Source organism: Pseudodonghicola flavimaris, assembly GCF_030164425.1.
Lineage (GTDB): Bacteria > Pseudomonadota > Alphaproteobacteria > Rhodobacterales > Rhodobacteraceae > Pseudodonghicola > Pseudodonghicola flavimaris.
This window is the reverse complement of sequence record NZ_JASNJD010000026.1, coordinates 1-56564: the sequence shown is the minus strand read 5'-3', so window position 1 is coordinate 56564 and position 56564 is coordinate 1. Positions and strand designations below refer to the sequence as shown.

49 protein-coding genes, 1 tRNA gene, 2 pseudogenes and 1 other annotated feature (1 of these 53 running past the window's edge) are annotated in these 56564 nt (G+C 66.1%); of the genes and pseudogenes, 29 read left to right on the top strand and 23 right to left on the bottom strand.

The window, feature by feature from the left end; genetic code table 11:
- Both QO033_RS22820 and xrtE read left to right on the top strand, forming a co-directional pair.
- Positions 1-1424, top strand: the 3' portion of a protein-coding gene (locus tag QO033_RS22820) for an ABCB family ABC transporter ATP-binding protein/permease (RefSeq protein WP_284483172.1). Its footprint begins 385 nt before the window's first position; the window shows 1424 of its 1809 coding nt (coding positions 386-1809); its start codon lies beyond the left edge, outside the window; its stop codon occupies positions 1422-1424.
- Between the two features lie 147 nt (positions 1425-1571).
- Positions 1572-3176, top strand: coding sequence for an exosortase E/protease, VPEID-CTERM system (gene xrtE / locus QO033_RS22815; RefSeq protein ID WP_284483171.1), 1605 nt, complete (start codon positions 1572-1574; stop codon positions 3174-3176).
- Positions 3177-3241: 65 nt separating this feature from the next.
- Here xrtE and QO033_RS22810 read toward each other — a convergent pair whose 3' ends face one another.
- From QO033_RS22810 to QO033_RS22800, 3 genes are all read right to left on the bottom strand, one after another.
- Complete coding sequence (locus QO033_RS22810; RefSeq protein WP_284483170.1) at positions 3242-3481, bottom strand: VPEID-CTERM sorting domain-containing protein; 240 nt, start codon at positions 3479-3481, stop codon at positions 3242-3244.
- Positions 3482-3767: 286 nt separating this feature from the next.
- Positions 3768-7580, bottom strand: coding sequence for an efflux RND transporter permease subunit (locus QO033_RS22805; RefSeq protein ID WP_284483169.1), 3813 nt, complete (start codon positions 7578-7580; stop codon positions 3768-3770).
- The gene (locus tag QO033_RS22800) at positions 7577-8833 is read right to left on the bottom strand and encodes an efflux RND transporter periplasmic adaptor subunit (protein WP_284483168.1); all 1257 of its coding nucleotides are present in this window, start codon (positions 8831-8833) and stop codon (positions 7577-7579) included. Before QO033_RS22800 ends, QO033_RS22805 begins: the two co-directional genes overlap by 4 nt.
- 308 nt (positions 8834-9141) lie before the next feature.
- Here QO033_RS22800 and QO033_RS22795 point away from each other — a divergent pair, with 308 nt between their 5' ends.
- The 5 genes from QO033_RS22795 (at position 9142) to QO033_RS22775 (ending at position 15442) form a co-directional block, all read left to right on the top strand.
- On the top strand, positions 9142-9816 hold the full coding sequence (locus QO033_RS22795; RefSeq protein WP_284483167.1) for a tetratricopeptide repeat protein: 675 nt from the start codon (positions 9142-9144) through the stop codon (positions 9814-9816).
- Between the two features lie 89 nt (positions 9817-9905).
- Entirely contained in the window at positions 9906-11234 is a 1329-nt protein-coding gene (locus tag QO033_RS22790) for a PQQ-binding-like beta-propeller repeat protein (protein WP_284483166.1), read from the top strand.
- Between the two features lie 49 nt (positions 11235-11283).
- On the top strand, positions 11284-12747 hold the full coding sequence (gene der / locus QO033_RS22785; protein WP_284483165.1) for a ribosome biogenesis GTPase Der: 1464 nt from the start codon (positions 11284-11286) through the stop codon (positions 12745-12747).
- 310 nt (positions 12748-13057) lie between these two features.
- Positions 13058-14149, top strand: a complete 1092-nt coding sequence (locus QO033_RS22780; RefSeq protein WP_284483164.1) for a carboxynorspermidine decarboxylase — start codon at positions 13058-13060, stop codon at positions 14147-14149.
- A 57-nt stretch (positions 14150-14206) separates the two neighbouring features.
- On the top strand, positions 14207-15442 hold the full coding sequence (locus QO033_RS22775; RefSeq protein ID WP_284483163.1) for a saccharopine dehydrogenase family protein: 1236 nt from the start codon (positions 14207-14209) through the stop codon (positions 15440-15442).
- Between the two features lie 103 nt (positions 15443-15545).
- On the opposite strand, the gene QO033_RS22770 is transcribed toward QO033_RS22775, so the two are convergent.
- Complete coding sequence (locus tag QO033_RS22770) at positions 15546-16631, bottom strand: calcium-binding protein (protein WP_284483162.1); 1086 nt, start codon at positions 16629-16631, stop codon at positions 15546-15548.
- A gap of 298 nt (positions 16632-16929) precedes the next feature.
- Here QO033_RS22770 and QO033_RS22765 point away from each other — a divergent pair, with 298 nt between their 5' ends.
- Both QO033_RS22765 and QO033_RS22760 read left to right on the top strand, forming a co-directional pair.
- Positions 16930-17922: a fatty acid desaturase gene (locus QO033_RS22765; protein WP_284483161.1), complete on the top strand. Its 993-nt coding sequence runs from the start codon at positions 16930-16932 to the stop codon at positions 17920-17922.
- 183 nt (positions 17923-18105) lie between these two features.
- The gene (locus tag QO033_RS22760; protein WP_284483160.1) at positions 18106-18669 is read left to right on the top strand and encodes a helix-hairpin-helix domain-containing protein; all 564 of its coding nucleotides are present in this window, start codon (positions 18106-18108) and stop codon (positions 18667-18669) included.
- Between the two features lie 83 nt (positions 18670-18752).
- On the opposite strand, the gene serS is transcribed toward QO033_RS22760, so the two are convergent.
- Together serS and QO033_RS22750 are read right to left on the bottom strand one after the other, a co-directional pair.
- On the bottom strand, positions 18753-20045 hold the full coding sequence (gene serS / locus QO033_RS22755; protein WP_284483159.1) for a serine--tRNA ligase: 1293 nt from the start codon (positions 20043-20045) through the stop codon (positions 18753-18755).
- Between the two features lie 78 nt (positions 20046-20123).
- Complete coding sequence (locus QO033_RS22750) at positions 20124-21626, bottom strand: pentapeptide repeat-containing protein (protein ID WP_284483158.1); 1503 nt, start codon at positions 21624-21626, stop codon at positions 20124-20126.
- Between the two features lie 294 nt (positions 21627-21920).
- On the opposite strand from QO033_RS22750, the gene yajC reads away from it, so the two are divergent.
- From yajC to QO033_RS22700, 10 genes are all read left to right on the top strand, one after another.
- On the top strand, positions 21921-22205 hold the full coding sequence (gene yajC / locus QO033_RS22745; protein WP_284483157.1) for a preprotein translocase subunit YajC: 285 nt from the start codon (positions 21921-21923) through the stop codon (positions 22203-22205).
- 34 nt (positions 22206-22239) lie between these two features.
- On the top strand, positions 22240-23901 hold the full coding sequence (gene secD / locus QO033_RS22740; RefSeq protein ID WP_284483156.1) for a protein translocase subunit SecD: 1662 nt from the start codon (positions 22240-22242) through the stop codon (positions 23899-23901).
- 1 nt (position 23902) lies between these two features.
- Positions 23903-24874 (top strand): protein translocase subunit SecF, encoded by a 972-nt coding sequence (gene secF / locus QO033_RS22735; protein ID WP_284483155.1) that lies wholly within the window; start codon positions 23903-23905, stop codon positions 24872-24874.
- A complete protein-coding gene (locus QO033_RS22730; RefSeq protein WP_284483154.1) occupies positions 24867-25619 on the top strand; it encodes a sulfite exporter TauE/SafE family protein in 753 nt (250 codons plus the stop codon). The genes secF and QO033_RS22730 overlap by 8 nt, the downstream gene beginning before the upstream one ends.
- A gap of 48 nt (positions 25620-25667) precedes the next feature.
- A complete protein-coding gene (locus tag QO033_RS22725) occupies positions 25668-26021 on the top strand; it encodes an Mth938-like domain-containing protein (protein WP_284483153.1) in 354 nt (117 codons plus the stop codon).
- A gap of 113 nt (positions 26022-26134) precedes the next feature.
- Complete coding sequence (gene ccmA / locus QO033_RS22720) at positions 26135-26752, top strand: heme ABC exporter ATP-binding protein CcmA (protein WP_284483152.1); 618 nt, start codon at positions 26135-26137, stop codon at positions 26750-26752.
- A complete protein-coding gene (ccmB, locus tag QO033_RS22715; protein WP_284483151.1) occupies positions 26749-27405 on the top strand; it encodes a heme exporter protein CcmB in 657 nt (218 codons plus the stop codon). The genes ccmA and ccmB overlap by 4 nt, the downstream gene beginning before the upstream one ends.
- Before the next feature lie 47 nt (positions 27406-27452).
- Complete coding sequence (locus tag QO033_RS22710) at positions 27453-28205, top strand: heme ABC transporter permease (RefSeq protein ID WP_284483150.1); 753 nt, start codon at positions 27453-27455, stop codon at positions 28203-28205.
- Positions 28202-28363 carry a heme exporter protein CcmD gene (gene ccmD, locus QO033_RS22705; RefSeq protein WP_284483149.1) on the top strand — a complete coding sequence of 54 codons (162 nt, stop codon included), beginning with the start codon at positions 28202-28204 and terminating at the stop codon, positions 28361-28363. Before QO033_RS22710 ends, ccmD begins: the two co-directional genes overlap by 4 nt.
- Positions 28356-28898 (top strand): DsbE family thiol:disulfide interchange protein, encoded by a 543-nt coding sequence (locus QO033_RS22700; RefSeq protein ID WP_284483148.1) that lies wholly within the window; start codon positions 28356-28358, stop codon positions 28896-28898. The genes ccmD and QO033_RS22700 overlap by 8 nt, the downstream gene beginning before the upstream one ends.
- A 15-nt stretch (positions 28899-28913) precedes the next feature.
- Here QO033_RS22700 and QO033_RS22695 read toward each other — a convergent pair whose 3' ends face one another.
- Both QO033_RS22695 and QO033_RS22690 read right to left on the bottom strand, forming a co-directional pair.
- A complete protein-coding gene (locus QO033_RS22695; protein ID WP_284483147.1) occupies positions 28914-29618 on the bottom strand; it encodes an SDR family NAD(P)-dependent oxidoreductase in 705 nt (234 codons plus the stop codon).
- Positions 29619-29862: 244 nt separating this feature from the next.
- A complete protein-coding gene (locus tag QO033_RS22690) occupies positions 29863-30573 on the bottom strand; it encodes a helix-turn-helix transcriptional regulator (RefSeq protein ID WP_284483146.1) in 711 nt (236 codons plus the stop codon).
- A 91-nt stretch (positions 30574-30664) separates the two neighbouring features.
- On the opposite strand from QO033_RS22690, the gene QO033_RS22685 reads away from it, so the two are divergent.
- On the top strand, positions 30665-31291 hold the full coding sequence (locus tag QO033_RS22685; protein ID WP_284483145.1) for a glutathione S-transferase family protein: 627 nt from the start codon (positions 30665-30667) through the stop codon (positions 31289-31291).
- Positions 31292-31387: 96 nt separating this feature from the next.
- On the opposite strand, the gene acnA is transcribed toward QO033_RS22685, so the two are convergent.
- Positions 31388-34132 carry an aconitate hydratase AcnA gene (acnA, locus tag QO033_RS22680; protein ID WP_284483144.1) on the bottom strand — a complete coding sequence of 915 codons (2745 nt, stop codon included), beginning with the start codon at positions 34130-34132 and terminating at the stop codon, positions 31388-31390.
- A gap of 320 nt (positions 34133-34452) precedes the next feature.
- Between acnA and QO033_RS22675 the strand changes: the two genes are divergently transcribed.
- Positions 34453-35196 (top strand): DUF1223 domain-containing protein, encoded by a 744-nt coding sequence (locus QO033_RS22675; protein ID WP_284483143.1) that lies wholly within the window; start codon positions 34453-34455, stop codon positions 35194-35196.
- A gap of 61 nt (positions 35197-35257) precedes the next feature.
- Here QO033_RS22675 and QO033_RS22670 read toward each other — a convergent pair whose 3' ends face one another.
- From QO033_RS22670 to QO033_RS22645, 6 genes are all read right to left on the bottom strand, one after another.
- Positions 35258-36178 (bottom strand): lysophospholipid acyltransferase family protein, encoded by a 921-nt coding sequence (locus QO033_RS22670; protein ID WP_284483142.1) that lies wholly within the window; start codon positions 36176-36178, stop codon positions 35258-35260.
- A gap of 27 nt (positions 36179-36205) precedes the next feature.
- The gene (locus QO033_RS22665) at positions 36206-37075 is read right to left on the bottom strand and encodes a DMT family transporter (RefSeq protein ID WP_284483141.1); all 870 of its coding nucleotides are present in this window, start codon (positions 37073-37075) and stop codon (positions 36206-36208) included.
- Positions 37076-37291: 216 nt separating this feature from the next.
- Positions 37292-37837: a tetratricopeptide repeat protein gene (locus QO033_RS22660; RefSeq protein ID WP_284483140.1), complete on the bottom strand. Its 546-nt coding sequence runs from the start codon at positions 37835-37837 to the stop codon at positions 37292-37294.
- A 142-nt stretch (positions 37838-37979) separates the two neighbouring features.
- A complete protein-coding gene (locus tag QO033_RS22655; protein ID WP_284483139.1) occupies positions 37980-38135 on the bottom strand; it encodes a hypothetical protein in 156 nt (51 codons plus the stop codon).
- Between the two features lie 123 nt (positions 38136-38258).
- Entirely contained in the window at positions 38259-39563 is a 1305-nt protein-coding gene (purB, locus tag QO033_RS22650; protein WP_284483138.1) for an adenylosuccinate lyase, read from the bottom strand.
- A 277-nt stretch (positions 39564-39840) separates the two neighbouring features.
- Positions 39841-41064 carry a bifunctional alpha/beta hydrolase/OsmC family protein gene (locus tag QO033_RS22645; protein WP_284483137.1) on the bottom strand — a complete coding sequence of 408 codons (1224 nt, stop codon included), beginning with the start codon at positions 41062-41064 and terminating at the stop codon, positions 39841-39843.
- Between the two features lie 84 nt (positions 41065-41148).
- Between QO033_RS22645 and QO033_RS22640 the strand changes: the two genes are divergently transcribed.
- Entirely contained in the window at positions 41149-42030 is an 882-nt protein-coding gene (locus QO033_RS22640) for an endonuclease/exonuclease/phosphatase family protein (RefSeq protein WP_284483136.1), read from the top strand.
- 63 nt (positions 42031-42093) lie between these two features.
- On the top strand, positions 42094-42867 hold the full coding sequence (locus QO033_RS22635) for a heme-dependent oxidative N-demethylase family protein (protein ID WP_284483135.1): 774 nt from the start codon (positions 42094-42096) through the stop codon (positions 42865-42867).
- A 33-nt stretch (positions 42868-42900) separates the two neighbouring features.
- On the opposite strand, the gene QO033_RS22630 is transcribed toward QO033_RS22635, so the two are convergent.
- The 3 genes from QO033_RS22630 to QO033_RS22620 form a co-directional block, all read right to left on the bottom strand.
- Positions 42901-43704, bottom strand: coding sequence for a lytic murein transglycosylase (locus tag QO033_RS22630; RefSeq protein ID WP_284483134.1), 804 nt, complete (start codon positions 43702-43704; stop codon positions 42901-42903).
- A gap of 122 nt (positions 43705-43826) precedes the next feature.
- Positions 43827-44987, bottom strand: a complete 1161-nt coding sequence (locus tag QO033_RS22625; RefSeq protein WP_284483133.1) for a M20 aminoacylase family protein — start codon at positions 44985-44987, stop codon at positions 43827-43829.
- Between the two features lie 49 nt (positions 44988-45036).
- Positions 45037-46359 (bottom strand): MFS transporter, encoded by a 1323-nt coding sequence (locus tag QO033_RS22620; RefSeq protein WP_284483132.1) that lies wholly within the window; start codon positions 46357-46359, stop codon positions 45037-45039.
- Positions 46360-46480: 121 nt separating this feature from the next.
- Here QO033_RS22620 and QO033_RS22615 point away from each other — a divergent pair, with 121 nt between their 5' ends.
- Positions 46481-47428 (top strand): LysR family transcriptional regulator, encoded by a 948-nt coding sequence (locus QO033_RS22615; RefSeq protein ID WP_284483131.1) that lies wholly within the window; start codon positions 46481-46483, stop codon positions 47426-47428.
- Between the two features lie 17 nt (positions 47429-47445).
- Here the strand turns inward: QO033_RS22615 and ctlX are convergent, their stop codons facing one another.
- Entirely contained in the window at positions 47446-48381 is a 936-nt protein-coding gene (ctlX, locus tag QO033_RS22610) for a citrulline utilization hydrolase CtlX (RefSeq protein WP_284483130.1), read from the bottom strand.
- Entirely contained in the window at positions 48381-49430 is a 1050-nt protein-coding gene (locus tag QO033_RS22605) for an ornithine cyclodeaminase (protein ID WP_284483129.1), read from the bottom strand. Before QO033_RS22605 ends, ctlX begins: the two co-directional genes overlap by 1 nt.
- A 138-nt stretch (positions 49431-49568) precedes the next feature.
- Between QO033_RS22605 and QO033_RS22600 the strand changes: the two genes are divergently transcribed.
- Positions 49569-50006, top strand: coding sequence for an Lrp/AsnC family transcriptional regulator (locus QO033_RS22600; protein WP_284483128.1), 438 nt, complete (start codon positions 49569-49571; stop codon positions 50004-50006).
- A 226-nt stretch (positions 50007-50232) separates the two neighbouring features.
- Here the strand turns inward: QO033_RS22600 and glnA are convergent, their stop codons facing one another.
- Together glnA and QO033_RS22590 are read right to left on the bottom strand one after the other, a co-directional pair.
- Positions 50233-51639 (bottom strand): type I glutamate--ammonia ligase, encoded by a 1407-nt coding sequence (gene glnA, locus QO033_RS22595; protein WP_284483127.1) that lies wholly within the window; start codon positions 51637-51639, stop codon positions 50233-50235.
- Between the two features lie 41 nt (positions 51640-51680).
- Positions 51681-52019, bottom strand: coding sequence for a P-II family nitrogen regulator (locus QO033_RS22590; RefSeq protein ID WP_284483126.1), 339 nt, complete (start codon positions 52017-52019; stop codon positions 51681-51683).
- A 170-nt stretch (positions 52020-52189) separates the two neighbouring features.
- Between QO033_RS22590 and QO033_RS22585 the strand changes: the two genes are divergently transcribed.
- The 4 genes and pseudogenes from QO033_RS22585 to QO033_RS22570 all read left to right on the top strand — a co-directional run.
- Complete coding sequence (locus QO033_RS22585; protein ID WP_284483125.1) at positions 52190-53788, top strand: NAD(P)H-hydrate dehydratase; 1599 nt, start codon at positions 52190-52192, stop codon at positions 53786-53788.
- 145 nt (positions 53789-53933) lie between these two features.
- Positions 53934-54018 (top strand) — tRNA-Leu (locus QO033_RS22580).
- A gap of 263 nt (positions 54019-54281) precedes the next feature.
- Positions 54282-55509 (top strand): annotated as a pseudogene (locus tag QO033_RS22575) (IS3 family transposase).
- Positions 54563-54679, top strand: a sequence feature (AL1L pseudoknot). Its footprint overlaps the pseudogene before it by 117 nt.
- A 28-nt stretch (positions 55510-55537) precedes the next feature.
- A pseudogene (locus QO033_RS22570) lies at positions 55538-56073 on the top strand (IS256 family transposase); the annotation flags it as partial.
- Here the strand turns inward: QO033_RS22570 and QO033_RS25335 are convergent.
- Positions 56051-56564 (bottom strand): transposase (locus QO033_RS25335; protein WP_407682146.1); only part of this gene is annotated, 514 nt, incomplete at its 5' end. The pseudogene QO033_RS22570 and the gene QO033_RS25335 sit on opposite strands and share 23 nt — an antisense overlap.

Sequence of the window (56564 nt, the reverse complement as noted above, 5' to 3'; positions counted from 1 at the left end):
GCTATCACATCAGCCGCAAGACCGGCGGGCTGAGCCGGATCATCGAACGGGGGGTGAAGGGCGTCGAATTCCTGCTGCGGTTCCTGCTGTTCAGCGTCGGGCCGCTGATCCTGGAGCTGACGCTGGTTGCCGTCATCCTGACGGTGCTGTTCGACGCCTGGTATCTGCTGATCGTGGCGGTGACCATCGCGCTGTATGTCTGGTTCACCTTCAAGGTCACCGAATGGCGGGTGCAGCTGCGCCGCGAGATGAACGATCAGGACACCGATGCCAACCAGAAGGCGATCGACAGCCTGCTGAACTATGAGACAGTGAAATACTTCGGGGCCGAGGACCGCGAGGCGGCGCGCTATGACGTGGCGATGCGGGGCTATGAGCGGGCGGCGCTGAAGACCGCCTATTCGCTGGCCTTCCTGAACTTCGGTCAGAGTCTGCTGATCACGCTGGGGCTGATCGGGGTGATGGTGCTTGCCGCGATCGGGGTGCAGAACGGCACGCTGACGGTGGGCGATTTCGTCATGGTCAACGCCTATATGATCCAGATCACCATCCCGCTGAACTTCCTCGGCACCGTCTATCGCGAGATCCGCCAGGCGCTGGTCGACATGGGCGAGATGTTCGATCTGCTGGAGCAGCCGCAGGAGGTCAGCGACAAGCCGGGCGCCCCGGCGCTGAAGATCACCGGTGGCCGGGTCGAGCTGGACGACGTGCGGTTCTCCTACAACCCCGACCGCGAGATCCTGAAGGGCGTGAGCCTTGCCGCGCCCGCGGGGCAGAGCGTGGCCATCGTCGGCGCCACCGGCTCGGGCAAATCCACCATCGGCCGGTTGCTGTTCCGCTTCTACGACGTCACGGGCGGCGCCATCCGGATCGACGGTCAGGACATCCGCGATGTGACCCAGGAAAGCCTGCATGCGGTCATTGGCGTGGTGCCGCAGGACACGGTGCTCTTCAACGATACCATCCGCTATAACATCGCCTACGGTCGCGACGGGGTCAGCACGGAAGAGATCGAGGATGCCGCCCGCGCGGCCCAGATCCACGATTTCATCAGCTCGCTCCCCGACGGCTACGACACCCAGGTGGGCGAACGCGGCCTGAAGCTGTCGGGCGGCGAAAAGCAGCGTGTCGGCATCGCCCGGACGCTGCTGAAGAACCCGCCGATCCTGCTGCTGGACGAGGCGACCTCGGCGCTCGACAGCCATACCGAGCAGGAGATCAAGGGCGCGCTGGCCCGCGCCGGCGAGGGGCGCACGGTGATCACCATCGCCCACCGGCTCTCCACCATCGCCGAGGCCGACTGTATCGTCGTGCTGAACGCCGGCGAGGTGGTCGAACAGGGCACCCATGCCGATCTGTTGGCGCGCGGCGGGCGCTATGCGACGCTGTGGCGCCGCCAGCAGTCCGACAGCGACGCGGCCTGAGCTTTCCGCCCCCGCCGCGCCGATCGGGGTCTGCGGCGGGGGCGAACCCAGATAACTTCCGATTTTTGCCATGATGCCGTCCCGATTGTCCGTAGGGTCGGGCCCGGGGACGCCTGCGGGCGTCGGGTGCCGGTGACAGGAGCGTAAATGGGCAGGCGTGTTGGATTGGCGCTGGGGATCGTGATGGCCGAATTTGTGGCGGTCATCCTGGTGTTCCAGGTTTTCACCTCTTTCGAATGCCGGCAGACCGGCGTGGAGCTGGCCTGCCGGGCGCTGCGCGGCGGGGCGCTCAGGGGGCTGTCCGCGGTGGCGGCCATGACGCTGCTGCTGGCGCTGCGGCCCGGGCTGCGCCGGGCGCTCGGCGATCTGGCGGCGCGGCTGCCGGGGCGCCGTCTGTGGATCGGGGTGCATCTGGCCGGGCTGGTGCTGATCTTCCTGCCCTGGCTGATCTCGGACGCGCAGGTCCGGCGCGGCGATTTCGCCGGCTTCCTGGTGCTGCTGATCTTCGGCACCGCGGTGGCGGCTCTGGGCGGGCTGCTGTGGTTGATGCAGGCCGGGGCCTGGCGGGCGTGGCTGCGTCAGGGCGGCGCCGGGCTGGTGCTGCTGGCGGCGCTGGCCGGGCTGATCCCCGATCTGGCCGAGGTCCTGGGCACCGCCTGGAGCATCGAGCGGCTGCAGATTTCCACCTTCTATGCGGTGGCGGTGATGCTGTCGCTGGCCGGACAGCAGGTGTTTCTGCATCTGGGGCCGCCGACCATCGGCACCGAGACCTTTCAGGTCGAGGTGTCCGCCGCCTGTTCGGGGATCGAGGGCTTCGCGCTGATCTTCGGCTTCATGGTGCTCTACGCGCTGCTGATGCGCGGGATGCTGCGGCCGGGGCGCTATTGGCTGATCGTCTTGCCGCTGGCGTTGCTGGCCAGCTGGGTGTTCAACGGCGTGCGGATCGCGGTGCTGATCCTGCTGGGCACCTATGTCTCGCCGGAACTGGCGGTCAACGGGTTCCACAGCTTCGCCGGCTGGCTGTTCTTCACCCTGCTGGCGCTGGCGGTGCTGGCGGTGGTGCAGAACCTGCGCTGGCTGCAGCGCGGCAGTGGCGGCGCCGCACCGGAGGTGGCGACCGAGGCGCCGCAGACCGCCGCGCCGCTGCCGCTGACGCAGGACTGGACGGTGGCTAGCATCGTGCCCTTCATCATCTTCATGTGCTCCGGGCTGGTGGTGAACAGCTTCTGGCAGGCCCCGGCGCTGGGATTCCCGCTGCAGGCGGCGATGATGGCCGCGGCGCTCTGGGTGTTTCGCAAACCGTTCCTGCGGCTGGACTGGCGGCTCGACCCGGTGGCGCTGGCGGCCGGGGCGCTGGTCGGGTTGGCCTGGGTGGCATTGGCAGAGCGCGGGGCGCAGCCGCTGGCCGGGCTGGAGACGCTGGGGGCGGCGGCGCTGCTGATCTGGGCGGCGGTGCGGGTGCTGGGCACCTCGCTGCTGGTGCCGCTGATCGAGGAGGCCTTCTTTCGCGGCTATCTGCTGGCGCGGCTCGACACCGGTGGCTGGCCGATGCGGCTGGCGGCGATCCTGGTGTCGACGGCGGCCTTCGCGTTGTTGCACGGGCGGATCGTCGAGGCCGGCGCGGCGGGGATCGTCTTTGCGCTGGTGATGCTGCGGCGGAACCGTCTGGCCGATGCCATCGTCGCGCACGCGGTGGCAAATGCAACAGTCGCCGCTGCAGCGGTGCTGAGCGGCGACTGGTCTTTGATCTGATCTGAGAGCCGATCGTATCGGGCAGGCTGGCTTCTGCGGGTCCGTCCGGGCGGTCGGCGCCGGGGTCAGGCGCGGCGGCGCTTGAGTTCCCAGGACAGGATCAGGGCGGCGCCGATGGCGGCGACGGCCAGCAGGCTGGTCGAGGCGTCGATTTCCGGCACTTGCGAGCTGGAGCCCGAGCCGCTGTCGCCCCAGCACCAGTCCCAGAAGGAACCGAAGGTGCCGGCCGAGGTCTGGGCTGAAGCACTCAACGTGCTGGCGAAGAGCGCGGGGACGGAGGCGGTGGCAATGATGAGTTTACGCATAAAAGATACTCCCAGTTGATCCGTCTTCAGATGTGGCAGACCGGGAAAATTTTAGCAAAAATTAACAACATATTGGCGGATACCCGGAACCAATACCGCAGGTTGATTTCTCATTGTTCCCGGTTGGGGAAAGATAACCCTCCGGTTGCAGGGGTAGATGCTCAGGAAGGGGGCATCCGGCGGTTGCCGGCGGTGGCGACCGATTCGGTTCTGGCGAATCGCGATGGGGGATTCTGGCTGTGGTTGTCCCCGGGCCACCGGGGCGGTCCGGGGCACGGATGGCGGTTCAGCTGGCCGCGCTGGCGGTCGGAGGAGCGGACGGGGCCGTCACCGGGGGATCGCTCTCCGCGCTCTCGGGCGGGGTGTCTGCGTCCTGATCCCAGATGATCTCGGTCGATTTCAGCCGCCGGACCGCGCGGTGCAGCTGCATGTCCCGGGCGATCCGGCTGCCGCGACCGGCGCCCAGCCGCGCCAGCAGCTGCAGCCCCCAGCCCAGATAGCTGCCGATCCAGACCCGGATCGCCAGCAGCGACGGGGTCACGATCAGGGTCAGCACGGTTGCGATGCCGAGACCGAAGACCACGGCGGTGGCCAGCTGCTTCCACCAAAGCGCGGTGGGGCTGTCGATCGAATAGCCGCCGCCGATGAAATCGAGGCTGAGGCCGAACATCATCGGCGTCAGCCCCGCCATGGTGGTGATCGTGGTCAGCAGCACCGGGCGGATCCGCGCCTCGGCGGTGCGGACGATGGCTTCGATCCGGGGCATGTACTGGCTGAATTCCTGATAGGTGTCGATCAGCACGATATTGTTGTTCACGACGATCCCGGCCAGCGCCACGATGCCGGTGCCGGTCATGATGATCGAGAAGGGCTGCTGCATCACCATCATGCCGATCAGCACGCCGGTGGTCGACAGGATCACCGCCAGCAGCACCAGGACCGAGTTGTAGAAGCTGTTGAACTGCGCCAGCAGGATCACGAACATCAGCCCCAGCGCCGCCAGGAACGCCTTCATCAGGAAGTCCTGGCTTTCCGACTGGTCCTCCTGATCGCCGGTCCATTCCCAGCTGACGCTGGCGGGGAAGGGGGCGGTGTCCAGCCAGTCGGTCAGCATGGCGATCCGTTCGTTGACATTGATCGGGGCGAAGTGCGCCCCCGCCGCCACCGCCTGTTCCAGCGCCGTGACATCCGCCGCCGCGCCCAGCTGCACCAGTTCATAGCGGCTGCCGTCCGCTGCCTCGATCACCGCGCCGCCGGTCGACAGGCCGCCGCCCAGCTGGTGCAGGGTGGCCAGGGTGACCTCGTCGCTGCTGCCGTCCGGAGCCGGCCCGACCATCTTGTAGAGCCCGGACTGAACATCGGCCTTGACGTCGAAATAGCGCTGCTGATCGACCCGGCTGATTGTGGCGAGCTTGGCCACCGGTTCACGGGTGACGAAGTTGGACAGCGGCACCAGCCCGTCGGCGGTGCGCAGCTTCAGCGTGTCCAGCGTGCTCAGCACCCGGTCCCGGCGCGGCAGGCGCACGCGGATCTCGATCTCGTCGTCGGAACTGTCGACCCGCATGGTGTCCAGCAGGATGCCGCGGGTGACCAGCTGCACCATGGCGCCCACGGTGGCGACGTCGGCACCGAAGCGGCCGGCCTTCTCCACGTCGACGTCGACCTGCCAGTCGATGCCGGGCAGGGGCAGGGTATCCTCGGTCTTGATCAGCCCGGCGGTGTCGTCGAACCGCTGGCGGGCGTATTCGGTCGCCGCGGTCAGCTCGTCCCAGTTGTCGCCCTTCAGCCGCAGGTGGATCGGCTTGGCAGAGGCCGGGCCACGGCCCAGCGGCACCACCTCGGTCTCGAAGCCGGGCAGCTTGGCCAGTTCGGCGCTGAGCTGGTCCAGAACGAAATCGCCGTCATATTCGGGAACCGTCATCTCCCGCTCCAGACGGCCGCCCAGCCAGGGTTGCAGGGCACGCGGACGGTCTTCCCAGGGAATGATCTCGAACTGGATCTGGCCGACAGTATCGGCCGGCAACTGGGCGCCGCCGGTGTTCTGGTTCAGCCCGCCGTCGCCGGCGAAGGAGAAGACGTTGATCACCGCCGGATGCGCCTGCACCACCTGTTCGGCCTGACGCACCATCGCGTCGGTTTCCGCCAGAGAGATATTGCCGCGGGCACGGACATAGACGGTGGCCTGTTCGGGTTCGGATTCGACGAAGAACTCCACCCCCCGGGAATTGGCCGGGAACAGGATGGCGGTGACATAGAAGACCCCGGCAAAGACCGCGGCCACCGCCACCAGCGGCATCACCGGGTTGCCGGCGATCAGATAGATCACCCAGCCGAAGACGGAATAGCGCCGATCGGCCCCGACCGGGCGCGGGGCGCGTTCGATCCGGGCGGCGCTGAGGGTGATGGAGCCGGCGACGCCGGCCAGCAGGAACAGGATCCCGCCCAGCAGCGAGCCGGTGACCGCAGAGATCGGCACCGCCGCGGGGATCAGGTAATGCGGGTTCAGCACCTGCATTGCCGCCGCGAACATCGCATAGAGCGCGATGGGCACCAGGATCGCGCGCAGCACCCAGGGCGTCCGCGCCCGAAGCGCGTCAGAGATATGGCTGAAGCCGCGCGACATCCGCCCGGTAACGCCCCCCATCACCGGCAGGTAGACCAGCGCCACCACCAGCGAGGCGGAGAGCACGAAGATCAGCGTCACCGGCAGCATGCCCATGAATTCGCCGGGCACCCCGGGCCAGAACAGCATCGGCAGGAAAGCGCAGAGCGTCGTCGCGGTGGAGCTGATGATCGGCCAGAACATCCGTTGCGCCGCCTCGACATAGGCATGCATCGGGCCGGAGCCCTCGGAGATCCGCTTGTCGGCGTATTCCACCACCACGATGGCGCCGTCGACCAGCATGCCCACCGCCAGGATCAGGCCGAACATCACGATATTGGAAATCGCCACGTCCATCGCCGCCAGCAGCGCAAAGCAGAGCAGGAAGGAGGTGGGGATCGCGAAGCCCACCAGCAGCGCCGCCCGGCTGCCGAGCGAGGCCAGAACCACGATCATCACCAGCGCGATGGCGGTCAGCACCGAGCCTTCGAGCTGGTTGACCATGGAACCGACGACACGGCTCTGGTCGTTCGAGGTGCCGACCTGGATCGCCGCCTGCAGTTCGGGCGGCCATTTGGCGCGCGCCTTCTCCAGCGTTTCCTTCACCTGGTCGACGGTGTCGATCAGGTTGTACCCGCGCCGCTTGACCACCTGCAGTGCGACGGTGTTTTCACCGTTGAAACGGGCGGTGCCGACGCGATCCTCGAAGGTGTAGTTGATCTGCGCCAGCTCGCCCAGCGTCACCACCCGGTCGCCGTTGGTCTTGACCGGCAGGTTGTAGACGTCCTGCGGGCTGTCGAAGGAGGAGGGGATCTTGACCGAAAATGTGCCTTGATCGGTTTCGACCTCACCGGCGGCGATCAGCTGGTTGTTGTTCTGCACCACATTGACCAGCTCGGCGGCGGTGACGTTGTAGGATTCCAGCCGCAGCGGGTCGATGACGACTTCCAGCAGCTCGTCGCGGTTGCCGGCGATCCCGGCCTCCAGCACCGCGTCCAGCGATTCCAGATCGTCCTGCAACTGCTTGGCGACCCGCGCCATGGTGCGCTCCGGCACCGCGCCGGTCAGGTTGACGATGACGATGGGAAATTCCGAGAAGTTGAACTCGGCGATGGTATATTGCTCCGCCCCTTCGGGAAATTCCGCCTGAGCGGCATTCATCGCGTCGCGCACATCGGCGGTGGTGGCGGTCTTGTCCCAGCCGAATTCGAACTCCAGCGCCACCCCGGCATAGCCTTCGGCGGCGGTAGCGCTCATCTTGTCGAGCCCGTCGATATCGGCCAGCTCGGTCTCCATCGGCTTGACCAGCAGTTTTTCGGCATCCTCGGCCGAGATGCCGGGGAATTGCACCCAGACGAAGAGCGCCGGGATCTCGATATCGGGCTCGCCCTCCTTGGGCAGCGAGACATAGGCATAGCCGCCGACCAGAAGCGAGATCGCGATGAAGGCCAGGACCATCCGGGCCCGGGCGGCGGCCCAGTCGACCAGCCTGGTCATTGCGAGACCTCGCGATAGCTCGGGATCACGGCGACGCCGGCGGTGACGAAATCCTGTCCGACGACGATCACATCGGCGCGTTCGCCCAGGCCGCCGACCCAGACGCCGTCGGCCTCGTCGCGCAGCACCTCGACCGGGCGGAAGCCGACCAGATTGTCGGGCTCCACCACCCGCACACCCAGCCGTCCTTCGTTGTTCAGGGTCAGTGCCGACTGCGGCAGCTTGTGGGCAGTCGCCCCCTCGGCGGCGATGGCGATGCTGGCGGTCTGACCGTCGCGGATACTCAGGTCGGGGTTGGGCACGGTGATTTCCACCTCGAAGGTACGGGTGGTCTGATCCGCAGATCGGCTGAGAAAGCTGACCGCGCCGCGGATCTCCTCGCCGGTGGCCAGCACCGCCTGCGCCGGGGCACTGAGGGTCACGCGGGCGACCTCGGTTTCGGGCACATAGCCGACCACCTTGATGGGATCGAGCTGGATGACCTGGGCGCAGGGGCTGCCGGGCTGCATCAGGCTGCCGAGTTCGGCGGCGTCGGATTCCAGAAGCCCGGCGAAGGGCGCGGTGATCGTCAGCTGGGTGATCTCGCGCTCGGCGGCGGCGACGGCGGATTGCGCCGCCTCGATCCCGGCCTGGGCGGCCTCCACCCCGGCCTCGGCCGAGGCGATGGCGGCCTCGGCGGAGCGGACGGCGGCGGCGCGTGCCAGCAGCGTGGTCTGGGCGGTGAAGCCGCCCTGGCTAAGCTTTTCGGCGGCGGTGTAGTTGATCTGCGCCTCATCGAGGACGGCGTGCGCCTCCTCCTGCCGGGCCTGCGCCTCGGGGACATAGGCGCGCGCCTCGGCCAGCGCGGCGCGGGCCTGCGCCAGCGTCGCCTGGCGGGTGCCGGGGTCCAGCTTGCACAGGACGTCGCCGGCGGCGACGAAGGTGCCTTTGCGGCGGGGTTCGGAGAACACCGCGCCGGTGATTTCGGCCTGCACCTCGACCTGGCGGGCGGCGCGGGTCTCGCCGCGCAGCACGACGGCGCTGTCGATGGTGCGGGCGACGGAGCGCAGCACCACGACCCGCATCGCCTTGCGTTCCTCCTCCCCCGCCGCGACGGCTTGGGGCGCTGCTTCCGTTGGGGCGGTCTCGGCCGTCGCTTCGGATGCCGTGGGCGCGGTGTCGCGGGCGAAGGCCAGAAGCGCGTCGCGCTTGAAGACCAGCAGGAACAGGGTGGCGGTCACCAGCAGCGCGGTCAGAAACGGGATCGGTCGCATGAAAAACTCGAAAATCTCTTGAAAGTGTCGGGCCGGGGCCGCGAAAGCGAAGGGGATAGCAGAGGTTTCGGCATTTCCATAACATCTGTCCAGCTTGGACAGTCAATCATCCTTGATTTTTGTTCAACCGTGTCGCGCAGGTCTCCGCCGGGGGAATTTTGCCCCGGCCGGAGCCCTTGGCTTGGCGCGGGATCGGGGGTAAGAGGAGGAAATTCCGCCGCTGCCCGGGCAGCGTGGGGAGAGTTCAAGCGGCAGCGTCGCGGGCACAGGTCCGGCGGGTGCCATGGCAGGAAGGGCGGGGGCGAAGGATGAGCGACGCCGACAGTTTCATCGACGAGGTCACTGACGAGGTCCGCCGCGACCGTCTGTTCGCGCTGCTGCGCCGCTATGGCTGGATCGCCATCGTGGTGATTGTCGCCGTGGTGGGCGGCGCCAGCTACAACGAATACCGCAAGGCACAGCAAACCGCCGCGGCGGAGGCTCTGGGCGACCAGATGCTGGCGGCGATGGATGCCGATGCGCCGGCCGACCGGGCCGAGGCGCTGGCCGGGATCAGCCCGACATCCGCCGGTGGCGGCGCCGTGCTGGATTTCCTGACCGCCGCTGCGCGGGCAGAGGCCGGTGATACCGAGGCTGCCGTCGCCGCGCTGGAAGAAATCGCCCGCAACGGCGATCTGGAACCGATCTACCGCGATATCGCCGGCTTCAAGGCGCTGGTGCTGCAGGCCGATACGTTGGAGGCGTCGGACCGCCGTCAGCGGTTCGAGGCGCTGGCCCGTCCCGGCGGGGCGCTGCGGCTGCTGGCCGAGGAGCAACTGGCCCTGATCGATGTCTCCGAAGGCCAGACCGAGGCCGCGCTTGACCGGTTGCAGCAGATCCTGCAGGACGCGGAGGCCAATACAACCTTGCGGCAGCGCGTGTCTCAGGTCATCGTGGCGCTCGGCGGTACGCCGGCGACGGTGTCCGGGGTGCAGCAGGGCTGATCAGACAGACCGGATCGCGTGCCCGCGGGCGGGCGGCCGGTACTTGGAACTACGAACGAAACGACAGGCAGAGCATCAGGCACCTTCCCATGACCGCAGCGTTTTCCCTTTCGCGTACCGGGCTGGCCCTTGTCGGCGGCACGGTTCTGTTGCTCTCCGCCTGCGCCGAGCAGGAGGTGATCCTTCCCGGCGAGCGGGAGCCGATCTACGCCGAGGAGACGCTGGCAGCCGAGACCCCGGCGAATGAGAGCCGCGTGATCCGGCTGCCGTCCCAGACCAGCAACAGCGCCTGGACGCAGGGGCAGGGCACCCCGTCCTATCGGGTCAGCAATCCGGCGCTGTCGAGCGCGCCCAGCCTGCTGTGGACGGCGCCGATCGGCGAAGGGGACGCGCTGCGCCAGCGCATCACCGCGCAGCCGGTGATCGCCAACGGCCTGATCTATACGCTCGATTCCTCTGCTCGCGTCACCGCCGTCACCACCGGCGGCGCCGTCGCCTGGAGCACCGATCTGGTGCCGGCGACCGACTCCGACGGACAGGCCACCGGCGGTGGGCTCGCCTATCACGAAGGCACGCTCTATGTCTCCTCCGGCTATGGCCGGCTGACGGCGCTGGATGCCGCCACCGGCAAACAGCGCTGGCAGCAGCGGCTGGACGCCACCGGATCGGGACAGCCGACGGTCTACGGCGGTCTGGTCTATCTGGTGGCCGGCGACGATACCGGCTGGGCGGTCGACACCAAGGACGGCCGCATCGTCTGGCAGGTCTCGGCCACGCCGAGCATCACCAATGTGCTGGGTGCCCCGGCGCCGGCGGTGAATCAGGAACTGGCGATCTTCGCCTTCGGCTCGGGCGACCTGATGGCGACCTTCCGCCGCGGCGGTCTGCGCCGCTGGTATGCGTCGGTCGCCGGCAAGCGCAAGGGCCGCGCCCGCACCATGATCATGGACGTCACCGGCAGCCCGGTGATCGATGGCGGCCGGGTCTATGCCGGCAACCAGTCGGGCCGCACCGTGGCCTATGATATCGACACCGGCGACCGGCTGTGGACCGCACGCGAAGGCGCCCTGGGGCCGGTGGTGCCGGCCGGCGGCAGCGTCTTCCTGATCAGCGACCAGAACAAGCTGGTGCGGCTCGACTCCCGAGACGGCACAATCATCTGGACCAACGATCTGAACGACTATGTGCGTGACACCTCGCGCAAGCGGGGCGCGGTCTATGCCAACTATGGCCCGATCCTGGCCGGCAACCGCATCGTGGTCGCCTCCAGCGACGGCTATGTCCATTTCTTCGATCCCAAGAGCGGCGGCTGGCTCTCCTCGCTCGAGGTGCCGGGCGGCGCCACCACCGCGCCGTCGGTGGCGGGCGGCACACTTTATGTGGTCAGCCGCGCGGGCCTACTCTACGCTTTCCGTTGACGCGCGGATGCGCTAAAGGGCGCATTCAGGTTTTCGAAAGTTCGTACGCATGAGTTTCACCCTCGCCATCGTGGGCCGGCCGAATGTCGGCAAGTCCACATTGTTCAACCGTCTGGTCGGCAAGCGGCTGGCGCTGGTCGATGATCAGCCCGGCGTGACGCGCGACCTGCGCGAGGGCGAGGCGCGGTTGGGCGATCTGCGCTTTACGGTGATCGACACCGCCGGGCTGGAGGACGCTACCGACGACAGCCTGCAGGGCCGGATGCGGCGCCTGACCGAACGTGCCGTCGACATGGCCGATGTCTGCCTGTTCATGGTCGACGCCCGGGCCGGGGTGACGCCGACCGACGAGGTCTTTGCCGAGATCCTGCGCAAACGATCGGCGCATGTGATCTTGGCCGCCAACAAGGCCGAGGGATCGGCAGCCGATGCCGGGGTGATCGAGGCCTACGGGCTGGGGCTGGGCGAGCCGATTCGTCTGTCCGGCGAACATGGCGAGGGGCTGAACGACCTCTATTCCCAGCTGATGCCGATCGCCGATGACTTCGCCGAGCGGGCGGCCGAACACGCGCCCGAGACCGAGGTGACGGTCGATGACGAGGCCGATTTCGATGAGGACGGCGAAGAGATCGCCGGTGCGCCGGCGCCCACTGCGGCTAAACCGCTGCAGGTGGCGGTGGTCGGTCGCCCCAATGCCGGCAAGTCGACGCTGATCAACAAGATCCTGGGCGAGGACAGGCTGCTGACCGGGCCGGAGGCCGGGATCACCCGCGACGCAATTTCCCTGCGCATCGACTGGGATGGCACACCGATGCGGATCTTCGACACCGCCGGCATGCGCAAGAAGGCCAAGGTGCAGGAGAAGCTGGAGAAGCTCTCTGTCTCGGACGGGCTGCGGGCGGTGAAATTCGCCGAGGTCGTGGTGGTGCTGCTGGATGCGGCGATCCCCTTCGAGCAGCAGGACCTGCGGATTGCCGATCTGGCCGAGCGCGAGGGTCGCGCCGTGGTGGTCGCGGTCAACAAATGGGATATCGAGGATCAGAAGCAGGAAAAGCTGCGCGATCTGAAAGAGGCCTTCGAACGGCTGCTGCCGCAACTGCGCGGGGCGCCACTGGTCACCGTCTCGGCCAAGACCGGGCGCGGACTCGACCGGCTGCACGATGCGATCCTGCGCGCCTATGACGTCTGGAACCGCCGGGTTTCGACGGCGCGGCTGAACCGCTGGCTGACTGGCATGCTGGAGCAGCACCCGCCGCCCGCGCCGCAGGGCAAGCGGATCAAGCTGCGCTACATGACCCAGGCCAAGACCCGGCCGCCGGGTTTCGTGGTGATGTGCAGCCATCCCGACAAGATGCCCGACAGCTACAGCCGTTATCTGGTCAACGGGCTGCGGCAGGATTTCGACATGCCGGGCACGCCGATCCGGCTGACGCTGCGCAGCCAGAGCGACAAGAACCCCTATAAGGGCCGCAAGAAATCTGGGCCGAGCGCGCTGAGAAAGCACCTGAAGTAATCGTTCCCGTTTCTAAGTCAGAAGGGGCGTGCCAGATCTCGGGTGGGCGCCCCCCTGCTTTGGCAGGGGCGAGACATCGGCGCTCTGTCGCCTTTTGTTTCGGTGCCGAACGTCTGCAGGACGCCCACCCGCGGGGAGGGCCGGGCGAGAGGTGAAAAGCCGGGGTAATCCCCCGGGCAGCTCCGCGCGTGCCCCGGTTCCCCGGGATATTCCCTATCATTTCGCCAAGATCCGGGGTTGTTTTGTGGCGCGAACCTGTTAAGTCCCCGCTCTCGGTTATGGGTCCCTATTGGTCGGAGGCGCACCCCTGATGCAAACCCCCTATTATCTGATCGACAAGGCGCGGCTGCTTCCCAACATGGAAAAGATCGCCTGGCTGCGGGAGCACTCCGGCGCCAAGGCTCTGTTGGCGCTGAAGTGCTTCGCCACCTGGTCGGTCTTCGACATGATGAGCGAATACATGGACGGCACCACGTCTTCCTCGCTCTTCGAGGTCAAGCTGGGGCGGGAGAAGTTCCCCGGCGAAACCCATGCCTATTCCGTGGCCTGGGCCGATCACGAGATCGGCGAGGTGTTGGCGAATTCCGACAAGGTGATCTTCAACACCGTCGGCCAGCTGACCCGGTTCGAGGAGCCCAGCCGTGGCCATATCCGCGGCCTGCGGGTCAACCCGGGCGTCTCGACCTCGGATTTCGACCTGGCCGATCCGGCGCGGCCGTTCTCGCGGCTGGGCGAGCATGATCCCAGGGATATCGAACCGGTGGCCGATCTGATCACCGGATTCATGTTCCACAACAACTGCGAAAATGCCGATTTCGACCGCTTCGACGCCATGTTGGGCTCGATCGAACAGCAGTTCGGCCATCTGATCCGGCGGATGGACTGGATCAGCCTCGGCGGCGGCATCCATTTCACTGGCGAGGGCTATCCGCTGGATCGGCTGGCAGACCGGCTGAAACGCTTTGCCGACCAGAACCAGGTGCAGGTCTATCTGGAGCCGGGCGAGGCGGCGATCACCAAGTCGACCACGCTGGAGGTGACGGTTCTGGACACGCTCTACAACGGCAAGAACCTGGCCATCGTCGACAGCTCGATCGAGGCGCATATGCTCGATTTGCTCATCTACCGCGAAAGTGCGAAGATGGAGGAAAGCGGCGATCAGGACTGGATGGTCTGCGGCAAATCCTGTCTGGCCGGTGATATCTTCGGCGAATTCCGCTTTCCGGCGGCGCTGAAGGCGGGCGACCGGCTGAGCATTCAGGATGCGGCCGGCTATACGATGGTCAAGAAGAACTGGTTCAACGGCGTCAAGATGCCGGCCATCGCCATTCGTGAACTGGACGGCAGCACCCGCTTGGTGCGCGATTTCACCTATGAGGATTTCACGGCCGCTTTGTCGTGAAACCTTGAAACTGAGGCTTTACCCCGAACTACAGGAACACGAAGGAGGTCCCTTGAGTTGAAACGAGACGTTCTCATCATCGGCGCTGGCGGCGTCGCTCAGGTCGTGGCGCATAAATGCGCGCAGAACAACGATGTGCTTGGCGATATCCACATCGCCAGCCGGACGCTTTCCAAATGTGAGGCGATCCTTGAGTCGGTCCGCGAAAAGGGCGCGATGAAGCAGGAGGGCGTCCTCAAGGCGCACCAGGTCAATGCGATGGACACCCAGGCGGTGGCCGATCTGATCCGGGAGACCGGCGCGCAGATCGTGATCAACGTCGGGTCCGCCTTCGTGAACATGTATGTGCTCGATGCCTGCATCGAGACCGGCGCGGCCTATATCGACACCGCCATTCACGAAGACCCGGCCAAAATCTGCGAAACCCCGCCGTGGTATGCCAACTATGAGTGGAAGAAGCGCGATCTCTGTGCCGAGAAGGGCGTGACCGCGATCCTCGGCGCCGGCTTCGATCCGGGTGTGGTCAATGCCTTCGCCCGCTTTGCCATCGACCAGATGGATGAGGTCAAGTCGATCGATATCGTCGATATCAACGCCGGCTCGCACGGCAAGTATTTCGCCACGAATTTCGATCCGGAGATCAACTTCCGCGAATTCACCGGCACCGTCTACTACTGGGAAGACCAGCAGTGGAAAGAGAAGAAGATGTTTGAATCGGGCCGCGACTGGGACCTGCCCGTCGTCGGCACCCAGCGCGCCTATCAGTCGGGCCATGACGAGGTGCACAGCCTCGCCACCAATTATCCGCAGGCCGATGTGCGGTTCTGGATGGGCTTCGGCGATCACTACATCAATGTCTTCACCGTGCTGCAATCGCTGGGCCTGCTGTCGGAGCAGCCGGTGAAAACCGCCGAGGGGCTCGAGGTCGTGCCGCTGAAGGTGGTCAAGGCCGTGCTGCCCGATCCCGCCAGCCTGGCGCCGGGCTATATCGGCAAGACCTGCATCGGCGATCTGGTCAAGGGCGTGAAGGACGGGGAGGAGGTCGAGCTCTTTGTCTACAACGTCGCCGATCACAAGGAAGCCTATGAGGAAGTGGGCAGCCAGGGCATTTCCTATACTGCCGGCGTGCCGCCGGTGGCTGCCGCGATGCTGGTGGCGAGCGGAGACTGGGATGCCAAGACGATGAAGAACGTCGAGGAACTGGACCCGAAACCCTTCTTCACCATCCTCGACCAGATCGGCCTGCCGACCCGGGTGAAGGATGCCAAGGGCGATCACCCCTGGAACGCCTGAGCCGGGGCTAGGGGCTGAGATGACGGAAAGGCGGGCCACGCGGGCCCGCCTTTTTCATGTTCAGCTGTCCGGTCCGCGCCCCGCGCGGGGGCGGGGCGGCGGCTCAGAAATCGAAATTGCCGGCGTCGTGCAGGTCTGAGACCTTGATGTCCTCCACCAGAATTTTCACGTTGGCGAAGCTGATCAGCACATCCGAGCCCTTGCGGGTGAAATCGAGGTCGGAGAGGTCCGACGCGCCCCGGTCGATCACGATGGTGTCGCGGCCCAGGTCGAAGTCGGTGATCCGGTCGCTGCCATCGCCGCGGGTGAACAGGAAGCTGTCGCGGCCGCCGCCACCGGTCATCACGTCGTTGCCCTTGCCGCCGATGAGCCGGTCATTGCCATTGCCGCCGAACAGCGTGTCGTAGCCGCCGGCGCCCTTGAGCAGGTCATTGCCGTTGCCGCCGTTCAGCATATCGTTGCCGCGCCCGCCATAGAGCTTGTCGGCGCCATCGTTGCCGAAGAGCCGGTCGGCCAGTTTGCCGCCGCTGATCCGGTCGTCGCCGTCCAGACCGAAGAGGATATCGCTCAGCGCGCTGGCATAGGTATCGCCCGTCATCACGTCGTTGCCGGTGCTGCCGGTGTCGACCGCGACGGTCTTGTTGCTGAACTCCAGCAGCTCGACATTCGTCAGCAGATCCCGCCCCATGGCGCCGTCCACCACCACGGCACGACCGGCGAGCCCGATGCTGGCGGGTGCATAGGGGGTGTCCAGCACGAAGGTATCGGTTCCGGTGCCGCCGTCGACCTCATCATCGCCGGTGCCCAGCCGCAGCCGGTCATCGCCCCCGAAGCTGGAATAGGTCTCGCCCTGGTTCCAATAGGAGGTGAGGGTGTCGTCGCCGCCGAAGACCTTCTGCGTCAGCGTCGCGACCGAGCCATAGACCAGATCGTCCATATCCAGACGGACGCCCGAAACCGTCACCAGCGGTGTGCTGTGATAGCTGACATCGACGCCGCTGACGGTGCCGCTCTGAAGCGTGCCGCCGCTATAGGCGAAGGTGCCGCTGATCCGGATGAAGAAGCCGTCGACGCTTCCGGTGATCAGGTTGGGCGACAGCGAAGGCGAGGAAAAGGAGTCGAAATCGATCTTCTCGAGGTCTTCGGCCGCCCAGGAATTCAGGCTGGAATAGAGGAGGATATTGGTCATGTCACGAGGTCGTCCTGGCTGTGAGCTGTGCATGGAACAGGCGCGGGCGGCGCCGGCTGGCACAGGCGACCAACATCTAAAGCGTGTATCGTGGGTGGTTCAAGCACGCGTGGCGGTATTTTGGGGCTGCCGTCGCGGCAGGGGCCGGGCGGCGGTTTTGCCCGCCTTGCGGCGGGTGGTCATTGGGCGAACTACAGCGGGCGGATTCTGCTTATGCGGCGGTGTGACGGCTTGTTCCCCACAACTGAACCAATTAGTTTGCACCGGAAACCGGGATCTAAGCAGAAACGGGACGATCATGGATCTTCGCGCCTACACCCGCCAGTACGCCAAGCAGGATAACCGTCTTGCGGCGCTCAGCTATTTCGGAACCTTCGCAGTTTATTTCGCATCGCTCTACGTGCTGATCGCCTATGCCAGCCTGTGGTATGTGATGATCCCCGCCGGGCTGGTGCATGCGCTGTGCGCTGTGCGTCTCTACGTGCTGCAGCACGATTGCGGCCATCATTCTCTGTTCAAGACCCGCCGTCAGAACGAACTGGCGGGCGAGGGGCTGTCGCCCTTCACCTTTTCGCCCTTCACGGTGATGAAGCAGAATCACAATGAGCATCACGCCGGGGTCGGCAATCTGGAGCATCGCGAGACCGGCGAGATCTATACCATGACGCTGCGGGAGTGGAACGAGGCCAGCTTTGGCCGGCGGCTGTTCTACCGGCTTTACCGCAACCCGTTCATCTTCATCCCGCTGGGTTCGGCCTTCACCTATTTCATCCGCTACCGCTGGCCGCGCAACACGGTGAAGTACGGTGTGCGCAGCGTGCTTCTGCACAATCTCGCGGTCTTCGCCTGGCTGGCGCTGATCTGGGCATTCGGCGGCTGGCAGGGGCTCGGGCTCTATCTGCTGTTCTCGGTGATCGGCGGCATGATCGGCGTGTTCCTCGTCTATCTGCAGCATAATTTCGAGGATACCTATTGGGACCGCCGGCCCGATCTGGATCCGCAACTGGCGGCGCTGCAGGGGTCTTCGGCGCTGGATTTCGGCTGGTTTTTCGATCTGGTGGTGGGCTGTATCAACCTGCATGACATCCACCATTTCAACGCCCGCATCCCCTCCTACCGGCTGCGCGCCTGCCACTATAACCTGCCGGAGGAATACGCGCCGCGGCGGATCAAGTTTCCCGAGGCGGTGGCTGCGCTGAACCTCAAGCTCTGGGATGAGGACGCCAAGCGGCTGGTGCCTTTTCCCAAACGGCGGCGCCGGTCCGAAACCGGCCAGACGGTAACCGGCTGAGCCGCCGGTTCGCGCAGCAGGAACCGATCGTTGCAGGGGGCGGGCCGTCAGGGCGCGCCTCTCTCTCGTTGAATTTGTATATTTTTTGTATATACATTTGGCGCACGACTGCGCTAGGGTATCGGCTCCTCCGGCGCCGACCGGGGGCAGTACCCCCGCAGGCGGACACCAGAAGGAGATCAGATGCGCCCTCTCACCGACATTCGTGGCATTGGACCGGCAAGGGTCCTTGCCCTGGCAGAACACGGATTTCGCAGCCTCAGCCAGTTGGCGGCGGCGCGGCCGGCCGATCTGACCGTGGTCAGCGGCATCGGTGCGGTGACGGCGGCGAGGATGATCGCCGAGGCGCAGGCGCTGCTGGACCAGCCGCCGGCCGGAGCTGAGGTAGCGCCGGCCCCGGCGCCGGAGGTTGTGGCCGAAACGCCCGCGGTTGCCGCGCCGAAACCGGTGCCGGTGCGGGCGGCAAAAGCCGCCGCCAAGGCGCCGCCGGTGCCCGATGCGCCGGTCACCCCCGCGCCGGTCGAAACCGCCGAGGAAGCCCGGGCGCGCAAGCGGGCCAAGGCGCGGCTGAAGGCCGCCAAGGCCGCCAGAAAGGCAGAGACGCTCTCCAAGGCCTTCGCCAAGGCGCAGAAGAAAGCCAAGAAGAAAGCCAAGAAGGCGAAGGAAAAGGACAAGGCCGCGAAGCTGAAGGCCAAGGCGAAGAAAGCCAGGAAGTCCGGGAAGAAGGCGGCCAGGGCCAAGGGCTGAACCCGGGGGCGCCGGAGGGAGCCCCCGGCGCCGGTTCCGCACCTGTCCTCAGGCGCGTGTCGTCGGCGCTGTCTGGCGGCGGCTCAGACCAGCTCGCCCACAGCGCTCAGCGTCAGCTTGCCGCCCAGATAGGGCGCCAGCACCTCGGGCAGGGTGACCGAGCCGTCTTCCTGCTGGCCGTTCTCCAGCACCGCGATCAGGCAGCGCCCGACCGCCAGGCCGGAGCCGTTCAGCGTATGAACGAATTCCGGCTTGCCACCCGCCTCGGGGCGGAACCGCGCGTTCATCCGCCGCGCCTGGAAATCGCCGCAGGTGGAGACGCTGGAAATCTCGCGATAGGTGTCCTGCCCGGGCAGCCAGGCCTCGATATCGAAGGTGCGCCGCGCGCCGAAGCCCATGTCGCCGGTGCAGAGCACGATGGTACGATAGGGGATGCCCAGCTTTTCCAGGATCCCCTCGGCGCAGCGCAGCATGCGCTTCTGCTCGTCGTCGCTCTCCTCGGGCCTGGTGATCGACACCATCTCGACCTTCTCGAACTGGTGCTGGCGCAGCATGCCGGAGGTGTCCTTGCCGGCCGATCCCGCCTCGGAGCGGAAGCAGAGCGTGTGCGAAGTCATCCGCCGGGGCAGGGCGGCCTCGTCGAGGATTTCGCCGGCGACCGTATTGGTCAGCGTCACCTCGGAGGTCGGGATCAGCCACAGCCCTTCCCGCATCAGATAGCTGTCCTCGCCGAATTTCGGCAACTGGCCGGTGCCATACATCGCCTCTTCGCGGACCAGCACCGGGGTGTTCATCTCGGTCAGGCCGTTTTCGTCGACATGGGTGTTCAGCATGAACTGCGCCAGCGCCCGGTGGATACGCGCCACCGCGCCCCTGAGCACGACGAAACGCGCGCCCGACAGTTTCGCGGCGGTCTCGAAATCCATGCCCGGGATCACGCCCGACAGCTCGTAATGCTCCTTCGGTTTGAAATCGAAGGTCTTCGGCGTGCCCCAGCGGTGCAGTTCGACATTGTCGGCCTCGTCTTCGCCATCGGGGATGTCGTCATAGGGCAAGTTGGGGATGCCGGCCAGCATCTCGGTCAGCTGGGTGTCCAGCTCCTTCGCCTCGGCCTGCATGGCGGCGACTTCGGATTTCTTGTCGGCCACCTCGGCGCGCAGCCGTTCGAATTCGGCGTCATCCCCCTTGGCCTTGGCGGCGCCGATGGCCTTGGCGGCCTTGTTCTGATCCGCCTGCGCGGTCTCGGCCGCCAGGATCTTGGCGCGCCGCGCCTCGTCCAGCGCCAGAAGCTCGGACGAGAGCGAGGAAACCCCACGCCGGGCAAGCGCGGCGTCGAAGGCGGCCGGGTTGTCGCGGATGGCACGGATGTCATGCATGGGGATGCTCCCTGAAACACTGTGAATCGTGGGGGCCTTATGCAACATGTCGCCCCCGAGGGGTAGGGGGCGCAGTGTCTATGGTGGTGTGTCCTGCGGGTCGTCCCAGGTCGAAGGGTCATCCGGGTCGAAGCCGATGGATTTCTGGAAGGCACGCCAGGCGGTTTCGAAGTCGTCGCCGATCAGTTTTTCTCTTGAGAAATGCGGCGGCCAATCCGGGTGATCCCGGGTGACGCCCCCGGGCAGGGTGACGGTGGCATCGCCGAAGACCTGGTCGATATGCGGGGTGATTTCTGGTATATTGGTAAAATCAACCTCACTGACAGCCGCACCTCGGAGAGTAGCGGCTGTCAGTGAGGTTGATGTGTCGAACTCCGCGCGCTCGAGGTACACCCCCTGCAACTCCGCGCTCCAGAGGTCCGCCCCCTGCAACTTCGCGCGCTCGAGGTTCGCCCCCTGCAACTCCGCGCGCTCGAGGTTCGCCCCCTGCAACTTCGCGCGCTCGAGGTACACCCCCTGCAACTCCGCGCGCTCGAGGTACACCCCCTGCAACTCCGCGCTCCAGAGGCCTGCCCCCTGCAACTTCGCGCCCCAGAGGTCCGCCCCCTGCAACTTCGCGCCCCAGAGGTCCGCCCCCTGCAACTCCGCGCGCCCGAGGTCCGCCCCCTGCAACTTCGCGCCCCAGAGGTCCGCCCCCTGCATGGACGCCTCAGCCAGAAGAATACCTCCGAAGTTAAAACCGTCATGACTCAGCAGCATCCCTTGCAGGTTGGCGCCGGTCAGGTCGATGGTTTTCGGATCAAAGGCACCATCGAAGGATTTTCGCAGGCGTCCCAGCGCCTGAACGGCGGTTTGCATGTCTGAGCGTTTGACGGTCAGCTGCCGCGCCCAGTCTTTGAGTTGGTCTGGTCTGGCATCTGGGGGGGCAGGCTCCGGTGGAACCTCCTTGGACAGTTCCCGGACATAAACGCTCAACATCCGCACGATCCGCGGGACTTCCGAGGGTTGCTCTTTCGCCAGCCCCTCAAGCCGGTCGATGGCGGCATTGCGGCGGACGATGTCGGGCTCCCAGATGTTCTGCTTTTCCGTTTCGTCCCACCGTTGCCGCATCGCGTGCAGATCGTCGCTGGCGGTGTTGATCTTGTCGTTGAAGAGGGATTCTGCGGCCGTATCGGTTTGCCGCGCGGTCATCCGCACCTTGATCAGCGTGAAGGGCAGGGCCACCACCGCCCCCAATGTCGCGGTCAGACCGGCGATGCGGGCGATGGAAAAGCCCCAGACCTTGGCGGTATCGCCGGGGATACCCATCCAGATCAGATCCCAGATCAGCCAGATCAGCCCCACCGTCAGGGTCAGGAACAGCGCGCCCCAAAACCCCAGGGCGATCAGGAACAGGCCGGAGTTCAGGCTGGTAAGCCCCAGCCGATCCTTCAACCGCTCCAACGGGGCGACATGGCTGGAGCCGGCGGGGATCATCGCCCCGAAGATCACCAGCGTCAGCAGGGCCATCCCGCCGATCCCGGTGATCGCCCAGAAGACATCGGGCGGGATCGGCAGGGTGGTGGTGGGCTGGTCGCTCATCTCGCGCTCCGGTTGTGGTGGGGCCATCATGGCGATGCGCCGCCCGTCGGCCAAGCCTTTCGTTGCGCCCGTCTCCCCGGTTCGTCGGTTCTCTGCCCGATCCGGGGCAGGGCGGGGCGCGCGCGGTGGGGTTGAAACCGCCATATTTCCCGCCGCCCGCCCGGCTTCACGGAAATGTCGTCGCGCCGGGCCGGGGCGGGCCCATTCGTTGCCTTGCATTGCCCCCCTTCCCGACATAGGTTCCCGGCAATCCGCGGGGGGGTCCCCGCCTTTTCCGGTTAGAAGGAACACCACATGCAAGGTGGCGCAATCGCCCAGTTTCTCCCGCTGATCCTGATCTTCGCGATCATGTACTTCCTGCTGATCCGTCCGCAGCAGAAGAAGGTCAAAGAACACCAGTCGATGGTCGAGGCGCTGCGCCGGGGCGATCAGGTCGTGACCCAGGGCGGGCTGATCGGCAAGGTGAGCAAGGTCAAGGAAGACGGTGAGCTTGAAGTCGAGATCGCCGAAGGGGTCAAGGTGCGCGTGGTCAAGTCGACCATCGCCCAGGTGCTGAACAAGACCGAACCGGCCAAGTAAACCAGACCGTCCAACCCTCTGAAAAGGCCGGGTCATGCTGCAATTTGAACTCTGGAAGCGGGTGTTGATCTGGGCCGTTTGTGCGGCCGGGATCATCCTGTCGCTGCCGAATGCCTTCTATAACCGGGTGGAGCAGGCCAACGATGCCCGCGCCGCCATCGAGAAATCGGGCGCCACGCCCGAGCGGGAGGCCCAGGCGGCGCGCTGGCCGTCCTATCTGCCCAGCGACCTGGTCAACCTCGGGCTGGACCTGAGAGGAGGCGCGCATCTGCTGGCAGAGGTGCGGGTGGCCGATGTCTACAAATCGCGGATGGAGGCGCTCTGGCCGGAAATCCGCGATGCGCTGCGCGCCGACCGCGCCAGCATCGGCACCATCCGCCTGCAGCCCTCGCCGGAGGCGGAACTGCGCATCCGCATCAGCCAGCCGGAGGGGATGGACACCGCCCTGAAGACCGTCCGTGCCCTGGCCCGGCCGATCCAGTCGCTGACCGGCGCCGGATCGACCGATATCGTGGTGTCGGGCAGCGGCGATATCATCACCGTCACCCTGTCGGAGGCCGAGAAGCTGGCCACCGACGACCGCACCGTGCGCCAGGCGCTGGAGATCGTGCGCCGCCGCATCGACGAGGTCGGCACCCGCGAACCGACGATCCAGCGTCAGGGCGCCAACCGCATCCTGATCCAGGTGCCGGGCATCGGCAGCGCCGCCGAGCTGAAATCGATCATCGGCACCACCGCGCAGCTGACCTTCAACCCGGTGGTCGGCCGGGGCTCCGACCCCGATGCCAATCCCGGTGTCGGCAACAAGCTGCTGCCGGCGCTGAACGAGACCGGGACCTATTATACCGTCGAGGCCGCCCCTGTGGTCACCGGCGAGGAGCTGGTCGACGCCCAGCCCAGCTTCGACCAGAACGGCCGGCCGGCGGTGAGCTTCCGCTTCAACACCTCCGGTGCGCGCAAGTTCGGCGATTATACCCGCGACAATATCGGCAGCCCCTTCGCCATCGTGCTGGATGACGAGGTGATCAGCGCGCCGGTGATCCAGGCGCATATCGCCGGCGGCTCCGGCATCATCACCGGCAATTTCACCGTCGAGGAAAGCACCAATCTGGCGGTGCTGCTGCGTGCGGGCGCGCTGCCCGCCGGGCTGGATTTCCTCGAGGAACGGACCATCGGTCCGGAACTGGGGCAGGACAGCATCGATGCCGGCAAGATCGCCACCGGCGTGGCCTTTGCCGGGGTGCTGATCTTCATGGCTCTGGCTTATGGGCTCTTCGGGCTGTTCGCCAATGTGGCGCTGATCCTCAACATCGCGCTGATGTTCGGCCTGCTGTCGCTGATCGGGGCGACGCTGACGCTGCCGGGGATCGCCGGCATCGTGCTGACGGTCGGCATGGCGGTCGATGCCAACGTGCTGATCTTCGAACGTATCCGCGAGGAGCTGAAGACCGCCAAGGGCCCGAGCCGTGCCATCGAACTGGGCTATGAAAAGGCGCTGAGCGCCATTCTCGACGCCAATATTACCACCTTCATCACCGCCGTGATCCTCTTTGCGATCGGCTCCGGGCCGGTGCGTGGCTTCGCCATCACCCTCGGCCTCGGTCTGATCACCTCGGTCTTCACGGCGATCTATGTGACCCGGCTGCTGATCGTGATGTGGTACGACCGCCGCCGCCCGAAAACGATCGAGGTCTGAGATGCGACTGCGACTGGTTCCCGAACATACCTCCTTCGATTTCTTCAAGCACTGGAAGCTCTGGCTGGGCTTCTCCGGCATGATGATGGTGGTGGCCTTCATCTCCTTCCTGATGCAGGGGCTGAATTACGGCATCGACTTTCGCGGCGGCACCACGATCCGCACCGAAAGCGCCACCAACCTCGATGTCGGCGTCTATCGCGATGCGCTGACGCCGCTGGGGCTGGGCGATGTGGTGATTTCCGAGGTCTTCGATCCCGGCTTTCGCGCCGACCAGCATGTGGCGATGATCCGCATCCAGGCGCAGGACGATCAGGAGGCGGTTTCGGCCGAGATGATCGATCAGGTCGAGGGCGCGCTGAAGACCGTGGTGCCGGACATCAAGTTCGTTTCGGTCGAATCGGTCGGCCCGAAGGTCTCGGGCGAGCTGATCCAGACCGCGGTTCTGGCGGTGGTGCTGGCGATCGGGGCGGTGCTGGTCTACATCTGGCTGCGTTTCGAATGGCAGTTCGCCCTGGGTGCGGTGGTGGCGCTGATCCACGACGTGCTGCTGACCATCGGCATCTTCTCTGAACTGCAGATCAAGTTCGACCTCGCGATCATCGCGGCGCTTCTGACCATCGTCGGCTATTCGCTGAACGATACCGTGGTCGTCTTCGACCGGGTGCGGGAGAACCTGCGCAAATACAAGCAGAAGCCGCTGGCCGAGGTGCTGAACCTGTCGATCAACGAAACGCTGAGCCGGACGCTGATGACCTCGATGACCACGCTGCTGGCGCTGATCTCGTTGCTGGTTCTGGGCGGCGACGTGATCCGCGGCTTCGTCTTCGCGATGACCTGGGGCGTGATCGTCGGCACCTATTCGTCGATCTTCGTCGCCTCGGCGATCCTGCTGTTCCTGGGCGTCAAGCGCGACTGGTCCAAGCCCGACCCCAAGAAGACCGGCAATCAGTTCGCCAACATCGATGCCTGAGGCGCTGAGCCAGGCGCTGGCGACGCCGGGTCTGGTCTGGCTGGCGCTGGCGGCCTTCGTCGCCGGCACCGTGCGCGGCTTCGCCGGTTTCGGCACCGCACTGGTCTTCATGCCGGTGGCGGCGCTGGTGCTGCCGCCGGTCTGGGCCATCATCACCGTGGCGCTGATGGATGCCTTCGGGCCGATGCCGAACCTGCCCGGTGCGCTGCGCCAGGCCGACCGGCGTGATCTGCTGCGGATGAGCCTGGCGGCGTTGCTGGGCCTGCCGCTGGGGCTCTGGGTGCTGGGGGTGGTGGCGCCCGAGGTGTTCCGTTTCGGCGTCTCCTTCCTGGCGCTGGGGATGCTGCTCTGCCTGATTGCCGGGGTCCGCTATCATGGCCGCTTCGGCCCCGGGCTGATCTTCGGCACCGGCGGGCTGTCGGGGTTTCTGGGCGGCGCCGCCGGGCTGCCCGGGCCGCCGGTTATCCTGCTCTATATGGCCAGCCCGCATCCGGCGCCGGTTGTGCGCGCCTCGACCCTGACTTATCTGTTTCTCTACAATATCCTGCTTCTGGCGCTACTGGGCTGGCAGGGAATGCTGAACGGCGTGCCGATCTGGTTGGGGCTGATGCTGGCGCTGCCGAATGTGGCGGGCAATGTGCTGGGGGGCGTCATCTTCCGCCCGGGGCTGGAGAAAGCCTATCGCGCCGCCGCCTATACGGTGATCGCCGGTGCCGCGGTGACCGGGCTGCCGGTCTGGGGCTGAAGGGCGGCAACCGCGCGGACGGGACCGGCGCAGGACTGGGGACAAGAGATGCGAGTAACTGAAGTCGAATTCACCGATGCTGAACCGATCGAGGGCTATGGCCCGGGGTTTTTCCGCATCGGTGGCAAGATCCGCCAGGGCGCGGTGCTGACCGGCCCGGCCGGAACCGCGACCTGGGGCGGATATGACGACCGGGCGCCGCTGATGGCGCTGGCGGGGCAGGTAGACGTGCTGTTCGTCGGCACCGGGGCGGAGATCGCCCATATCCCCGCCGATCTGCGCGCGCTGCTGGAAGAGGCCGGGCTCGGCGTCGAAACCATGGCCTCTCCCGCCGCCTGCCGCACCTATAACGTGCTGCTCTCCGAAGGCCGCCGGGTGGCGCTGGCGATGCTGCCGGTCTGACCCGGCCCACGCTGGGCTGCACTGGCCCCATTGGCACGGGCCGCGCCTCCTCTGCACGGGCTGAGACGGAATGCGCCTTTCTCGGTGCCCCGCAATCGGGTAAGCGGGAGAGGATGGAAATGCGTGTAACCGATCTGACTGTGGCCCGGGGCGGGCTGCCGGTGCTCTGCGGGCTCAGCTTTGTGCTGGAGCCGGGGCAGGCGCTGATCCTGCGTGGCCCCAACGGCATCGGCAAGACCACGCTGCTGCGCACCCTGGCCGGGCTGCAGTCGCCGCATTCGGGCCGGATCGAGGGGGCGGAGGACCGGATCGCCTATGCCGCCCATGCCGATGGGATCAAGCCGACACTCAGCGTGCGTGAAAATCTCACCTTCTGGGCCCGGGTCTTCGGTGCCTCTGGCATTGTCGAGGCCATCGAGGCCTTCGATCTGGCGACCCTGGCAGAGCGTCCCGCCGGCAGCCTGTCGGCCGGGCAGAAACGCCGGCTGGGGTTGGCGCGGCTGCTGGTCACCGGCCGGCCGGTCTGGGTGCTGGACGAGCCGACGGTATCGCTCGATACCCGGGCGGTGGAGATGTTCGCCGCCGCCGTGCGCGCGCATCTGGCCTGGGGCGGCAGCGCGCTGATCGCCACTCATATCGACCTCGGGCTTGAGGCACAGGTGCTGGATGTCACCCGGTTCCGCGCGGTTTTGCCCGCGGCCGGCGACGATTTCGACGAGGCCTTTTTGTGATTGCCCTGCTGATCCGCGACCTGCGGCTGGCGATGCGCGCCGGCGGGGGCTTCGGCCTGGGGCTGGCGTTCTTCCTGATCGTCACGGTGCTGGTGCCCTTCGGCGTCGGGCCGCAATCGGCGCTGCTGGCGACCATCGCGCCGGGCATCCTCTGGCTCGGGGCACTCCTGGCCTGCCTGCTGTCGCTCGACCGGGTCTTCGCGCTGGACTGGGAGGACGGCTCGCTCGATCTTCTGGCCACTGCGCCGCTGCCGCTGGAGGCGGCGGTGACGGTCAAGGCGCTGGCGCATTGGCTTACCACCGGCCTGCCCTTGGTGCTGGCGGCGCCGCTGCTGGGGGTGCTGCTGAACCTGCCGGCGCCGGGCTATGGCTGGCTGGTGATATCGCTGGCGCTGGGGACGCCGGCGCTCTCGGTGCTGGGCACCTTCGGCGCGGCGCTGACCGTGGGGCTGAAGCGCGGCGGGCTGCTGCTGTCGCTGCTGGTGCTGCCGCTCTATGTGCCGACGCTGATCTTCGGTGCCGAGGTCGCCCGTCGCGGCGCCACCGGGATGGAGGCGACGACGCCGCTGCTGCTGCTGGCCGGGATCAGCGCCGGGGCGATCGCGCTGCTGCCCTTTGCCAGCGCAGCGGTACTGCGGGTGAACCTGCGTTGAATGTGTTGTGAATTGAGAAGGCCCGGAGGAGGGGCTAGAGAGGCAGCATGTCGAGTTCGGAAAAAATGAACGCCCTGTGGTCCTATGCCAATCCCAGGAAATTCCTGGCGGTGACCGAGCGGCTGATGCCCTGGCTGTGGATCCTGTCGGGCGCCTGCCTGGTGATCGGTCTGGTCTGGGGATTCTTCTTCACGCCCGACGATTACCGTCAGGGATCGACGGTGAAGATCATCTATCTGCATGTGCCCTCGGCGCTGATGGCGATCAATGGCTGGCTGATGATGCTGGTGATGTCGCTGATCTGGCTGATCCGGCGCCATCATGTCAGCGCGCTGGCCGCCCGTGCTGCGGCGCCGGTGGGGGCGGTGATGACGGTGATCGCGCTGGTCACCGGTGCCATCTGGGGCCAGCCGATGTGGGGCACCTGGTGGGCCTGGGACCCGCGGCTGACCTCTTTCCTGATCCTGTTCCTGTTCTACCTCGGCTATATGGCGCTGTGGTCGGCGATCGAGGATCCCGATACCGCGGCGGATCTGACCTCGGTGCTCTGCCTCGTGGGCTCGGTCTTCGCGCTGCTGAGCCGCTATGCGGTGAACTTCTGGAACCAGGGGCTGCACCAGGGCGCCTCGCTCAGCATGGACAAGAAGGAAAACGTCGCCGACGTCTTCTATATCCCGCTACTGGTCTGTATCGCGGGCTTCGTGTTGCTGTTCATCGCGCTGGTGTTCTATCGCACCGGCACCGAAATCCGCGCCCGCCGTATCCGGGCGCTGCAGGCGAGAGAGAGGGCAGGGGCATGATGCCGGATCTGGGAAAATACGCCGATACCGTGCTGTCGGCCTATGCGGCGTCGATCCTGCTGCTGATCGGGCTGGTCGGGATCAGCCTGTGGCGCGGCCGCCGGGTGCGCGCCGAGATGGAAGAGACCGAACAGAGGATGCGCCGCAAGAATGGCTAAGATCACCCCCCTGATGATCATCCCGCCGGTGATCTTCGCTGGCTTCGTCGCGCTGGCCGCGATCGGCATGTTCCGCGAGGATCCCGAGGCGCTGCCCTCCGCCCGTCAGGGCCAGCCGGCGCCGCCTGTGGTGCTGGCGGCGTTTCCCGGCCGTGACGGCTTCGACGATGCCGCCCTGCGCGACGGCAAGGTCAAGCTGGTGAACTTCTGGGCCAGCTGGTGCGCCCCCTGCCGGGTCGAACACCCCAATCTCGAGGCGCTGGCCGAAGAGGGCATCACGCTCTACGGCGTCAATTACAAAGACGAGACCGCCAATGCGGTGAAGTTCCTGGCCGAACTCGGCGATCCCTATTCCGCTCTGGGCCGGGACGCGGCCGGCAAGATGGCGCTCGACTGGGGCGTCTACGGCGTGCCGGAGACCTATGTGATCGACGGCGAGGGCACCATCCTGATGCGCTTCGCCGGGCCGGTCACCCAGCGGGTGATCACGGAGAAACTGCGCCCGCTGCTGCAGCAGGCGGCGAAGGGCCAATAGCCGCGGGGCCGGCGGTTACAGCCGATAGCCGCCGGAGACGGTGAGCACCTCGCCGGTGATGAAATCCGCCGCCTCGGAGACGAGAAACCGCACCGCGCCGGCGATATCCTCGGGCCGGCCGATACGGCCGAGCGCGGTGTCCTCGACAAACCGGGCGGTGAGCGCCGCGTCGCGCGGCGCCTCCGGCGTGTTGATGGCACCGGGCGCCACCGCGTTGACTCGGATGCCGGCCGGTCCCAGTTCCTTCGCCATGCCGCGGGTCCAGAGGTTCAGCGCCGCCTTGCTGGCGCCGTAGAGCACCGCATCGCGCGGCGGCAACACCGCGTTGATCGAGGAGATGCTGACGATGGCCGCGCCCGGACGCAGATGCGGCAGTGCCGCCGCGAGCAGCGCCGCCGGCGCCAGCAGGTTGACGTCGAGCAGCGCCTGCTGCGCAGCGCGGTCCACCTGGGTCTTCGGCGTCTGGGCGATGATCCCGGCATTGTTGACGATCACGTCCAGCCGGCCGAACCGGGCAAGGGTCTTCGCCACCACCCGCTCCGCCGCACCCTCCTGCGCCAGATCGGCCTGCAGGGCGAGCGTGTCCGGTGCGGCGATCCGCTCTGCCGCCGGCGTTGCGCGGTGCCAGGTCAGGGCCACCGCATGATCCGTCGCCAGCTCCGCGACGATGGCGCGGCCGATCCCCTTCGCCCCGCCGGTGACCAGGGCCACTTTCCGCATGCCGTCTCTCCCGCGCGCTGTCTGTCGCGCGATCGTTTCGGTTCGGCGCGCAAGGGTCAAGGGCCTCTCGCACGACGGGCGGGGACCGGGGGCTGTCTGCCCCCTCTTGGGCTTTTGGCCCAATTCACCCCCGAGAGTATTTCCGCAGAGAAGAAGACCGGAGAGAAGAAGAGCAGAGAGAAAAAGACTGGGCACTGCGATATGTCTTCTCTACCTAAATACTCCCGCCGGAGGCGTGCCGGGATCACTCTCGCGGCGGGGGTGCCGGGTTCCGGCCGCGGCGCAGCCGGGCGACGTAATCGCGCAGCAACGGCACCCGGTGGGGACGGAAGCTGTCGCCGGTGCGCTGCACCGCGAGGATCGAGGTGACCTTGAACTGGCGAAAATCCCGGCGCAGGCAGCACCAGCCCAGCAGCATCACCGCATTGTCGAGATAGGCCAGGGCCAGCGGATGGACGCGGCGGTTGGTCACCGCGCCGGCGTTGTCGCGATAGCGGATCTCCAGGGCCTCCTCGGCCCAGCTGGCCTCACGCAGGAGGGTAATGTCGATGGCCGGGGCGGCGGGCTGGGCGAAACGGTGGACCAGATTGATCGCCTGCACCGCCTGGCGCTGCTGGCGTTCGGGCAGGGTGGCGGTGATCTTGGTCAGCGCATCGGCCGCGGCTGCCGCCAATGGCGCATCGCCGCGCGCCTGCACGTCGGAGAGGCCGAGGACCAGCGCCTCGATCTCCAGCTGGGTGAAGGTCTGCGGCGGCAGCGCCGGGTCCTCGGTCATGGTATAGCCGAGACCGGCCGCGCCCTCGATCCGGGCGCCGGCGGCGCGCAGCGTCTCGATATCGCGGTAGATGGTCCGGTCGGAGACCTCCATCGCGGCGGCCAGCCGTGCGGCGGTGACCGGCGGCGTCAGGCCCCGGATCAGGTGCAGCAGGCGAAACAGGCGGTCGGTCTTGGCCATGGCGGTGATATGCCCGGAGTCTCATGACGGAAACTGTCAGGAGGAGGGTGGCATATCCGGCGCATAGAAACCAGTTACGGAGGGCATGCCGATGCCAATCCTCTACCATTCCCCATTGACCCGGTCGACGCGGGTGATCACCCAGCTGATGATGATGGACCGGCTCGACGCCGTCGAAGTGCGTCTTGTGTCGGTCCCGCGGCGCGACGGCTCGGGGCATCGCGATCCGGCCAATCCGCATCCTGAGGGCAAGGTGCCGCTGCTGATCGGCGACGATGGCGCGGCGATCCGGGAATCCAACGCCGTGATGCTCTATCTGGACGAGTATTTTGGCCATCCCCTCGGCATCGCGCCGGGGCGGCCGGGGCGCGGCACCTTCCTGTCCTGGATGTGCTACTACGGCGGTGTGGTGGAACCGGCGCTGGCGCTGGCCATCGCCGGGGTGAGCCATCCGGCGCTGACGTCGACATTCCGCGGCATGCCGGAGGTCGAAGCCCAGATCGCGGCGGGGCTGGGGCAGGCGCCCTTCCTGATGGGGGCGCGGTTCACCGTGGCCGATCTGATCATGGCCTCGGCCTTCCAATGGGCGGCCAGTACCTTCACGCTGCAGAGCCCGGTGGTGCGTGACTGGGTGGCGCGGGTGACGGAGCGGGTCGGGGGCGTTCCGGTCAACGATTACGAGCAAAAGGCGCAGGCCAGGTTGGCGGCTGCGGGCTGAGCCCGCTGCGGCTGTGGTCCTGCGGTTCCGCCCTGCACAGAAAGAAAAAGCCCCGCCGGAAGGCGGGGCTTTGCTGTTTCAGGCTCTGGCGGTCGCTTACGACTTGGCCAGGTTGCGCAGCACGTAGTGCAGAACGCCACCGTGTTCGATGTACTCGATTTCGATGGCGGTATCGATCCGGCACTTCAGCTGGATCGTCTTCTCGGTGCCGTCGGCATAGGTGATGGTGCAGGGCACTTCCTGCAGCGGCTGGATGGTGTCCAGGCCGGAGATCGACACGGTCTCATCCCCCGTCAGGCCCAGCGTCTTGCGGGTCTCGCCGCCGGTGAACTCGAACGGGATGACGCCCATGCCCACCAGGTTCGAGCGGTGGATACGCTCGAAGCTCTCGGCGATGACCGCCTTGACGCCCAGCAGCGCGGTGCCTTTGGCTGCCCAGTCGCGCGAGGAGCCGGCGCCATACTGTTCGCCGCCGAAGACCACCAGCGGGGTGCCGGCGGCCTGATAGGCCATCGACGCCTCGTAGACGCTGGTCTGCTCGCCATCGGGGCCTTTGGTATAGCCGCCTTCGACGCCGTCCAGCATCTCGTTCTTGATGCGGATGTTGGCGAAGGTGCCGCGCATCATGATCTCGTGGTTGCCGCGACGCGAGCCGTAGGAGTTGAACTCCCGCGGTTGCACCTGACGCTCCAGCAGATACTGGCCGGCGGGGGTGGTGGTGGCGAAGGAGCCGGCGGGGGAGATGTGGTCGGTGGTGACCATATCGCCCAGGATCAGCAGTTCCTTGGCGCCTTCGATGTTGGTGATCTTGCCCGGCTCCATGCCCATGCCCTGGAAGTAGGGCGGGTTCTGGATGTAGGTCGATTGCGACGGCCAGTCGTAGGTTTCGGCCTCGGTGGTCTCGACTGCCTGCCACTTCTCGTCGCCTTTGAAGACATCGGCGTATTTCGCCTGGAAGGCTTCGCGGGTGACGACTTTCTCGACCAGCTCGGCGATCTCCTGGTTGGAGGGCCAGATGTCTTTCAGGAAGACGTCGTTGCCGTCCTTGTCCTGGCCGATCGGCTCGGAGGTCAGGTCGATGTTCATGTCACCGGCCAGCGCATAGACCACCACCAGCGGCGGCGAGGCCAGGTAGTTGGCGCGCACGTCGGGGCTGATCCGGCCTTCGAAGTTCCGGTTGCCCGACAGTACCGCGGTGGCGATCAGGTCGTTGTCGTTGATCGCCTTGGAGATCTCGGGCTGCAGCGGGCCGGAGTTGCCGATGCAAGTGGTACAGCCGTAGCCGACCAGGTTGAAGCCGACGGCGTCGAGGTCTTCCTGCAGGCCGGCGGCCTCCAGATACTCGGTCACCACCTGCGAGCCGGGGGCCAGCGAGGTCTTGACCCAGGGTTTGCGGTTCATCCCCAGCGCGCGCGCCTTGCGGGCAACCAGACCTGCGCCGATCAGCACATAGGGGTTGGAGGTGTTGGTGCAGGAGGTGATCGAGGCGATCACGACCGACCCGTCCTTCAGCTGATAGTCTTCACCTTCGACCGCGGCGGTCTTGTGGATGTCGACGGCCTTGGTTGCCACCGGACCCTCATCGGCCATGTCCTTGGCGTCGGAGGAGATGTCGATGCCACGGTAGTCGGCCACGACCTTGGTGAAGGCGCTGGCGGCGGTGGTCAGCGGCAGGTAGTCCTGCGGACGCTTCGGACCGGAGATCGCCGGCACGATGGTGCCCATGTCGAGTTCCAGCGTCGAGGTGTAGACCGGCGCGTAATCCGCGGTCCGCCAGAAGCCGTTTTCCTTGGCGTAGGCTTCGACCAGGGCGATGGTTTCCTCGTCGCGGCCGGTCTGGTTCAGATAGCGCAGGGTTTCGGCGTCGATCGGGAAGAAGCCGCAGGTGGCGCCATATTCCGGGGCCATGTTGGCGATGGTGGCGCGCTGTGCCAGCGGCAGGTTGTCGAGGCCGGGGCCGTAGAATTCGACGAATTTGCCGACCACGCCGTGTTTGCGCAGCATTTCGACGACCTTCAGCACCAGGTCGGTGCCGGTGGTGCCTTCGACCATCTCACCGGTCAGTTTGAAGCCGACGACTTCGGGGATCAGCATCGAGATCGGCTGACCCAGCATCGCGGCCTCGGCTTCGATACCGCCGACGCCCCAGCCCAGAACGGCGGCGCCGTTGACCATGGTGGTGTGGCTGTCGGTGCCGACCAGCGTGTCGGGGTAGGCGACCAGTTCACCGGCCTGATCGGTGTCGGTCCAGACGGTCTTGGCCAGATACTCCAGGTTCACCTGGTGGCAGATGCCGGTGCCCGGCGGCACCACCCGGAAGTTGTTGAAGGCGCCCTGGCCCCATTTCAGGAACTGGTAGCGTTCCATGTTCCGCTCGTATTCGCGGTCCACGTTCATCTGGAAGGCGCGCGGATTGCCGAATTCGTCGATCATGACCGAGTGGTCGATGACCAGGTCGACCGGGTTCAGCGGGTTGATCTTCTGGGCGTCGCCCCCCAGCGCCTTGATGCCGTCGCGCATGGCGGCGAGGTCGACCACGGCGGGAACGCCGGTGAAGTCCTGCATCAGCACGCGGGCCGGACGATAGGCGATCTCACGCGGATTCTGACCGCCTTTTTCCGCCCATTCGGCAAAGGCCTTGATGTCGTCCACGGAGACGGTCTTGCCGTCCTCGAAGCGGAGCATGTTCTCCAGCACCACCTTGAGAGCGGCCGGGAGCTTGGAAAAATCGCCCAGGCCTGCTTCGGTGGCCGCGGGGATCGAATAGTAGGAGATGGATTTACCGTTCACGCTGAGCGTTTTGCGTGTCTTGGCTGTATCCTGTCCAACGGTGATAGGCATATCTGGCCTCCCTCAGAGAGTCGTGGATAACGGGAATTCGCTGGCCGCGTTCTGCAACAGCACGAGGCGTCATTCAATAGTGTTCATCGTTGCTGCGGCGATTTTGTATACCATTGCACACAAAAAAGCGGAAGATCCCCGGCAGACCGGCAGCGAACCGCTCACCGGGGCGGCTGACTGCGCTAGGGGACGGGGCAGAGCAGGCTTCGGCCGGTCGCCGTCGCCACGCTGATCGCGTGTCTCTCAAGAAACATTGATTGGTTCTTGCGGCAAGCGGGCTCTACATTCTAACACGTCGCTCAGGGGGAAATGCCACACCGATGAAACCGATTGCCGCGAGTTTGACCGCCTTATGGATGCTGGCCGCTGCACCGCTCTGCGCGCAGCAGGCCGCCTCGGCCGCAGCGCCGGCGGCCGATCCGGTGCCCGGCCCGGTGGTGGTGGAGCTGTTCACCTCGCAGGGCTGTTCCTCCTGTCCGCCGGCCGACCGGCTGCTGCGTGAACTGACCGACCGCGAGGATGTGCTGCCGCTGGCGCTGCATGTCGATTACTGGGATTACATCGGCTGGAAGGACGTCTTTGCCGCGCCCGGGTTCACCCATCGGCAGAAGGCCTATGCCCGGGCGGCGGGGCGCAAGATGATCTATACGCCGCAGATGATCGTGATGGGGCAGGAGGATGTGGTCGGCGCTCATGCGATGGAGCTGGCCGAACTGATCATGTCGCATATGCGCCGCCCGGTTTCGGTCATGATCGGGGCGGAGACGCGCGGCGGCGTGCTGCATGTGTCGCTGCAACCGCTCGGCCCGGTGCAGGGGCCCCTCGACGTGCAGCTGGTGCGCTACACGCCGCTGGAGCATGTGCAGATCGCCCGGGGCGAGAATGCCGGGCGCGATCTGGATTATGCCAATGTCGTCACCGATTGGGATGTTCTGGGCGAATGGGATGGCACCTCAGAGGCGCAATTCCAGGCCGATCTGAAGGGCGACAGCCCGGCGGCCGTGCTGGTTCAGCGGTCCGGGTTCGGGCCGATCGTGGGGGCTGCGCGGGTCCGGCGCGACTGAGCGCGGCGCGACTGTCCTTGCCGCCAGCTCCCAGCCGAGCTCAAACCTTCAACCTCAGGCCTCAGCCGGCGTCGCCGCCATCGTCCTGGTGCGGCATGTAGGGTTTCCAGCGCCGGTGGATCCAGAACCACTGATCCATATGGGACCGCACCATCTTCTCCAGATCCGCGTTGATGTCCTTGGTCATGGTGATCGGATCGCTATGGGCGATCGGCTCGTGCATGATGATCTCGAAATCCAGCCCGTTGGGGCGGCGCACCGCATAGACCGGGATCATCGCGGCGTTGTATTTCAGCGCCAGCTCCGCCGGAACGACAGAGGTGACGGCCGGCTCTCCGAAGAAATCGAGCGACTCGCCGCCATGGGTATGCAGGTCGCCGACGATGGCGATGATGCCGCCGTCCTTCAGATAGCGCACCATCTGCATCATGCCGCGGCGGCCCTGTTCGAAGATCGGCTGCCCGACCGAGCCCAGCATATGCACGTAGTGTTCGTTGAAATAGGGGTTGGCCATGCGCCGGTAGAGCGCCCCCATGTTGTGGCCGCGGCCGATCAGATTGGCGCGCGCCGCGTCGTAATTGCCGAAATGCCCGGTGATCAGGATCACCGGTCGGTTGTCGCGGCGGGCCTCTTCCAGCGCCAGCAGGCCGGGGCCCTTGACCGGGGCGCGGCGGGCGCGTTCGGCGAAGGCGGCGCCGGAATAGAGCTCGATCACCGCGCGGCCGGCATTATCGGGCACCGCCCGGCACAGCCGCGCCACTTCCGCCTCGGGCAGGTCGGGAACGACCAGGGCAAGATTGTCGCGCACCCGCTTGGCCCAGCCGGTGATCGGCGCCAGCCGGCTGACCACCCAGCCCATCGCCGGGATGCGCCAGCGATAGGGGATCAGCATCACGGTCCCGATGATCCCGCGCAACAGCAGGTTGGTGGCGTAGTATTTGGCGCGCTCACCACGCGACAGGGTAGAGGGATCGGCGGGCATTTGGCTCAGGCAGTGGGGTCAGTCAGATCAGCTGCGATAGGTCTCGCGGTGCCACACATAGAGCCCGGCCCCCGCGATCACAAGCGTTCCGACGATGGTCCAGACGTCGGGATATTCCCCGAAAACCGTCATCCCCCAGAAACTGGCGAAAATCAGCCCGCTGTAGGCATAGGGCGCCAGCATTGCCGCCTCGCCGCTGGAAAAGGCGCGGATCAGCAGCATCTGCCCCAGGGTGCCGCCCAGGCTGAGCCCGAGGATCAGCAGCCAGGCGATCAGATCGGGGCGCTGCCAGTAGAAAGGCACCACAAGGCTGAAGACCACGGTGCCGACCACCCCGGTATAGAAGAGCGAGGTCCAGGGATCCTCGCCCGGGCCGAGCCGTCGAGTCAGCAGCGCATAGGCCGAGTAGCAGCAGGCCGCCAGCAAGGGCAGCGCCGCGGCCGCGGAGAAGATGCCGCTGCCGGGGCGGATCACGATCAGCGCCCCCACCATGGCCGCCGCGATGCCGGCGATCCGACGCGGCCCCAGCTTCTCGCCCAGAAACAGCGCCGCCCCCAGCGTGATCAGCACCGGGCTGGTGTTCATCAGCGGCGCCGCGGCGTTCAGCGGCAAGAGCGTCAGGCCGGTGAAGAAGAAGATCGTGGTCCCCATCAGCATGAAGGACCGCAGGATCTGCTGCACCGGATGGCGGGTGCGCGCCACGATATGCAGCCGTGGGGCCACCAGCAGCACGACAAAGAGCATCTGCCCGGCATAGCGGGCCCAGAGCCCGGCGGGCACGCCGATCCGTGGCGCCAGCGACTTGGCGAAGACATCCATCATCGAAAAGCACAGTGTGGCGCCGATCATCAGCAAGATGGCGCGGTTTCGCGATGCGGTCGCGGCTTCCGTGCTCATCGACGGAATTCCCGCCGGGGCGCCGTGTGGGCGACCCGCGCGTGTTGCGGGCGGGACGGTAGGGGCGCGCGATCACGTCGGCGCATGGGGGGATGGGCAGCTGTCATGGGATGTCCGCTATGCCGGATTGCGGCCTGTGTCCATCGGCGACCTGCGCTGCGCCCTCCGGCGACGCGTGTGAGGGCGCCCGCGTTCCGGCCGGGCAGTGGGGGATGCTCAATAACTGAACGTCATCCCGGTGCGGATCGCCTCGCGAAGCGCGGTTTCCGGCCAGCTGCCGGCGCCGCCGCGCGCGGTGATCTCGCGCCACTGGGCGATGGCGGCATCGGTGTCGCCGGCCTCCACCAGCCCCTGACCCAGATAGGAGCGCGCCAGCAGGTTGTCGGGGTTCCGGGCGATCGCCTCGTCATAGAACATCTGCGCCAGCGTCAGATGGCCCAGCTTGCGGTGGGTGAAGCCCCAGTAGGTCAGCACCCGGTCGTCGCGCGGATCGGGCATCGCCCGCAGCACGCTCTGCGCATCCTCGTAGCGGCCGGCATAGGCCAGTTCGCGCACCGCGCCGTAGAGGGTCTCCGGATCCAGCGCGGAATGTTTCGGATCGACGCAGGTTTCGGTCTTCGGGTCCCAGACCTGTGCACCGGTGCAGGTCTTGGTCGTCGCAGTCGGTTTCGGCGGCGTGGTGCTGCTGCCGCCCATCCCGGCGGCGATGGCCGCAGCGGGCAGCAGGGAGCTCAGGGCGAGGGAGAGGAGGGGGCGGTACATGCGGCGGGCTCCGGAGGAAAAGAAAGCGACAACAGGACCATGGCGCTGCCCGAGGGGCGGACAGGCTGAGACGGGTGAGTGGCTGGCGCCGGCGACAGGAACCGCCCACCGCAGGCACCGGTCCATGCCATGTCGTGCGGCGTCAGCTGTTGATCTGGGCGACGCAGGCGCCCTGTGCGGCATCCCATGCGGTGCCAGGTGCGCAGGACTGCGCCTCGTGCCGGTCGGGGCACATGGCAAAGCCGAGGGCGGGAAGGAGCGAAAGCGCCAGGCCGGCGAGCGCGGTTCTGATCTTCATGTCGTACCTCCTGTCAGACTGATGATCTGATCAAGGGTAAACCAGGCGGCGCCCTGCGCAAAGAAAAACCGCGCCACCGGCGGGGGCCGGGGCGCGGTCTGACCGTTTCGTGACCGGCGTGGCTTATTCGCCGAAGACCCGCTTGAAGATCGTGTCGACGTGTTTGGTGTGATAATCCATGTCGAATTTCGCGTTGATCCCGTCGACGCCCAGGGCGGCAACGACATCCTTGTCCGCGAGCAGCTGTTCGCGGAAATCGACACGGTCTTCCCAGACCTTCAGCGCGTTGCGCTGCACCATGGAGTAGGCATCCTCCCGCGAGACGCCGGCCTGGGTCAACGCCAGCAGCACCCGCTGCGACATCACCAGACCCGGGAACTTGTTCATGTTCTCCAGCATGTTGTCGGGGAAGATCAGCATCTTTTCGACGACGCCGGCAAGCCGGTTCAGCGCGAAGTCCAGCGTCACGGTGGCGTCCGGGCCGATGCCGCGTTCGACCGAGCTGTGCGAGATGTCGCGTTCGTGCCAGAGCGCCACGTTCTCCATCGCCGGCACCACGGTCATCCGCACCAGGCGGGCCAGACCGGTGAGGTTCTCGGTCAGGACCGGGTTCTTCTTGTGCGGCATCGCCGAGGAGCCCTTCTGCCCCATGGAGAAGAATTCCGCGCCCTCCAGCACCTCGGTGCGCTGCATGTGGCGAATCTCGATGGCGATATTCTCGATCGACGAGGCGATGACGCCGAGGGTGGCGAAGAACATCGCGTGGCGGTCGCGCGGGATCACCTGGGTCGAGATCGGTTCGGGGCGCAGGCCCATCTTCTCGCAGACATGTTCCTCGACCGCCGGGTCGATATTGGCGAAGGTGCCGACCGCGCCGGAGATCGCGCCGGTGGCGATTTCCCATTTCGCTTTCTCGAGACGGTTCTTGTTGCGGTCCATTTCGGCGTAGAAGCGGGCGAAGGTCAGACCCATGGTGGTGGGTTCGGCGTGAATGCCGTGCGAGCGGCCGACGCGGACGGTGTACTTGTGCTCCAGCGCGCGGGTTTTCAACGCGGCCAGCACCTTGTCCAGATCGGCCAGCAGGATATCTGCGGCGCGCACCAGCTGCACGTTCAGCGTGGTGTCGAGCACGTCGGAGGAGGTCATGCCCTGATGGACGAAGCGGGCTTCTTCGCTGCCCACGTGTTCGGCCAGATGGGTCAGAAAGGCGATGACGTCATGTTTGGTGACGGCTTCGATCTCGTCGATGCGGGCGACGTCGAAGTCCACGTCCTTGGCCTTCCACACCGCTTCGGCGTTTTCCTTCGGGATCACCCCGAGCGCGGCCTGCGCGTCGCAGGCGTGCGCTTCGATCTCATACCAGATCTTGAACTTGGTCTCGGGCGACCAGATGGCGACCATCTCGGGGCGGGCGTAACGGGGGATCATGGGCGGCGGGACCTTTTGTCAGATGGGTTTCCTGCGGGCAATGCTGCGCCGCCTCTTACCCCCCCCGGCGGGCGGCGACAAGCGGGCAGGCCGCGCGGGGGGCGCTGCCCCGTCTCCTGCGGAGACTCCCCCGGGATATTTAGGGCCAGAAAAAGGGGGCGTGAGCGGCGCAGGGCCAAACGGTCCAGTGGAGGGTTTTCAGCCGCGACCGGGAGGAGCCCCGGCGAGGCGCTTGGAATGACGCGCAGGCGACGGGAGCGTCCCCTGCCGCGGCGGGTCAGCTTTCCTCCGGCACCAGTTCGGTGTGGACCTCGGCGCCATGGCTCAGGGTCCGGTGCACCGGGCATTTGTCCGCAATCTCCAGCAGCTTGACACGCTGGTCGGCGTCGAGATCGCCGCAGAGCCGGACCGCGCGGGTGAAACGGTCGATCTTGCCGGGGCTGCCGCTGCCGGCGTCCTGGGCATGGACCTTGGCGTGGGAGATATCGACGCTGACACCGTCGAGTGGCCAGTTCTTGCGCCGGGCGTACATCCGGATCGTCATCGAGGTGCAGGCGCCGAGCCCGGCGGACACCAGCCCGTAGGGCGACAGCCCCTGATTGCTGCCGCCGACCGAGACCGGCTCGTCGGCAAGCAGATGGTGGTCGGGGCCCGACTGCACGTCCTGCAGAAAACCCGCCGGATCGGCCTCCGTCACCCGGACAATGCCTTCGGGGGCGGTATGGGGCGCGGCGGGGGCCTCCAGCGCCAGATAGCGCCGGGCCCAGGCGGCGATCACCTCGGCGGCGTATTCGGCATCCTCGGGGCGACTGATCATGTGATCGGCGGTGTCGAGGGTGACGAAGCTCTTTGGATGTTTCTTGGCCAGAAACAGCCGGGCGGCATTGTCGATGCCGACCACATCGTCGAGCGGCGCGTGCATGATCAGCAGTGCCGCTTTCATCCGGTGGAGCGCGGCGTCGAGCTTGCTGGCTTCGATATCCTCGACAAAGCTTCGGGTGATGCTGAAGCTTCGCCCGTCAAGTGTAACCTGAGCCACGCCTTTTTCTCGAATTTCCGGCATGGCGTCGCGGATCAGATGGGTGATGTGCTCCGGATCGTGGGGCGCGCCCAGCGTTACCACCGCCTTGATCGAGGGCAGATCCGGGGCGCTGCGGATCGCCGCCGCCCCGCCCAGCGAATGGCCGATCAGCAGCCCCGGGGCCATGCCGCGCGCGGTGAGATAGTCGACCGCGGCGCGGAGGTCCGCGACGTTGGAGCTGAAGCCGGTATTGCCGAACTCCCCCTCGGAATGGCCAAGCCCGGTAAAGTCGAACCGCAGCACCGCGATGCCCATCGCCGCCAGTCGCGCGGCAATCCGCCGGGCGGCGGGAATGTCCTTGGAACAGGTAAAGCAATGCGCGAAAACGGCGGTGGCCAGATGCGGGCCCTCGGGCAGGTCGAGCCGCGCTGCGAGCTCGGCGCCGTCATGGCCGGGGAAGGTGATGCGTTCGGTGGGCATGAACAGTCCTTTCTGCGGTCCGTGTCTTAGGCTGGGCACTTGAGAGAGGGTTATCAACCCCCGGGCAGAAAAGGAAAAGGCGGCATGGCGATATTGCGCAGACTGGGGGCGGTTCTGGTTCTGGCCGGGGCGCTGGCGGTGGCGGCGGGATATGGTGGCGCGCTGCATCCGGCGCTGGATGCGGTGGCGGTGTTCCGGGTGCCGCTGGCGCTGGCGACGGCGCTGGTGGCGCTGGCGCTGTGGCGTCGGCCGCGCGCTGCGGTCTGGGCCGTGGTGGCGCTGATGACGCTGGCGGCGGGGCCACGGCTGTGGGCGCTGTGGGGGCCGTTGCCGGCGCAGGCGGCACCGGATTTCAGCCTCTATCAAAAGAACCTGATGTTCAGCCTGGCCGACCGGGCGCCGGTGATCGCCGATATCCGGGCGCGGCGCGCCGACGTGGTGACCCTGCAGGAGGTGTCGCGCCCCAATCAGGCGGTGCTGGAGGCGCTGCGAGAGGTGTATCCGTCGCAGAATTACTGCGATTACCGCAGCAATGGCGGGCCGGCGGTGCTGTCGCGCTGGCCGATGGTGCCGGGCAGTGCCACCTGCGGACCGGGGTTGGCGGCGATCCAGATCGAGACGCCGCAGGGCCGGCTCTGGGCGGTGTCGATCCACCTGCGCTGGCCCTGGCCGTTCGAGCAGCCCGATCAGCTGGCGTTGCTGGAACCGGTGCTGCGCGATCTCGACGGGCCGAAGGTTATCGGAGGCGATTTCAACAACACCGCCTGGTCGCAGGCCATCGCGCGGGTGTCGGCGGCCAGTGGCACGGCCCGTGTCGGCCGCGAGGCGGTGACCTTCTCGCTGCCCTTCGGCGGGCTGGGAGTGGGGATCGATCATGTGCTGTCGACCGCCGCCCGCGGGCAGATCACCGTGCTGGATCGCCTTGGTTCTGATCACCGCGGCCTTTTGGCGCAGCTCGCGATCTAGGCTTCGGAGCGCCGGCAGAAGATTTTCGCGGTGCCGGCGCCCTGCGCCTGCTATGGCAGGAGCATGACCGTGATTCTGCAAAAATCCCTTCCCTACGATGTGTCGCAACATCGCCGCCTGCCGGGCATCCAGCCTCTGAAGATGGAGGACTGGCTGCTGCGGGACGAGGCATTTGCCGGCCAGATGGCCTATCGCGACCGGCTGCTGGCGGAGAAGCGCGACAAGGTGCTGGCGCTGGACGCGGCTGCGCGCCCGGCGGCGCTGGAGCTGTTGGACATGGTGCTGGCGGCGGCCTATCCCGACGCTGGCGCTGGCGACCGGGTGACCCGGCCGGACGGGATTGAGGTTCGCCTCGACCGCGACGATCCGCTGGCCACGCTGGGCCGGCTGGTGCAGGAGGATTTCTGCATCCTGGAAAAGCCCGAGGGGGCAGGCGAGCATGTGCTGACCGGTGCGGTCCTGTGTTTCCCGGCGAGCTGGACGCTGGCGGAGAAATTCATGCATCCGCTGCTGCGCATCCACCGCACCGTGGCGCCCTATGACGACAACGTCGGCGCCCGGGTGCAGCGGCTGTTCGACGGGGTGCAGGTGGGCCGGCCGCTGTGGCGGTTCAACCAGATCTGGTACATGGATGCCGATCTGCATGCGCCGCGGCTGGAGGCGGACAAACGCTGGCTGAAGGGGCCTGAACCCTATTTCCGTAGCGAACGGCAGACCATGGTGCGGCTGCCCGAGACCCGGGCCGTTGCCTTTGGCATCCACACCTACGTTCTGGAGGCCGCCGATGTGCCCGACGCGGTGGAACGGCCCGGCGGCGCGGCCGTGGCGGCGATCTGAGGTCCTGAGCGGAGGCGGCGGGCCGCGGCCGGCTCAACCGTCGATCCGTGCCGCCATGATGGCGATGGCCTGCTGATAGACGCCGGCGGCGTTCCATTGCCGGATCACCTCGAAATTCGGTTCTCCCGGCTGATAGCCACGGCCGGGGGTCCAGCCCTTCTGTCGCAGGAAATTGGCGGTGGAGGCCATGGAGTCGGAAAGGTCGAAGAAATCGATCCGGCCATCGCCATTGCCGTCGACCCCATAGGCCAGCGCGTTGCCCGGCAGGAACTGGGTATGGCCCAGCTCTCCATGTCGGGCGCCGAGGGTGGTGGAGCTGAGCGCGCCGCGGTCCACCAGCTGCAGGGCGGCGAGGGCATGCGGGGTGAAGAACTCCGAACGGCGGCAATCATAGGCCAGGGTGGTGATGGCGGAGACCACAGGGCTGTCGCCCATGAAGCTGCCGAAACCGGTTTCCATGCCGTGAAGCGCGATCAGAATACCGGCGGGCACGCCATAGACCCGTTCCAATGCGGCGTAGAACTCGGGATAGCGGGCCTTGCGCTTGCGCCCCTGCGCCACGATGGTGGCTGCGCCACGGACCTGCATGAATTTCTCCAGACTGTAGCGAAAGCTTTTCTGGTTGCGGTCGGCGGCGATGGTGCGGGTGGCATAGCGGGCCTCGGCCAGCGCCTGCAGTCCGCGCGACCCGACACCGGCGCGGCGGGCCTCGACGGCGAAATCGCGTTTCCAGGCGGCAAATCCGGCGCCGGTATTGCCGCATTGCGCCGCCGCCAGCGGTAGTGCCGGCAGCAGCGCCAGCAGGACAGAGGGCAGCAGGTGGGGGCATCGGCGCATGTTCGGGGCCTTCTTTCGGGGACATCGCCCCGAGCTTGCCCGCGCCGGTGGCCGCTGGCAATCGACAATGCCCGCCGCCGCGCGCGCCTGGTGTCGCGGCGGCGGCAGGCAGGCCCGGCGGTTCAGCGCGGCAGGCGGCTTTCGGCCAGTTTCACCCAGTAGGAGACGCCGAAGGGGATCGCCGCGTCGTCGAAGTCATAGGCAGGGTGATGCAGCGTGGCGCTGTCGCCGTTGCCGATGGCGATGAAGGCACCGGGGCGGGCCTCCAGCATGAAGGAGAAATCCTCGCCCCCCATCACCGGCGGCAGTTCGGTGATCACCGCCGCCTCGCCCGAGATGGTCCGGGCGGCGGCGATGGCGTGATCGGTCTCTGCCGCGTGGTTGCTGGTCACCGGGTACATCCGGTCGTAATCGACCACGGCAGAGCCGCCATTGGCCGCGGCGATGCCGTCGCAGATCTGGCGGATCCGGGTCTCGGCCAGATCGCGGGTCTCCGGCCTCAGGGTTCGCACGGTGCCGCGCATCACCGCCACCTCGGGGATGATGTTGTGGGCGGTGCCGGCGCTGAGCTCGCCGATGGTGACGACGACGGAATCGAGCGGGTCGACATTGCGCGAGGCGATGGTCTGCAGCGCGCCGATGATCTGGCCGCCGATGACCACCGGATCGATGCAGCGCTGCGGCGTGGCGGCATGGCCGCCCAGCCCGGTGATGGTGATCTCGAACTGATCGGCAGAGGCCATCATCGGCCCCTTGCGGATGGCGAAGGTCCCCACCGGCAGGCCGGGGTAATTGTGCATGCCATAGACCTCGGCGATGTCGAACCGCTCCATCAGCCCGTCGTCGACCATGACCTTGCCGCCGCCGCCGCCTTCCTCCGCCGGCTGGAAGATCAGCGCCACGCGGCCGGCGAAGTTGCGGGTTTCGGCCAGATATTTGGCCGCCCCCAGCAGCATCGCGGTATGGCCGTCATGACCGCAGGCATGCATCTTGCCCGGCACTTGCGAGGCATAGGGCTTGCCGGTCTGTTCCTCGATCGGCAGCGCGTCCATATCGGCACGCAGGCCGATGGTGGGGCCGCTGCCGCTGCCGTTGACGATCCCGACCACACCAGTGCGGCCGAGACCGGTGACGATTTCGTCGACACCGAATTCCTTCAGTTTGTCGGCGACCAGCGCGGCGGTGGTCTCGACGTCGAAAAGCAGCTCCGGCGTCATGTGAATCTGCTGTCGCCAGCCGGCGATCTCATCCTGCAGTTCGGCGGCGCGGTTCAATACGGGCATGGTCTGTCACCTGTCCTTTGGAAAGCATTGGAGAGCATGGGGCCGGAGGTCAGTCCAGCGCCTCATGCGCGCGGGGCGGTTTCATCGGCAGCAGGGCGATCAGCCCGACCAGGTTGGCGATGATCAGGAACCAGGCCAGCGACAGCGGGTTGCCGGTCGCGGTCACCAGCCAGGAGGAGAAGACCGCCGCCGTGCTGCCGAACACCGTGGTTGCCGCGGCATAGCTGATCGACAGCGCCGCGGCGCGGACCTTGCGCGGGAAACACTCGGGCAGCAGTACCAGCCCGGGCGCGGCGCTGATCGCCTGCAAGGTCGACAGGGTGCCGACGACCAGCAGCAGCGCCGTCAGCGTCTTCTGCTCGACCACATAGGCCAGCGCCGGATAGATCAGCGCCAGAAGCAGCAGCCGCGGCCAGATCACCAGGGCGCGGCGGCCGAAGCGGTCGGACAGCGCGCCGCCCAGCAGCGATCCGAAGAAGGTGACGACCCCGGCGATCAGCGCTGCCAGAACCGCGGTGGCCATCGGCATCTGCAGCGACTGGATTGCATAGGTCACCATATAGGTATTCAGAACATAGGTGGTGATGGTGGCGCCACTGACGGTCAGCATGCTGAAGATCATCAGCTTGCCATGACCGCGGAACAGGCTGGCCAGAACCCCGCCCATGCTGACGTGTTCGCCGACCTCGATGGTTTCGTCCATGTGGCGACGGATATACATGCCCACCGGCGCGATCAGCATGCCCAGCACGAAGGGTACCCGCCAGCCCCAGCTCTGCATCGCCTCGGGCGAGAGCGAGACGGTCAGCACTGCGCCGATGGCGGCGCCGGTGGCGATGGCAAGCCCCTGGCTGGCCAGCTGCCAGCTGCCCATCAGGCCGCGTTTGCCGTGCGGCGCGCTTTCGATCAGGAAGGAGGTCGCGGCGCCCATCTCGCCACCGGCGGAAAAGCCCTGCAGCAGGCGGGCGCCGACCAGCAGCACCGGCGCGGCCAGGCCGATCTGCGCATAGGAGGGGGTCAGCGCCATCACCGCGGTTCCCACTGCCATGAAGCTGATGGTCATGGTCAGCGCTGCCTTGCGCCCGGCCCGGTCGGCATAGGCGCCGATCATCACGCTGCCCAAAGGCCGCGCCAGAAAGCCGACGCCGAAGGTCGCCAGCGACAGCAGGATCTGGATATTGGGGTCGTCGGCGGGAAAGAATTCCTTGCCGATGGTGACGGCGAAGATCGAATAGACCACGAAATCGAAGAACTCGAGCCAGTTGCCCACCACGGTGCCGACCACGGCCTTGCGCGGCACCTTCTTCTGGATGGCCGGAGCGGCCTGGGTTGTGAAATCATCCGGCTCCGACACCGACGCATTGCTGTTCACGCTGAGAACCCCGCTTTTTCATGGATTTTCAGGGACTATCGTGCAAGAGAAAGCGAAACAAAAGTGAATGATAGTTCCGCTAAAATAACCATTTGGTTATTGTTCTGAGGTGGAGGAAGTCATGGCATCGAAACTGGAAACCCGTATCAAGTTCAGGCATTTGCGCGCCGTTCTTGCGGTGCATGCCCACGGCAGCGTTGCCGCCGCCGCGCGCGAGCTGTGCGTATCGCCGCCAGCGGTGTCCAAAAGCCTGGCGGAGGCCAGCGATATCCTCGGGGCAGAGCTCTTTCGTCGCAACGGCCGCCATCCGGTGACCACCGAGGCGGGTGAACTGCTGGTGCGCTACGGCCGTCAGGTGCTGGCCGATCTCGGCGATCTCGAAGCCGAGCTGACGCTGCTGGCACAGGGCAGCACCGGGTCGGTGACCATCGGCACCTCGACCCATCAGGCCAAGAGCTTCATCGCCGAGGCCTCTGAGCGGCTGAAGCTGGAACAGCCGCGCATCCTGATCCGCATGCAGGATCTGGAGCCGCTGGATATCCTGCCGCAACTGCGCGACGGGCGCATCGAACTGGCCTTCGGCGATTTCCATCACGTCGCCCGGGTCGGCGATGTCGACGGGCTGAAGCTGTTCGACTCCGAAACCGTTCTGGTCACTAGCCGCGATCACCCGGCGCTGGCGCTGTCCGATCCGGACTGGGCGGCGCTGACCGGCTATGCCTGGGCGCTGCCGCCCCACAGTCACATGATGCGCACCGCCTTCGAGGCGCTCTGGGCCAGCGAACAGGTGCCGGCGCCGACCAATGTGTTCGAGAGCAGCTCGTTGCTGTCGATCCCGCTGACCTTCGACAAGATGCAGCTGATCGGACCGGCCCCGCGTGAGCTGGCGGAAGAATGGCGGCGGATGGGGCTGGTCGGTATCCTTCCCCAGCCGGTGTGGCTGGGGATGAACCCGCAGGGGCTCCTTTGGTCGCGCGATCTGCCGCAGTCGCCAGCGGTCAGGGCCTATCTGTCGATCTGCCGGCGGATGCTGGCAGAGGACAGGGCGCGGGAGACCGCCGCGCCCTGATCCCGGTCCACGCCGTCTCAGCGCGGCGTCAGGTGAATGCCCGCCAGCGTGCAGCGCACCGATCCGCCGGCGCGCTCGATGGTCGGGATATCCAGCGCCACCGGCGTCGCCGTTTCGGAAATCGCGGCGATCTGATCGGGGCGCAGCGCCGCCAGCGCGGTGGCGGAGAGGGCGAGGATCCGCCCGTCGCGCCCCTGCAGTTCCAGCGCATTGCCGGCAAAACGGTGGATTTGCGCCGGGCTGAGGGCGATCACCCGCCGGCCCGACCGCTCCAGCCGCGCCACCACATCCTGCCGGCGTGCCGCGTCGCTCAGCATGTCGAGCCCGATCATCGCGAATTCGGTGCCGATGCACATCAGCACATTGGTGTGATAGATCGCGGCCCCGCTGGCGTCGTGCGCGTCGAAGACCATCGGCTCGAAGCCGAACTGGGTGGCGAAGCGCTCCAGCGCCACCGGGTCGGTCCGGTCCGATCGCACCGCATAGGCCACCCGGTCGATATGATCGAGCACCATCGCCCCGGTGCCTTCGAGATAGAGCCCATCCGGCTCCAGCCCGGAATAATCCACCACCTGCTGCACCCGATAGGACCGCTTCAGCATCTCGATCACATCGGCGCGCCGTTCGCGGCGCCGGTTTTCCGCCTTCATCGGGTAGATCGCCACATGGCCGCCGGCATGGGTGGAAAACCAGTTGTTGGGAAAGACCGCGTCCGGCGTGTCGCGGGTCTCGTCCTCGAACAGATGCACGGTGATCCCCAGCCCCCGCAGCGCCTCTGCCGCGCGGCTGATTTCGGCGTGGGCGGCTGCGGCCAGATCGCTGCGCGGTGGCGCCATGAGCTGGAACCGGTTGTCGATCGCGGTCTGGGTGTTGACGGTGAAATGATGCGGTCGGACCATGACCACCGCCGCCGGGGCCTGGACCGAATAGGCGGGCATGCGGATGGCACCCATCACAGGGCTGCCCGTTGCAGCATGCCGAACAGGTCCCGGGCATCGTCGGGATCGGCGATCAGGTCGATCTCCTGATAGAAATCGCTGCCCTCCACCTGGTCGCGCACATAGCGCAGGGCGGAGAAATCCTCGATCGCGAAACCGACGCTGTCGAACAGCGTGATCTGCCGGTCGTCGCGCCGCCCTGGGGCCTCGCCGCGGATCACCTGCCACAGTTCGGTCACCGGGTGATCCTCGTCCAGCTGCTGGATCTCGCCCTCGATGCGTGTCTGCGGCGGGTATTCCACGAAGATGTCCGACCGCAGCAGAATATCGCGATGCAGCTCGGTCTTGCCGGGGCAATCGCCGCCGATGGCGTTGATGTGTACGCCGGCGCCGACCATGTTGTCGGTCAGGATGGTGGCGAATTGCTTGTCGGCGGTGCAGGTGGTAAGGATCTCCGCCCCCTCGAGCGCCGCTTCGGCACTGCGGCAGGAGGTGACCCGCAGCCCCCGCCCGGCCAGGTTCCGCGCCACCTTGGCCGTCGCCGCCGGGTCGATGTCATAGAGGCGCACGGCGTCGATCCCCAGCACCGCCTTCATCGCCAGCGCCTGGAACTCCGCCTGGGCGCCATTGCCGATCATCGCCATGGTGCGGGCGTCCTTCGGTGCCAGATGCCGCGCCGCCATCGCCGAGGTCGCGGCCGTCCGCAGCGCGGTCAGCAGCGTCATCTCGGTCAGCAATAGCGGATAGCCGGTCGACACCTCGGCCAGCAGCCCGAAGGCGGTGACCGTTTGCAGCCCCTCGGCCATGTTCTTGGGGTGACCGTTGACATATTTGAAGCCGTAGAGCGTCCCGTCGGAGGTCGGCATCAGCTCGATCACCCCTTCGCGCGAATGGGCGGCGATGCGCGGCGTCTTGTCGAACATCTGCCAGCGGCGGAAGTCGGCCTCGATGGCATCGGTCAGCGCCCGCAGCAGCGGCTCAAGGCCGATATGATGCACCAGCCGCATCATGTCGGCGACGCTGACGAAGGGGACAAGGGCTTTTTCAGAGGGGGAGTTGGGCATGAGTCTCTCGGGTGTTGAACCTGTGAGACAGAGTATGAAGCGCCGCGATTTTGACGGATATATCAAACCTGCATTGTTTTTGTCAGTATTTCTGGCGATATTGATAGTCATATTGTGCAATATGATCAGGCATGCTGGATGCAAGACGCCAAATATATCCCCGATGAACTTGACCGCCGGATCATCGCGCACCTGCGCCACGACGGCCGCGCCTCGCTGTCGAAACTCGCCGATGCGCTGGGGGTGGCGCGCGGCACCGTACAAAGCCGGCTTGATCGGCTGATCCAGACGGGAACGCTTCTGGGGTTCACCGTCCGTGTGCGCGAGGATTACGACGACCGCAGCATCAACGCGGTGATGATGATCGAGGTGGTTGGCAAATCTACCACCCAGGTGATCCGCCAGCTGCGCGGCCTGCCGGAGATACGGCGGCTGCACACCACCAATGGCAACTGGGATCTGGTCGCCAACATCCGCGCCGCCAGCCTGTCGGATTTCGACCGGGTGCTGCGCGAGGTGCGGATGATCGACGGCATCTCGAACAGCGAAACCAGCCTGCTGCTCAGCAGCGTGTGATCCGGCTTCGGTCTTTTTCTGGCGACAAATGTCCCGGGGGTGCGGGGGCTGGCCCCTTTGGCGCTCCGGTTTCGCCGGGCGCGCCACGGCACAGGTTGTTCCGAGGGCCGGGCAGGGCGGTGCCTTCCGCGATCCCGGAGCCGCCCGAACCTTCTGAAGCAATCGGCGCCACGAAAAAGGGCGCCCCGTGGGGCGCCCTTCCTGCGGTCTCCGTCGCGGGGACGGATCAGCAGCTGTAGTACATGCCGTATTCGACCGGGTGCGGGGTGTGCTCGTAGGTTTCCACCTCTTCCATCTTGAGCGCGATATAGCCCTCGATCTGGTCTTTGGTGAAAACGTCGCCCTGCAGCAGGAAGTCATGGTCTGCGGCCAGGCATTCCAGTGCCTCACGCAGCGAACCGCAGACGGTCGGGATGCCGGCCAGTTCTTCGGCGGGCAGATCGTACAGGTTCTTGTCCATGGCTTCGCCCGGATCGATCTTGTTCTTGATGCCGTCGAGGCCGGCCATCAGCAGGGCTGCGAAAGCCAGGTAGGGGTTCGACGAGGGATCGGGGAAGCGGGCTTCCACGCGTTTCGCCTTCGGGCTTTCGGTCCACGGAATACGGACGCAGCCAGAGCGGTTGCGGGCCGAATAGGCGCGCAGAACCGGAGCTTCGAACCCGGGGATCAGACGCTTGTAGGAGTTGGTCGACGGGTTGGTGAAGGCGTTCAGGGTCTTGGCGTGCTTCAGGATGCCGCCGATGAACCACAGGGCCTCATCCGACAGATCGGCATATTTGTCGCCGGCGAACAGCGGCTTGCCGTCTTTCCAGATCGACATGTTGACGTGCATGCCGGTGCCGTTGTCGCCATAGATCGGCTTCGGCATGAAGGTCGCCGATTTGCCATAGGCGTGGGCCACGTTGTGGATCACGTATTTGTATTTCTGCAGCTCGTCGGCCTGTTTGGTCAGGGTGTCGAAGATCAGACCCAGCTCATGCTGACAGGAAGCCACCTCGTGGTGGTGCTTGTCGACCTTCATGCCCAGACGCTTCATGGTCGAGAGCATTTCAGACCGCAGGTCCTGGGCTTCGTCCACCGGGTTGACCGGGAAGTAGCCGCCCTTGACGCCGGGACGGTGACCCATGTTGCCGACTTCGTAATCGGTGTCGGTGTTCCAGGCCGCGTCGGTGGCGTCGACTTCGTAGGACACCTTGTTCATGGTGTTCGAGTATTTGACGTCGTCGAACAGGAAGAACTCGGCTTCCGGGCCCATGTAGGCCGCGTCACCGATGCCGGAGGCTTTCAGGTAGGCTTCGGCCTTCTGCGCGGTGCCGCGCGGGTCGCGCTCATAGGCTTCGCCGGTGTCGGGCTCGACCACCGAGCAATGGATGCAGAGCGTCTTTTCCGCGTAGAACGGATCGATATAGGCGCTGTCGGTGTCGGGCATCAGCTTCATGTCGGAAGCTTCGATCGATTTCCAGCCGGCGATCGAAGAGCCATCGAACATGAAGCCCTCGTCAAGGAAGTCCTCGTCGACCTGATCCGCCATCACGGTGACGTGCTGCAACTTGCCGCGCGGGTCCGTGAAACGGATATCGACGTACGCGACATCCTCCTCCTTCATCAGCTGGAGAACTGCATCCTTGCTCATTCTGCAATGTCCTTTTCTGTAGGGTCGTTCTGAGATGTGGGTTACAGCGCGTCCGAGCCGGATTCACCGGTCCGGATGCGGATCGCTTGCTCGACGGTGCTGACAAAGATCTTGCCGTCGCCGATCTTGTCCGTCTTGGCGGCTGCGATGATGGCATCGACGGCGGCGTCGACCTGATCGTCGTCCAGGACGACCTCGATCTTCACTTTGGGCAGGAAGTCCACCACATATTCCGCGCCGCGATAGAGCTCGGTATGGCCCTTCTGGCGGCCGAAGCCTTTGACTTCGATCACACTCAGGCCTTGGACGCCGACGTCCTGGAGAGCCTCCTTCACCTCGTCCAGTTTGAACGGCTTGATGATCGCTTCGATCTTTTTCATCGACGAACTCCTCGCAACCTTGTCTCGCCGGGTCAGATCACTTCTAACTGACAGCCACAATCCGATACGCCGCCGGGGTCAAGCCCGGACAGAGCGAAAACCGGGGCGAGATTAAAGTTTAGGCTGAACGGCTAAATAATGGGCGATATTGAATCGCTGAAAGGTTCATCATGACGGAATTGCTGAGCGCGGCGCAGATGCGGGCGGTGGAGGCGGCAGAGATCGCTTCGGGCAGGGTGAGCGGAGAGGTCCTGATGGAGCGCGCGGGCGGTGGCGTGGTCGATGCGATGCTGCACCGCTGGCCGGATCTGGCAGGCGGTACGCCGCGCGCGGTGGTGCTGGCGGGGCCGGGCAACAACGGCGGCGACGGTTTCGTGATCGCGCGGCTGCTGAAGGCGCGCGGCTGGCAGGTCACCGTCTATCTCTTCGGCGATGCGGAGCGGTTGCCGCCCGACGCCCGGTTGAACTGCACCCGCTGGCAGGCCGAGGGTCCGCTGGAGCCGCTCACCGGGTTTTCCGCGGCGGCGCTGGCCGCGGCGGAGGGGCAGGGCCGACCGGTGGTGATCGACGCGCTCTTCGGCACCGGGCTGTCGCGACCGGTCGCCGGGGCGCTGGCGGAGCTTCTGCAACCGCTCACCGACATGCCGGAGCCGCCCCGCATCGTCGCGGTGGATATCCCCAGCGGCATCTGTTCGGACAGCGGCCGGGTGTTGGGCAGGGCGATTGCCGCCGATCTGACCGTCAGCTTTCACGTCGCCAAGCTCGGCCATTATCTGGACGCCGGGCCGGATTATGCCGGCCAGCTGGTGATCGCGCCGATCGGGCTGCCGACGGCACCGGGGGGCGGCGCCGACCGGGTCGATCTGGTCGGCACTGGCGCGGCGGGGCGAGTTGAACTCGCTGCCTGCGACAAGGGGCGCCGGCAGGGCTGGGCCAAGGGGCAGCACAAATTTGCCCATGGTCATGCCCTGGTGATGAGCGGTGGGGCGGGGCGGACGGGGGCAGCGCGCCTTGCCGCACGGGCGGCGCTGCGCACGGGGGCCGGGCTGGTGACGCTGGGGGTGCCGCCGGCCGCGATGGAGGAGGTTGCGGCGCAGATCACCGCGCTGATGATGACCGAAATCCCGGATGGCGCCGCCCTGACCCGGGTGCTTGAGGACCGGCGGCTGAATGCGCTCTGCCTCGGGCCGGGGCTGGGGGTGAAGCCGCGTGCCCGCGCGCTGGTGGAGGCGGCGCTGGCGGCGGGGCGGGCGACGGTGCTCGATGCCGATGCGCTGACGCTGTTCCGAACCGCACCGGAGGAGCTGTTCGAGCAGCTGCACAGCGCCTGCGTGCTGACCCCGCATGACGGCGAATTCGCCCGTATCTTTCCCGATCTCGCCCAGCGGTTGCGCGAGCCGGCGCAACGCGGGCCGGCGTTTTCGCGGCTGGACGCGGCGCGCGCCGCGGCCCGGCGGGCCGGCTGCGTGGTGCTGCTGAAGGGGCCCGACACGGTGATCGCCGCACCGGAGGGGCGGGCCGGTATCCATGGCGCGCTCTATTCCCGGCGGGTGCCCTGGCTGGCGACGGCCGGCGCCGGCGATGTGCTGGCTGGCATCGTGACCGGGCTTCTGGCCCGTGGTCTCCCCCCCTTCGGGGCGGCCCGGGCCGGTGCCTGGCTGCATGCGGAGGCGGCGCGGTGCTTCGGTCCCGGCCTGATCGCCGAGGATCTGCCCGAGGCGCTGCCCGCGGTGTTCCGGGCGCTGGCGGAGGCGGGCGCTGGCGGCTGAGTGGCGCGCGCTGGAGGGGCGAAACCGACCCGCCGCGGCGCCGCTTCCCGACCTCTTCACCGCGCCGCAGGGATGTGGTTTTTTCCTCGCATCGCCTGACAAGCTTTGCTAAGAGGCGCAGCACGCGCGGCCCGGGCCGCCGAGTGCGGGTGTGGCGGAATTGGTAGACGCACCAGATTTAGGTTCTGGCGCCGCAAGGCGTGGGGGTTCAAGTCCCTTCACCCGCACCACGTTGATTTCAAATGATAAAGTTTCGAATTCCCTCGCTTGGCTTCGCGTTCCGCGCGGTGTTTTGGCACTTCATTTGGCACTTTCACGTTTCGTTTTCGTTCCCTTCCCGAGCGGTCTGAGCCCTTTTCGAGCCTGCTTTTCGGTTCGCCTGCGCCCGGTACTTCTGGACCATCGCGAGGGTCTTGTGTCCGGTAACTGAACTGCGCCTTGAACCGCGCCGGGTCTGTCGGAGGCTTTAACTCGCAAGTACAGTGAAGCCAGGATGAGCAAGACCACGAACAAGTTTTCCCTTGAGGTCCGGAACCGCGCCGTGAGGCTGGTGCTGGAGAACGAGAGCCAGCATGGCTCCCGCTGGCAAGCCGTCATGTCGATCTCCGCCAAGATCGGCTGCTCGGCACACACGCTGAACCAGTGGGTCAAGAAGGCGGAAGTCGACAGCGGCAAGCGGACAGGCATTCCCGCCGACGTCGCCGACCGGCTGAAAGCGCTGGAGCGCGAGAACCGCGAGCTGCGCCTGGCCAACGAGATCCTGCGCAAGGCATCCGCTTATTTTGCGATGGCGGAGCTCGACCGCCCACTGAAACGATGATCGCCTTCATCGATGCCCATCGCGGCACGCACAGGGGCGAGCCGATCTGCAGGGTCCTGCCGATCGCCCATCCACTTATTTCAATCATCTGGCCAAGTGCTCCGATCCGTCCCGGCGGTCAGGTCGCGCCCCTCGCGACCATGCCCTCCGTTCCGAGATCCGGCGGGTCTTCGAGGAGAACTGGCGTGTCTACGGCGTCCGGAAAATCTGGCGGCAGCTCCGCAGGGAAGGTATCTTTGTCGCGCGCTGCACCGTGGCGCGCCTGATGAAAGAGATGGGCATTCAGAGAGTTATCCGCGGCAAGCCATGCCGGACGACGATCCCCGACAAGAAAGCGCCGTGCCCCTTGGACGGGGTGAACCGGCAGTTCCGGGCGTCTGCTCGGAACATGCTCTGGGTGAGCGACTTCACCTATGTGGCGACCTGGAAGGGGTTCGCCTACGTGGCTTTCGTGATCGATGCCTATGCTCGGAAGATCGTCGGATGGCGTGTGAGCACGACCGCGCTTGCCGGGTTCGTCCTCGATGCCCTGGAACAGGCTGTCCATGACCGTTGGCCGGCAAAGGGAATGGGGCTGGTCCATCACAGCGACTGCGGCTCCCGGTACCTGTCCATCAAGTACACGGAGCGGCTGGCGGAAGCGAGCATCGAACCCTCCGTCGGCAGCGTCGGCGACAGCAACGACAACGCCTTGGCGGAGACGATCAACGGTCTCTACAAGGCCGAGGTCATCCACCGTCGTGGTCCGTGGCGCAACTTCGAGGCTGTAGAATACGCGACGCTGGACTGGGTGGACTGGTTCAACAACCGCCGCCTGCTCGAGCCGATCGGAAGCATTCCGCCCGCGGAAGCCGAGGCGAATTTCTACGCAGCTCTGGAACCTGAGGACATGGCCGCGTAACTATCCCAAACCGGCCTCTGACAGACCTGGCGCGGTTCACATCCTGATTGCCCTTGTCGACGGTCTCAAGGGCTTCCCCGAGGCGATCCGCCGCCTTCCCGGACACCATGGTCCAGACCCGTATCGTGCATCTGGTGCGCCATTCTCTGAACTTCTGCTCTTGGAAGGACCGCAAGGTCGTGGCCGCCGATCTGCGCCGGATTTACAGCGCTCCGAGCGCCGATATGGCCGAGGCCGAACTCGATGCCTTCGAGGAAAAGTGGGCCGGGAAATTCGCCTCGATCGCCCCGGCCTGGCGCCGGGCGTGGCAGGAAGTGATCCCGTTCTTTGCTTTCGATCCCGCGATCCGGAAAATCATCTACACCACGAATGCCATAGAAAGCCTGAACCGCGTGATCCGGAAAACGATCAAGACGCGTGGCTCCTTCCCGACCGACGAGGCCGCGACCAAGCTGATCTATCTCGCCATCCGCAAATTTGAGAAGGATGGTCGCAATGTCAGAGACATGGTTTGCGGCCCGCAATCAGTTCGCCATATTGTTCAGCGAGCGCTTCGATGCTTGAGTATCTGAAACCGCATGGGCCAGGCCAGATACACAGTCTTCAGGACACTCCCCTTGAGCCTGCCGAACATGTTCTCGGTCCTGTTGCGCCTTTTGTAGCGGCGCTTGTCGTATTTCACGGTCTTCTTGCGCTGTTTCCGGCCCGGGATGCAGGCGTGTATCCCTTTGTCGTTCAATGCTTCTCGGAACCAATCGGCGTCATAGCCGCGATCCCCTAGCAGCCATTCGACATTCGGCAGGCTGCTTAACAAGGCCCATGCGCCGATGTCGTCACTGACCTGTCCCGCGGTCACGAACAGGCTCAGCGGACGGCCCTGGCTGTCGCAGATGGCGTGCAACTTGCTGTTCATGCCGCCCTTGGTTTGAATAGCCCCGTGTATCGTGGACGCCTTCATTGCTAATTTTGAGGCAAGGAGGCCATGATGAGCAGCACCAAGTTCAGCGACGATTTCAAGAGAGACGCCGTCGCGCAGATCACGGAGAGGGGCTACC

Excerpts from the sequence above, each read along its gene's own strand:
- QO033_RS22780 (WP_284483164.1), top strand. The coding sequence starts at position 13,058 with ATGCAAACCCCCTATTATCTGATCGACAAGGCGCGGCTGCTTCCCAAC.
- QO033_RS22605 (WP_284483129.1), bottom strand. The coding sequence starts at position 49,430 with ATGCCCAACTCCCCCTCTGAAAAAGCCCTTGTCCCCTTCGTCAGCGTC.
- QO033_RS22805 (WP_284483169.1), bottom strand. The coding sequence starts at position 7,580 with ATGACCAGGCTGGTCGACTGGGCCGCCGCCCGGGCCCGGATGGTCCTG.
- QO033_RS22645 (WP_284483137.1), bottom strand. The coding sequence starts at position 41,064 with ATGCCCACCGAACGCATCACCTTCCCCGGCCATGACGGCGCCGAGCTC.
- secD (WP_284483156.1), top strand. The coding sequence starts at position 22,240 with ATGCTGCAATTTGAACTCTGGAAGCGGGTGTTGATCTGGGCCGTTTGT.
- QO033_RS22640 (WP_284483136.1), top strand. The coding sequence starts at position 41,149 with ATGGCGATATTGCGCAGACTGGGGGCGGTTCTGGTTCTGGCCGGGGCG.
- glnA (WP_284483127.1), bottom strand. The coding sequence starts at position 51,639 with ATGAGCAAGGATGCAGTTCTCCAGCTGATGAAGGAGGAGGATGTCGCG.
- QO033_RS22710 (WP_284483150.1), top strand. The coding sequence starts at position 27,453 with ATGTCGAGTTCGGAAAAAATGAACGCCCTGTGGTCCTATGCCAATCCC.
- QO033_RS22790 (WP_284483166.1), top strand. The coding sequence starts at position 9,906 with ATGACCGCAGCGTTTTCCCTTTCGCGTACCGGGCTGGCCCTTGTCGGC.
- acnA (WP_284483144.1), bottom strand. The coding sequence starts at position 34,132 with ATGCCTATCACCGTTGGACAGGATACAGCCAAGACACGCAAAACGCTC.
- QO033_RS22625 (WP_284483133.1), bottom strand. The coding sequence starts at position 44,987 with ATGCCCGTATTGAACCGCGCCGCCGAACTGCAGGATGAGATCGCCGGC.
- QO033_RS22635 (WP_284483135.1), top strand. The coding sequence starts at position 42,094 with ATGACCGTGATTCTGCAAAAATCCCTTCCCTACGATGTGTCGCAACAT.
- QO033_RS22725 (WP_284483153.1), top strand. The coding sequence starts at position 25,668 with ATGCGAGTAACTGAAGTCGAATTCACCGATGCTGAACCGATCGAGGGC.
- QO033_RS22670 (WP_284483142.1), bottom strand. The coding sequence starts at position 36,178 with ATGCCCGCCGATCCCTCTACCCTGTCGCGTGGTGAGCGCGCCAAATAC.
- QO033_RS22690 (WP_284483146.1), bottom strand. The coding sequence starts at position 30,573 with ATGGCCAAGACCGACCGCCTGTTTCGCCTGCTGCACCTGATCCGGGGC.
- QO033_RS22750 (WP_284483158.1), bottom strand. The coding sequence starts at position 21,626 with ATGAGCGACCAGCCCACCACCACCCTGCCGATCCCGCCCGATGTCTTC.
- QO033_RS22760 (WP_284483160.1), top strand. The coding sequence starts at position 18,106 with ATGCGCCCTCTCACCGACATTCGTGGCATTGGACCGGCAAGGGTCCTT.
- ccmA (WP_284483152.1), top strand. The coding sequence starts at position 26,135 with ATGGAAATGCGTGTAACCGATCTGACTGTGGCCCGGGGCGGGCTGCCG.
- QO033_RS22765 (WP_284483161.1), top strand. The coding sequence starts at position 16,930 with ATGGATCTTCGCGCCTACACCCGCCAGTACGCCAAGCAGGATAACCGT.
- ccmD (WP_284483149.1), top strand. The coding sequence starts at position 28,202 with ATGATGCCGGATCTGGGAAAATACGCCGATACCGTGCTGTCGGCCTAT.
- yajC (WP_284483157.1), top strand. The coding sequence starts at position 21,921 with ATGCAAGGTGGCGCAATCGCCCAGTTTCTCCCGCTGATCCTGATCTTC.
- secF (WP_284483155.1), top strand. The coding sequence starts at position 23,903 with ATGCGACTGCGACTGGTTCCCGAACATACCTCCTTCGATTTCTTCAAG.
- QO033_RS22660 (WP_284483140.1), bottom strand. The coding sequence starts at position 37,837 with ATGTACCGCCCCCTCCTCTCCCTCGCCCTGAGCTCCCTGCTGCCCGCT.
- QO033_RS22795 (WP_284483167.1), top strand. The coding sequence starts at position 9,142 with ATGAGCGACGCCGACAGTTTCATCGACGAGGTCACTGACGAGGTCCGC.
- QO033_RS22585 (WP_284483125.1), top strand. The coding sequence starts at position 52,190 with ATGACGGAATTGCTGAGCGCGGCGCAGATGCGGGCGGTGGAGGCGGCA.
- der (WP_284483165.1), top strand. The coding sequence starts at position 11,284 with ATGAGTTTCACCCTCGCCATCGTGGGCCGGCCGAATGTCGGCAAGTCC.
- QO033_RS22770 (WP_284483162.1), bottom strand. The coding sequence starts at position 16,631 with ATGACCAATATCCTCCTCTATTCCAGCCTGAATTCCTGGGCGGCCGAA.
- QO033_RS22615 (WP_284483131.1), top strand. The coding sequence starts at position 46,481 with ATGGCATCGAAACTGGAAACCCGTATCAAGTTCAGGCATTTGCGCGCC.
- QO033_RS22685 (WP_284483145.1), top strand. The coding sequence starts at position 30,665 with ATGCCAATCCTCTACCATTCCCCATTGACCCGGTCGACGCGGGTGATC.
- xrtE (WP_284483171.1), top strand. The coding sequence starts at position 1,572 with ATGGGCAGGCGTGTTGGATTGGCGCTGGGGATCGTGATGGCCGAATTT.
- purB (WP_284483138.1), bottom strand. The coding sequence starts at position 39,563 with ATGATCCCCCGTTACGCCCGCCCCGAGATGGTCGCCATCTGGTCGCCC.
- QO033_RS22655 (WP_284483139.1), bottom strand. The coding sequence starts at position 38,135 with ATGAAGATCAGAACCGCGCTCGCCGGCCTGGCGCTTTCGCTCCTTCCC.
- QO033_RS22665 (WP_284483141.1), bottom strand. The coding sequence starts at position 37,075 with ATGAGCACGGAAGCCGCGACCGCATCGCGAAACCGCGCCATCTTGCTG.
- QO033_RS22600 (WP_284483128.1), top strand. The coding sequence starts at position 49,569 with ATGCAAGACGCCAAATATATCCCCGATGAACTTGACCGCCGGATCATC.
- QO033_RS22800 (WP_284483168.1), bottom strand. The coding sequence starts at position 8,833 with ATGCGACCGATCCCGTTTCTGACCGCGCTGCTGGTGACCGCCACCCTG.
- QO033_RS22700 (WP_284483148.1), top strand. The coding sequence starts at position 28,356 with ATGGCTAAGATCACCCCCCTGATGATCATCCCGCCGGTGATCTTCGCT.
- QO033_RS22810 (WP_284483170.1), bottom strand. The coding sequence starts at position 3,481 with ATGCGTAAACTCATCATTGCCACCGCCTCCGTCCCCGCGCTCTTCGCC.
- QO033_RS22695 (WP_284483147.1), bottom strand. The coding sequence starts at position 29,618 with ATGCGGAAAGTGGCCCTGGTCACCGGCGGGGCGAAGGGGATCGGCCGC.
- QO033_RS22630 (WP_284483134.1), bottom strand. The coding sequence starts at position 43,704 with ATGCGCCGATGCCCCCACCTGCTGCCCTCTGTCCTGCTGGCGCTGCTG.
- QO033_RS22730 (WP_284483154.1), top strand. The coding sequence starts at position 24,867 with ATGCCTGAGGCGCTGAGCCAGGCGCTGGCGACGCCGGGTCTGGTCTGG.
- serS (WP_284483159.1), bottom strand. The coding sequence starts at position 20,045 with ATGCATGACATCCGTGCCATCCGCGACAACCCGGCCGCCTTCGACGCC.
- QO033_RS22675 (WP_284483143.1), top strand. The coding sequence starts at position 34,453 with ATGAAACCGATTGCCGCGAGTTTGACCGCCTTATGGATGCTGGCCGCT.
- ctlX (WP_284483130.1), bottom strand. The coding sequence starts at position 48,381 with ATGGGTGCCATCCGCATGCCCGCCTATTCGGTCCAGGCCCCGGCGGCG.
- QO033_RS22590 (WP_284483126.1), bottom strand. The coding sequence starts at position 52,019 with ATGAAAAAGATCGAAGCGATCATCAAGCCGTTCAAACTGGACGAGGTG.